Here is a 56,632-nt window from a genome sequence, read left to right as displayed (position 1 = left end):
GGCGATATCCAACAAACGCTCACGCTGCTAGGCCTATTCGTCACCGTTTCCGCGTTTTGCGCGCTCGCGGTACGGTTCAGCGCCGAGCACAAGGCTCGCGAGGCGGCGCTGCGCGAGCGCGCGCTTGCCGCGAACGGCTTCACGCATTAACAGGGAAACAGAGGGCATCCACCATGAAAATCGTCGTCATCGGTCACGGGATGGTCGGCCACAAGCTGCTCGAATGCATCGCGGCCGGCGCGCGGGATGCGTGCTGCGCGCCGCAGGTCGCGGTGATCTGCGAAGAGCCGCGCCCCGCGTACGACCGCGTTCACCTGTCCGAATTCTTCGCCGGCAAGTCGGCCGACGACCTGTCGCTCGTCGAGCCGGGCTTCTTCAAGCGTCATCCGAACTTTCGCGTGCTGCTGAACACGAAGGCGGTCGCGATCGACCGCCGCGCGCGCACGGTCGCGCTGTCGACGGGCGAGACGCTCGCGTACGACAAGCTCGTGCTCGCGACGGGCTCGACGCCGTTCGTGCCGCCCGTGCCGGGTCGCGAGCGCGCCGATTGCTTCGTCTACCGAACGATCGAGGATCTCGAGGCGATGCAGGCGTGCGGCGCGCGCGCGAAGTCGGGCGTCGTCGTCGGCGGCGGGCTGCTCGGCCTCGAATGCGCGAAGGCGCTGCGCGACATGGGGCTCGCGACGCACGTCGTCGAATTCGCGCCGCGCCTGATGGCGGTGCAAGTGGACGAAGGCGGCGGCCGGATGCTGCGCGGCAGGATCGAGGCGCTCGGCGTGCAGGTGCACACGGGCAAGAACACGCTTGCGATCGTCGACGGCGAGGCGGGCGCGCACCGGATGGAATTCGCCGACGGCACGCATCTCGATGCCGACATGATCGTGTTCTCCGCGGGCATCCGGCCGCGCGACGAGATCGCGCGCGCGTGCGGGCTCGAGATCGGCCCGCGCGGCGGCGTCGCGATCGACAGCGGCTGCCGCACGAGCGATCAGGATATCTACGCGATCGGCGAGTGCGCGGCGTGGAACGGCCAGACTTTCGGCCTCGTCGCGCCCGGCTACGACATGGCGCGCGTCGTTGCGCGGCAGCTCGCGGGCGGCGACGGCGCGTTCACCGGCGCGGACCTGAGCACGAAGCTCAAGCTGATGGGCGTCGATGTCGCGAGCATCGGCGACGCGCACGGCAAGACGCCCGGCAGCCGCACGTACCAGTTCGCCGACGAACGCAAGGCGATCTACAAGAAGCTCGTCGTGTCCGAATGCGGGAAAGAACTGCTCGGCGCGGTGATGGTGGGCGACGCGGCCGAGTACGGCACGCTGCTGCAGATGATGCTGAACCGGATCGAGCTGTCCGATTCGCCCGAATTCCTGATCCTGCCGTCGTCGGACGGCGCGGCGAAGCCGGCGCTCGGCGTCGACGCGCTGCCCGACGCCGCGCAGATCTGCTCGTGCAACAACGTGACGAAGGCGCAGCTCTGCGAGGCGCTCGCGCAGGGAGCGACGAGCATCGGCGCGCTGAAGAGCTGCACGGGCGCGGGCACGTCGTGCGGCGGCTGCGTGCCGCTCGTCACGCAGGTGATGAAGGCCGAGATGAAGAAGCAGGGCCTCGACGTGAACAACCACCTGTGCGAGCACTTCCCGCATTCGCGGCAGGAGCTCTATCACCTCGTGCGCGTCGAGCGGATCAAGACGTTCGGCGCGCTCTTGGAGAAGCACGGCCGCGGCCTCGGCTGCGACGTCTGCAAGCCGGCCGTCGCCGGCATCCTCGCGTCGTGCTGGAACGAATTCGTGCTCAAGAAGGAGCATGCGGGGCTGCAGGATACGAACGACTACTATCTCGCGAACATCCAGCGCGACGGCACGTATTCGGTCGTGCCGCGGATGCCGGGCGGCGAGGTCACGCCGGAAGGGCTGATCGCGGTCGGCCAGGTCGCGCGCAAGTACGGCCTCTACACGAAGATCACGGGCGGCCAGCGCGTCGACCTGTTCGGCGCGCGCGTCGAGCAGTTGCCGCTCATCTGGGAGGAGCTGATCGCGGCCGGCTTCGAATCGGGCCACGCGTACGGCAAGTCGGTGCGCACCGTGAAATCGTGCGTCGGCTCGACGTGGTGCCGCTACGGCGTCGGCGATTCGGTCGGCCTCGCGATCGATCTGGAAAACCGCTACAAGGGCCTGCGCGCGCCGCACAAGCTGAAGTTCGGCGTGTCCGGCTGCACGCGCGAATGCGCGGAGGCGCAGGGCAAGGACATCGGCGTGATCGCGACCGAGAAGGGCTGGAACCTGTACGTGTGCGGCAACGGCGGGATGAAGCCGCGCCACGCGGAGCTGCTCGCGGCCGATCTCGACCGCGAGCAGCTCGTGCGCTACGTCGACCGCTTCCTGATGTTCTACATCCGCACCGCCGACCGGCTGCAGCGCACGAGCGTGTGGCGCGACAACCTCGAAGGCGGGCTCGACTACCTGATCGACGTCGTCGTCCACGACAAGCTCGGGCTCGCGGCGGAGCTCGAGGCGCAGATGCAGCATATCGTCGATACGTACGAATGCGAATGGAAGAAGGCCGTCGCCGATCCGGCCACGCGCCGGCGCTTTCGTCACTTCGTCAACAGCGACGCGCCCGATTCGACGATCGCGTTCGTCGAGGCGCGCGGCCAGATTCGCCCGGCGACGCCGGACGAGCGCGAGGCGCTCGGCGCTGTCAGCCCGGCCGCTTCAGCCGACGCGCGCCGCGCGCCCGAGGCGCAAGCGCAAACCGAAGCCGAAACCGCTTGAACGTTCCGTCATCGTCAGCCACTGAAAGGAGATCGCCATGACCCGCCATCGAGACGCTTGCGCGTGGACGCCCGTCTGCGCGCTCGACGACATCCTGCCGAACACGGGCGTCTGCGCGCTCGTGAACGGCGAGCAGGTCGCCGTGTTCCACGTCGACGACGGCGGCGGCCACGGCCGCGCGTTCGCGATCGGCAACGTCGATCCGCATTCGCATGCCGCCGTGCTGTCGCGCGGGCTGATCGGCAGCCTCGGCGAGCGGATCGTCGTCGCGTCGCCGCTCTACAAGCATCACTTCGACCTGCGCACGGGCGAGTGCGTCGAGGCGCCGGACCAATCGGTGAGCGCGTATGCGTCGCGCATCGAGGACGGCTACGTGTGGGTCGCGGCCTGACGCGCCGCGCCGACCGATAGCGAACGGCGAGGCGAGCGAACGTGGCGAGCGCGAGCGTGAAGACCGTGTGCCCGTACTGCGGCGTCGGCTGCGGCATGGTGCTGCACGTCGAGGGCGGCGAGGTCGTCAAGGTGTCCGGCGACACCGAGCATCCGACCAACTTCGGGCGTCTGTGCACGAAGGGCTCGTCCGCGCATGTCGCGCTGCGCAACGCGGGCCGGCTCGAGCGCGCGTTCGTGCGCGACGCGCGCGAGCGCGATCCCGCGCCCGTGCCGATCGCCGACGCGATCGCCGAGACCGCGCGCCGGCTGCGCGCCGTGCTCGACGCGCACGGCCCCGACGCGCTCGCGTTCTACGTGTCGGGCCAGATGTCGCTCGAAGCGCAGTATCTCGTGAACAAGCTCGCGAAGGGCTACGTGCGCACGCCGCACATCGAATCGAATTCGCGCCTTTGCATGGCGAGCGCGGGTAGCGGCTACAAGCTGTCGCTCGGCGCGGACGGCCCGCCCGGCTCGTATCAGGATTTCGACCGCGCGGACCTGTTCTTCGTGATCGGCTCGAACATGGCCGACTGCCATCCGATCCTGTTCCTGCGGATGATGGACCGCGTGAAGGCGGGCGCGAAGCTCGTCGTCGTCGATCCGCGCCGCACCGCGACCGCGGACAAGGCGGACCTGTTCCTGAAGATCCGGCCCGGCACCGATCTCGCGCTGTTGAACGGGCTGCTGCATCTGCTGCACGCGAACGGCAGGACCGACGCGGAGTTCATCGCCGCGCACACCGAGGGCTGGGACGCGATGCCGGATTTCCTCGGCGATTACGCGCCCGAGAAGGTCGCCGAAATCACCGGCCTCGGCGAAGCGGACATCCGGCTCGCCGCGCAATGGATCGGCGACGCGCGCGAATGGACGAGCTGCTGGACGATGGGGCTCAACCAGAGCACGCACGGCACCTGGAACACGAACGCGATCTGCAACCTGCATCTCGCGACGGGCAGGATTTGCCGGCCGGGCAGCGGGCCGTTCTCGCTGACCGGGCAGCCGAACGCGATGGGCGGCCGCGAGATGGGCTACATGGGACCGGGGCTGCCGGGCCAGCGCACCGCGCTCGACGACGACGACCGCCGCTTCGTCGAGGACGTCTGGCGCCTGCCTGCGGGCACGATCCGCAAGGACGCGGGCGGCGGCACCGTCGACCTGTTCGCGAAAATGGCCGCGGGCGACGTGAAGGCGTGCTGGATCATCTGCACGAACCCGGCCGCGACGGTCGCGAACCGCAAGAACGTGATCGCCGGGCTGCGGGCGGCCGACGTCGTGATCGTGCAGGACGCGTTCCTCGACACCGAGACGAACCGCTACGCGGACATCCTGCTGCCGGGCGCGTTGTGGGCGGAGGCCGAAGGCGTGATGATCAACTCGGAGCGCAACCTCACGCTGATGCGGCAGGCGATCGAGCCGCCCGGCGACGCATGGCCGGACTGGAGGATCGTCGCGGCGGTCGCGCGTGAGATGGGCTACGGCGACGCGTTCGACTACGGTTCGGCCGCCGAAGTATTCGACGAGATCCGGCGCTTCGCGAATCCGCGCACCGGCTACGACCTGCGCGGCGCGAGCCACGCGGCGCTGCGCGACACGCCGCTGCAATGGCCGTGTCCGCCGGACGACGGGCGCGACCGCCATCCGATCCGCTACCTGAACGACGGCGCGAGCGAGCCGCTTCGGACGCTGCCCGACGGCGGCGCGCCGCCGATCGCGTTTCCGACGCCGTCCGGCAAGGCGCGCTTCTTCGCGCGGCCGCACGTCGCGCCGGCCGAGACGCCGACGCGCGAATTCCCGATCGTGCTGAACACGGGCCGCTTGCAGCATCAGTGGCACACGATGACGAAGACGGGCAAGGTTGCGATGCTGAACAAGCTGAATCCGCGCCCGTTCGTCGAGATCCATCCGCACGACGCGGCCGCGCTGTCGATCGCCGCGAAGGACGCGGTCGAGATCCGTTCGGCGCGCGGCCGCGCGGTGTTGCCCGCTGTCGTCACCGACCGCGTGCAGCCGGGCGCGTGCTTCGCGCCGATGCACTGGAACGACGTGTACGGCGACGACCTGTGCGTGAACGCGCTCACGAACGACGCGGTCGATCCGGTGTCGCTGCAGCCCGAACTCAAATTCTGCGCGGTCGCGCTTGCGCGCGCCGACGTGTCCGGCGAAACGGACGCCGCGGCGGGCGGCGACGCGCGCGCGCCGCGCGCAGACGCGCATGAAGTGCGTGAATCGTATGAGGCGCACGCAGGCGGCGCGCCGCGCGCGTTCGGCGCGTGCGCCGCCGCGTGCGCCGCCGACGCCGCCCCCGAGGAACTGAACATGTCCGATATCGACACCTTCGCCGCGCTGCTCGGCGTCCCGGTCACGGCGAGCGCGCCGCAGCTCACGGGCGCGGAACGCGTCTACGTCGCGGGCTTCGTCAGCGGGCTGCGCTGCGTCGAGGGCAGACGGGCGGGCGGCGTGCCGGTGCTGCCCGCGAACGCGCCGCTTGGCGCCGACACGCGGCTCTGGGTCGACGGGCTGCTCGCCGGGCTGTTCAGCCGCGCGCCGGGCGGGGCGCCGGCGCTGCTCGAGGCGCGGGCGGGCGCGACGTCGCCGCCGCCGCTGCCGGCGGCCGACGCGTCGCCCGCGCCGAGCGGCGTGCGGATCGTGCGCGCGCGGCCGAAGGTCGTGCTGCTGTGGGCGTCGCAGACGGGCAACGTCGAATCGCTGACCGAGCGCTACGCGACGCAGCTGATGGATTCGGGCTTCGAGATCCGCGTCGCGTGCATGGCCGATTATCCGGCCGCGTCGCTCGCGAAGGCGCAGTACGCGCTGCTGATGACGAGCACGTTCGGCGACGGCGACGCGCCGGACAACGGCCAGGAATTCTGGGCGGCGCTGAACGCAGCGCACGCGCCGCGCGTGGACGGGCTGCGCTACGCGGTGCTCGCGTTCGGCGACCGCAACTACGACCAGTTCTGCGGCCACGGCCGCCGGCTCGACGCGAGGCTCGCGGCGCTCGGCGCGACGCGCGTCGTCGAGCGCGTCGATTGCGACGCCGAATTCCAGCCGGCCGCCGACGCGTGGCTCGAACGCGCGATCGCGCGGATCAAGGAAGAGGACGCGGCGCTGCACGCGGTGCCGGCGGACGGGATGATCCCGTCGGGCGCAATCCCGACGAAGACGCGCCCGGCCGCGTCGCGGCTCGTCGCGAACCTGCGGCTCAACGAGCCGGGCGCGGCGAAGGATACGCGCTACGTGTCGCTGTCGACGGACGGCGCGGCGATCGAATACGAAACGGGCGACGCGCTCGGCGTGTGGCCGACGAACTGCCCGGCGCTCGTCGACGAGCTGCTGACGTTGACGCGCCTGAAGGCGGACGCGCCGGTGACGCTCGCGGGCGTGGGCGAGCTGCGGCTCGCCGATGCGCTCGCGAGGCATCTCGACATCACGCGGCCGCATCCCGACGCGCTCGCGCTCGTCGCGTCGCGCAGCCGCTCGGGAGACGCGCTCGCGCGCCTGCTCGGCGACGATCGCAAGGCGGATCTGAAAAACTGGCTGTGGGGGCAGCAGATCGCCGACGTGCTGCACGAGTTTCCGCTCGAGCTGTCGGCCGCCGAGCTCGTCGGGATGCTCAAGCGCCTGCAGCCGCGGCTGTATTCGATCGCGTCGAGCCCGAACGCGCATCGCGGCGAGATCCATCTGACCGTGTCGGCCGTGCGCTACAGCAACGGGCGGCGGCAGCGCAAGGGCGTCGCGTCGACGTTCCTCGCGGATCGCGCGGCCGACGCGGGCGTGCCGGTGTTCGTGCAGAAGTCCGCGCATTTCCGGCCGCCGGCGAGCGGCGACACGCCGATCGTGATGGTCGGGCCGGGCACGGGCATCGCGCCGTTTCGCGGCTTCCTGCACGAGCGGCGCGCGCGCGGCGCGAACGGGCGCAACTGGCTCTTCTTCGGCGAACAGCACGCGGACACCGATTTCTACTATCGCGACGAGCTCGCCCGGATGCGCACGGACGGTTTGCTGACGCGGCTCGATCTCGCGTTCTCGCGCGATCAGAAGGAGAAGATCTACGTGCAGGACCGGATGATCGAGCAGGGCGCGGCGCTGTGGGCGTGGCTCGAGGAGGGCGCGCATTTCTACGTGTGCGGCGACGCGTCGCGCATGGCGAAGGACGTCGACGCGGCGCTGAAGGCGATCGTCGCGCGGCATGGGGGGATGACCGACGAGCAGGCGGCGGACTACGTCGCGCGGCTCGCGAAGGACAAGCGTTATGCGCGAGACGTTTATTGAAGTGGGCGCGCCGCTCGACGGCGGCGGCGCGGCGCCGAGGGACACCGCATACGTGGGGCCGAGGCAGATGTACGGGCGCGGGCGGCGGGTGCGCAGCCGCGCCGGACGGGCGCTCGCGCGCATGCGCGCGCGGCTGCGCCGAGAGCCGCGCGCGTGCCTGCGCCACGCGGCGGATCGGGGGTCGAGCGTGCGCTGACGCGCGCTGCGCCGGGGGCGTTGGCGCGGGTGAGGTCGACGCCGTTGTGGGGGGCGTTTGCGTTCGCGTTGCCATCAACGTCAGCGTCAACGTCAGCGTCAACCGAGCCGACCGCGTCAGCAGAGTCGGTCGCGTCGGCGGCAGTGGCGGCGATGACGGAGATGGCAGCGATAGCCGCGATGGCGCGCCACGTCGCGACACCGGGCGCACACCGCGCGCACGCCGCGCCGCCGCGCCGCCGCGCATCGCGGCGAATTCGACAAGCGCGGCGCGTTTTAAAAACACGCGCGCTCCGATTTTCGTAACATCGAACCGCGCGTTCGCCGACGGGCACGATGCCCCGACGACACGAACGCGTACGCCGCGGCCGCCGCACGCGCCGGCCGCGCCATGAACCCGACGTCGCCGGCGGCTGCGCCGCACGCGCCGCATCCCGCGTTCGCGCATACGGCGCCCGGCCGCGTCGTGACGACGAACGCCAGCCGGCCGGCCGCGCCATTCGATCGACAACCGCATGATCCGCAATCTCCCGATATCCGCTCATGTGCCGACTGCGGCCGGCGCGCAAGCCGCCGACCGGCTCGCCGGCACGACCGTTCCGGCGCACGCGTCGCGCAAGCAGATTTTCCCGAACTCGTGCGGCGCCGCGAGCCTTCTATGCATCGCGAAGGAGCTCGGCGTCGAGAAGATGCCGGCGTATAAGGGCTCGCTGAGCGAGCTCGGCGACGGCACGCTCGAGCTGAGCAACGCATGCGAGCAGGATCTTTTCATGATCACGAGCGGGATGACGACGCACCGGCGTCATGCGGACCGCATCCATGACGCCGGATATTCGATGCCGCAGCATCTGATGTTCGCGGGGCAACTGCTGGGGCTCGAGATGGACATTCACGAGCATCCCGGCATCTTCTCGAAGGTGTTGAACTGGCTGTATTCGGACGTCAAGTCGTCGCTCGCGCCGGGCACCGTCGTCAGGCCGCACGCGGCCGAGCTGCGCGAAGGCGAGGCCGAGCTGAAGGCGCTCGCCGTGTCGTTCGCGAAGGTGCCGGTCGGGCTGCACTGGGTCGCGCATCGCGCCGACGGCAGCTACATGGACCCGGGAACGGGCAAGAACGCCGGCAGCTTCGACGACATGCAGCGCAACATGCGCGCCGAGTCCCATTCGTTCATGGGGTACGCGGATACGGGGATCTCGATCGTCGTGCGGCGGGGCGAATCGATCTCCCGCCCGTGAACGCGGCGCGCGCCGGGCCGACCATGTCGATGCCGCGGCGCGCGTGGAATCCGTCGCCTTGCGCTGCGAGCGTCACGCGCTTCACGACGCGCGGAGTCGCATCGAATGTCGGCGGCACACGGCGTTCCGCACGGCTCGGCGCGCGCGCCGCCGTTCGGAGATTGACCGAAAGCGCGCGGCGTGCGGCGAACGAGCCGGCACAAGCGTTCCGACATGTCGACGTCCGACAAGGATCGAGGGCGCAAACGACGGCTGCGGCTCGGCCGTTGCACGGTGGCTATCGGCGCGACGATCGAATCGCGCGTCATGCATGCCGCGGCGCTGTCCGATCGGGCGGCACGCCGAGCAGATGCAGCGCGTTCTCCATGATCTGCGCCCACGCGGGGCCGGCCGCCGGGCCGCCGTAATACGAGCCGCGCGACGGCTCGTCGATCATCACCGCGACGATCAGCCGGGGATCGCTCATCGGCGCCATGCCGACGAAGAGCGCCCGGTACTTGCCGCGCGCATAGCGCCCGGCGTGCAGCTTGCGCGCGGTGCCCGTCTTCGCGCCGATCCGGTAGTCGGGCAGCCGGGCGACGCGCGCCGTGCCTTGCTCGCCGTCCGTTTCCAGCATCGCGCGAATCTGCCGCGCAACCGCGGGCGGCACGACGCGCACGCGCTCGGCCTGCGCGCTCGCGCGCGTGAGCGACAGCGCAATGCGCTCGCCGTCGCCGGCGAAGGCCGTGTAGACGTCCGCGAGCTGCGCGAGCGACATCGACAGCCCGTAGCCGTACGACATCGTCAGGCGCTCGATCGGCCTCCAATGGCGGGCCGGCCGCAGCGTGCCGCGCGCGACCGCCGGCAGGCCCGCGAGCGGCCGAGCGCCGATGCCGGCACGCGCGAACGTCTGCCACATGTCCTGCGCGCGCAGCCGCTCGGCGATCTTCGCCATGCCGATATTGCTCGATTTCGCGATGATCTGCGTGACGCTCAGCTCGCCGAAGTCGCCGGTGTCGTGAATCGTCGCGCCGTCGATCTCCAGCACGCCGGGCGACGTGTCGAAGCGCGTGTCGGGCGTGACGACGCCTTCGCTCAACGCGAGCGCGACCGTGACGGGCTTGAGCGTCGACGCCGGCTCGAAGACGTCGGTCAGCGCGCGGTCGCGGAAGCGGCCGTCGCCGTCGCCGGCCGCGTGCGGCTCGTTCGGATCGAACGTGGGGGCGTTCACGAGCGCGAGGACGCCGCCCGTCTTCGCATCGACGACGATCGCGCAGCCGGCCGCCGCGCCGGTGCGCTCGATGGTCCGCTCGACGGCGAGCGTGGCGAGATGCTGGATGCGCCGATCGACGGACAGCCTCACGTCCGCGCCGGGCGTGCCCGCCGATTCGACGTCGCCGACGTCCACCGGGCGGCCCAGGCGGTCGACGATGTAGTCCCGCTTCGCGCCGACGCCGGCGAGCGCGGCGTCGGCGGCGAGCTCGACGCCTTCGAGCCCGTGACCGTTCGCGCCGACGAAGCCGACGAGCTGCGCGACGTCGCCGCCGCCCGGGTAATAGCGCCGCGTCGCGCGGGCGACGTGCACGCCCGGCACGTCGAGCCGCTCGACGCGCGCGGCCAGCTCCGGCGCGATCCAGCGCTTCAGATACAGGAACTGACGCGCGCTGAGCGCCTTGGCGGCGAGCGCGTCGTCCGGCAGGCCGAGCAGCGACGCGAGCGCGCGCATTTGCGGATGCGTCGCGCGGCGCAGCGCGTCGGGCGCGATCCACACGTCGGCGACGGGCTCGTTGATCGCGAGGGCGTCGCCGTTGCGGTCGAGAATGCGCCCGCGCGTCGGCGCGGCCGCGAACGTGTGCTCGTATCGCTTCACGCCCTGCCTGATGTAGAAATCGCTGTGCACGACCTGAACCCACAGCGCGCGCGCCGCGAGCGCGCCGAAGCCGGCGCAGAGGAGCGCGAGGACGCAGCGCGAGCGCCAGCGGGGGAGCGTGCCGGGCGTCGGCGGAGGGGGGCGGAGCGATTCGGTGGGTTTCGGCATGGTCGAATGGGTGTCGAGTCGACGTCGTGGCGACGCAGGTGGGTGGCGACAGGGGCGATGCCCCGACCGCGAGGGCGCGGCCGTGAAGCGAGAGCCCCGATGGATGACCGATGCGCTCGCCGCCGTCGGGCGAGCGCGCGCGGAAAGAGGACGCGGCGAAGCGCGTCGGCACGCGCGGCGCGATGCCGCGCGGAGGGATGAAGGCGAAATGACGCTGCACGGCGACGCGCGCCGCTTCGATAGGCGATCGATGCCGGCGCGGGCGTCGCGCGTCGCGTCGCGTCGCGTCTCGTCTCGTCGCGCGTCGCATCTTGTCGCGCGGGCGCGGGCGCGTCGCCGTTGCCGTCGCGGCGCGCGCGAGAGCGGCGTCGCGCTACGCGAACGTCACAGCATGCGCGCCCGATCTTCCGCGCGGTGCTCGCCGGCCCGCGCGTTCGAGCGGCGCGCCCCCGTCGCCGCGGCTGTAGCGGTTGTAGCTGCCGCAGCGGTCGTAGCAGTAGTAGCTACCGTAGCTGCCGTAGCGGTCGACGCCGCCGATTCGCCGCCGCCGAGCGACGCGAAGCCCCAGTCCAGGAGCTTGCCGGCGTCGGCGAGCCGCTGCTTTTCCGTCGGCTCGCCGAGCAGCACGGCGATCACGCGGTGCAACGCACGCGAGCCGGCGATGCGGCGCTCCGCGGTGACGACCATGCACCAGCCGGCCGCGTTCGTATGGCCCGTCTTCATGCCGTCGACGGTCGGATCGGTACTCAGCAGGCGATTCTTGTTCGTCTTCGAGAAGGTCCCGTATGCGAAGCTCCGCTGTGACGAGAACGCGTAGAACGCCGGAAAATCCCGGTTCAGATGCTGCGCGAGAATCGACAGATCGTGCGCGGTCGAATAGTGATCGGGCGTCGTGATGCCCGACGGCGACACGAAATGCGAATCGCGCATGCCGAGCCGCCGCGCCGTGTCGTTCATCCGCGCCGCGAAGCCGGCGGGGCTGCCGCCGATCCGTTTCGCGAGCACGAGCGCCGCGTCGTTCGCCGACGCGACGATCAGGCCGCGCACCAGATCGCGCACGCGAACGTGCTGGCCGGGCGTCAGATACATGCGCGCTTCGTCGCTGCCGACGGACGCGATGTCGCCGGCGGAAACCGCGACGGTTTCGTCCCAGCGCAGCGTCCCGCGTTCGAGCGCGTCGAACGCGAGGTAGGCGGTCATCAGCTTCGTGAGCGAGGCCGGTTCGCGGCGCGCGTTCGCGTTGTGCTCGCCGAGCGTCGTGCCGGAATCGGCGTCGACGACGAGCCACGAAACGGCGCTCGTCTGCGGAGTCGGGCGCGCGTGCGCGCGGCCCGGCGCGACGCAGGCGGCCACGACGAGCAGCGCGCCGAGCATGCGCGGCGGCGGTGCAGGCAGCGTTCGTGCGGAGCGGGGCGTGGCGGTTGTCGAGGGGAGCGCGTTCGTCATGGTGTGGGTGGGGCAAGCGGATGATGGAAAACGGATGCGACGCGAGATCCGGCCGGCGGCTCGCGAAAGCGGCTTGAACGGCGAAGCGAAAATCGCCGGTGCTGCAACGACAAGGTCGAATTATATTTTCGTCGTTTCCGACGGAACGTATTCAAATGTGTTTTATTGTCGCGGTATGAGCGGATAGGTGAAACGCGCCGCTTGGTTGATGTTGGTCAAATTCGTCGCATCCGGTCGAGACGCTCGATTTGGGCGCGCGCGCCCGCGCCATTTCATGCATCGCCCCGGCCTGGGCATCGTCGCGAAAGCTCAAGACGATGACCTTCCGTCGGGCAAGGAGAGATGAAGTTGGAAACACGCACGATAGTCTACGAATGTGAAGGGACCCCGCTGGCGGGCTATTTCGCCGACTGTGCGCCGCACGTGGAAAAGCCCGCGATCCTGGTCGCGCACGAGGCGTTCGGAATGAACGAGCACATACGGGCGCGAACGAGACGCCTGGCCGACCTCGGTTATGCGGCGTTCGCCCTGGATATGTACGGCGTCGAGGGGCTTTCGCTATCGGAGGCGGTGAGCCGCCATATCGAGTTGATGTCCGCGCCGGGCCTCATGCTCGCTCGGGCGAGCGCGGGGCTCGGACTTCTGATGGCTCTGCCCGGCGTCGATCGCAAGCGGGTGGCCGCGATCGGCTTTTGCCAAGGCGGAATCAGCGTGCTGGAACTCGCGCGCAGCGGGGCGCCCGTTCGATGCGTCGTGGGTTTTCATCCCGGCCTGAAGCGTCCCGCAGGCAGCCCGGATCAGCCGATCCAGGCCAAGGTTCTGATGATGATCGGCGATCAGGACCCCGATGTGCCGCCGCAGGACCGCGCCGCCTTCGCGGCGGAAATGCAGGGAAAGCAGGTGGACTGGCAGCTTCACCTCTTCGGCGGCGTCGGGCATGCGTACACCAATCCCGACGCCGATCGACTGAACAAGCCCGGCTACGGCTTCAATCCTTCCGCGGACGAGCGGTCGTGGCGGATGATGCTCGCGCTTTTCGACGAGGTGTTCGGCGCGCTTGCTTGATTTTCGCCGCGTCCGGTGGAAATCGGCTTGCCTGCGGCGGGCCGTCGCGAACATCGCGAACATCGCGAACGAGCGGTGCAGGTCGGGCGCTTGCGACGAGAACGCGTGGTGCGCGCGGAGAATCACGAGCGCTGTCGAGACACAATGCGCGCGTCGATGCGCAAAGTCGCGAGGCGGGGGCGTGGCTGGCATGGAGCCGATTCGGCGCGGCCGTCGGAGCACGGGCGGGCGTTGACGCGGGCGGCTCGCGCGACAGCGCAACGAAGGAAATCGATGTCCGGGGATGCGCCGTGCACGACGAAGCGCTGCATCGCTGCTGCACCGAAACACCGAAACACCGAAACACCGAAACACCGAAACACCGAAACACCGAAACACCGAAACACCGAAACACCGAAACGCCGCTCGTCAAGGATGCCGGACGTTCCACCGGCTCGCGCGCACGCGCGCCATGCGACGAACTCGCCCTTCGGCGCCCGATGCGTACGCCGATACCGTTCGAGCCGCGCGCCGAGCAGATCCGCCGATGCGGGCTGCGGCCGATACGTCTGCGCGATCGGCGGCGCGACGCACTCGCCTCGACGCGCACGCGCAGCCGCGCGCATGCGCGCGTCACGGCGCGGAACGCGCGGGCGTCGACAGCAGCAGCCCGCCGAGTTTCGCGAGGAGCGCGCCGGCGGTGAGGCGCGGCGCATCCGGGCGCGCGGCGCGCGGGCGCGTCGCGGCATCGACGCTCGCGCGGGACGAACCGTCGCGTCGCGCATCGTCGGGCGGCGGGCATGCGCTGCGGTAGCACGCGAGCACCTGCCGCACGTAGTCCTGCGTTTCCCGATATGGCGGAATCCGGCCGCGGTACTTGCGCACCGCGCCTTCGCCCGCGTTGTACGCGGCGAGCGCGAGCGTCAGGTCGTCGCCGAATTCGCCGAGCAGCCATTTCAGATAGGTCGCGCCGGCGCGCAGGTTCGCATGCGGATCGCGCAGATCGTCGAAGCCGAAGCGCGCGCCCGTGGCGGGAATCACCTGCATCAGGCCGGTCGCGCCCTTCGGCGATATCGCGTTCGCGTCGTAGTCGGATTCGACGCGGATCATCGCGTGCAGCAGCTTCGCGTCGAGACCGAATTCCCGGGCGACCGTCGCGACGAGCGCGTCGTAGCGCGTGGGGCGCGACGGCGGCGCCGCGGCGGACGCGAGAGGCGCGGCGGGCGACGCCGCGTTTCGTGATGCGGCCGCCTCGACGGTGCGAACGTCGGTATCGTCGGCGAGGCTCGCATGTTCGTGCGATGTCGGGCCGGAGGATCGCGAAGGCGAAGCGGAAGTCGACCGCGGGGGCGACGCCTGCTTCGCCGCATGTCCCGCCGAGTCGTCAGTCGAGTTTTCCGTCGTGTCTTTCGTGGTGTCTTTGGCGGTGTCTTTCGCGGTGTCTTTGGCCGTGTCCCTCACCGAGTCATTCCCCGAGTCCTTCGCCGTGTCGTCGGCAAGCGCCGCGCGAGACGACGCAAACGCGCGTGCGGCCGCATCGGCCGGCTCGATGGAGGGCGTCGCGGCGTTCGTCGAAGGCGGAGCGAACGCCGAAAGCGCGGCCGTGTTCGCATCGGAGCGACCGCCGGCCGCCGCACTCGATTCCTCGACGTCCTCGACGTAAGGCGTCCAGACGAGCGGCGCTCGCGCCTCCTGCGCATGCGCGCTTCGCGCGTCGATGCCGACGGTCGCGAGCGCGAAGGCGATCGCGAGCGCCCGCGACGTGCGCGATGACGCAACCGCCAGCGGAGCGCGCGCCGCACGACGCTCAGCCGTTTGCATCGTTGCGGGAAGAATGTGCGCGTTCGTCTCGCGCGACGCGACCGCCGTCATCACGACCGCAGCCATCGTCATCGCTGTCGTCATCGCCATCGTCGTACGGCAACTGCATCGCGACGCGCAGCACGTGCGCGACGGCCTCGAACAGGTCGGGCGGAATGCGCTGCCCGACGCCGAGCCGGCTCGCGAGCGCCCGCGCGAGCGGCACGTTCTCGACGACGGGCACGCGCTCGCGCTCGGCGAGCGCGACGATGTGCAGCGCCATCTCGTCGCGGCCGATCTCGATCACCTCGGGCAGCGGCGTCTCGTCGCGCCGGTAATAGAGGCACACGGCGACGTGCGTCGGGTTGCGCACGACGACCGTCGATTTCGCGACGTTCGCGGCGAGGCTGCCGCTTTGCACCTCGCGATGGATCTCGCGCCGCTTGTGCTTGATCTCCGGGTTGCCTTCGGAATTCTTGAATTCCTGCTTGATGTCCTCGAGCGACATCATCAGCTGCTTCGTCGTGTTGTAGCGCTGGAACGCTAAATCGGCGATGCCGAACACGACGTAAAAGCCGATCAGCGCCGCCCACATCCAGTACAGCAGCTGCGTGCTGACCGCGAGCCCGCATTCGACGCTGCAAAGCGGCAGGAACTGCAGCGACGGCGCGTACTGCCGGATCAGATAGAAGAAGATCGCCGACAGCACGCCGACCTTGAACAGCGATTTCGCGAATTCGAACAGGCTCTTCAGCGAAAACATCTGCTTGAAGTTCGCGAGCGGATTGATCTTGTCGAGCGACGGCTTGATCGCGTCGACGGCGAGCAGCGGGCCGATCTGCGCGATCGCCGCGACCACCGTCGTCGCGATCACGAGCGCCGCCATGCCGAGCGTGAAGCGGATCAGCGCCGCGCCGAGCGCGCGCATCCAGCGCGCGGTGGCGGCGGCGAAATCGTCGTTGACGACCGCGATCGACACGTCGACGAGCGCCTCGAACGCCTGCAGCAGATGCGCGCCCTCGAACAGGAAATAGCCGAGCAGCACCGCGAGCTGCACGCCGCTCGTGATCTCGGCGCTTTTCGCGACCTGGCCTTTCTTGCGCGCGTCGGCGAGCTTCTTCGCGGTCGGCTTTTCGGTCTTCTCGCTCATTGCAGCATGCCGCAAAGATGCGCGATGCGCTCGGGCAGCCGCGCGATGTCGGCGAGCGGCAGCCGGAACGCGAAGCTCGCGCACATGACGACCAGCAGCAGCGCGAACGCGCTCTTGATCGGCATCGACAGGAAGAACACGTTCAACTGCTGCGCGGAGCGGTTGACGAGGCCGAGCGCCATGTCGACGAGGAGGATCGCCGCGAGCGCCGGCATCGCGAAGCGCAGGCACAGCTCGACCATCAGATGCCACTGCTGCGCGAAGAACGCGAGCGCGCCGGGGCCGAAGTGGAGCGCGGCGCCCGGCGGCAGCGTCGCGTACGACGCGTAGATCGTCGCGATCAGCGTGTTGAACCCGCCCGACACGAGAAAGAGCAGCGTGAACACTTGCGAGAACACCATCCCGAACGGCGACGACTGCGCGCCGAGCAGCGGATTGAGCACGCTCGCGATCGACGCGCCGCGCGTCGTGTCGATCAGGAAGCCCGCCATGTCGAGCGCCCAGAACGGGATCGCCGCGCAAAAGCCGATCAGCGCGCCGATGCACAGCTCGCCGAATGCGAGCCACAGGTAATGCGGCGTGCCGCCGGCCGCCTGGGGCAACGCCGGCCAGGCATCGTGAAACGGCAGCACGGGCAGCGCGATCATCAGCGCGAGTGCGTTGCGCACGAGCGCGCCGCCGAGCGTGGCCGGCGTGAAGACGGGCAAGATCAGCAGCGCGCCGAACGGGCGCAGCATCGCGATCGCGACGATCGGCAGCCATTGGACGAGCGTCTGCATGGGCGGCGCGCTACGATCGCATCCTGCCGATCTGATCGAAGCTCTGCAGCGTATAGTTGACGAGCACGTCGCCCATCCAGTGATACGTCGCGGCGAGCGTGACGGCGACGGCGAGCAGCTTGATCAGGAATTGAATCGTCTGGTCCTGCACCTGCGTGAGCGCCTGCACGAGACTCACGAGAATGCCGACGACCGACGCGACGACGACGACGGGCAGCGACAGCAGCAGCACGAGCCACATCATCTGCGCGGCGAGCTGGGTGACGACGGCTTCGCTCATGCGTGGCGGCGCGCGGCGTCAGGCGAACGACAGCAGAAGCTGGCCGATCAGCTTCTCCCAGCCGTGCACCAGCACGAACACGAGCAGCTTGAGCGGCAGCGCGATCGTCATCGGCGACACCATCATCATCCCCATCGCCAGCAGCACGTTCGACACGATCAGATCGATCGCGATGAACGGCAGGAACAGCAGCAGGCCGATCTTGAACGCTTCGATCAGCTGGCTCACGGTGAACGCGGGCAGCAGCACGAGCAGCGAATCGTCGGGAATCCGGTTGCGGTACGGCTCGGGCCAGGTCTTGTGGCCGATGTCCGCGAAGAAGCGCACCTGGTCCGGCGCGGTGTTGCGCTCGAGAAACGCGCGGTACGGCGCGAGGATCGTCTTTTCGACCTGCTGCGTGAAGTCCGGCGCGTCGATCCTGACCGGATGCGCGGCGACGTTGTCCTGGATCGCGAGCCCGACGGGCGCCATCACGAACATCGTCAGCACGAGCGCGAGCCCGTGCAGCGCGATGTTCGGCGGGATCTGCTGCGTGCCGAGCGCGTTGCGCAGCAGCGCGAACACGACCGACAGCTTGAGGAACGACGTGCCCAGCACCACGAGCAGCGGCAGGATCGACAGTGCGAACAGCACGGCGATCAACTGGAGGGGCTGGTCGAAAAGGTTCATCCACGAATCCGGAAAGGGCGATACGCGACGCATTATCGGCGCGCGTCGCGCGCCGACCCATCCGGCCGACACCTGAAGTCGCGCGTCATGCGGGCAGCAGATGCTCGATGCGCACGGCGAGGCGCCCGCCGATGTCGAGCAGCGTGCCGCGTGCGAACGGCTTGCCCGCGACCTGCAGCGTGACGAGCCCGTCGGGCTGCGCGGGGCCGTCGAGCACGTCGCCCGCGCGCAGGCTCGCGAGCCGCGCGAGCGGCACGTCGATCGTCGCGACCTGCGCGACGACGCGCACGCGCGCGTCGAGCCGCAGCGGCGGGGCGTGTCCTTCGTGCCCGTCGTGCATGTCGGGCGCATCGAACCCGTCGGCCGCGCCTCGCGCATCCGGCAGCGCGGCAGGCTCGACATCGATGTCGAGCCAGTCATCGAACGTATCCATCGTCGTTCCAATCGTGTAAGGGCCGTGCCGGCAATCGAGCACGGTCGCGAGCGGGCGCTCGGCGAAGAGCGCGAGCTCGCCTTGCGCAACCGCGTATGCGTGTTGCAGCAGCAGCGCGTCGCCTGCGCGCACGCGCGAGAGCGTCGCCGTGTCGACGATGCTCCAGCCGGCCGCGAGCGAGAGCCGGAGCGCGGGCGAGGCCGCGCGGCCGCCGTGCGGCGGCGTGCGCGGCGGCATGGCTGAAGAACCGACCGGCGAATGGGGCGGCAGATCGATCGGCTCCAAATCGATCGGCTGCGGATCGACCGGCAGAAAATCATCCGGCAGCGGATCGAGCCCGTTCGCGAGCCGTTCGAGCCATGCGAGCGGAGCGTCGACGATCCGCATGTCGAGCGCCGCATGCTCGCGCTCGATGCGCAGCGACCACGCGGGCTCGGCCGCGCACGCGCCGCGCTCGATCGCGTCGGCGCGCAGCCACGGCACGCCGAACGACGCGAGATCCGGCTCGATGCACGCGCACGTCCACGCGGCGAGCGCGCCGCGCAGCTCGACGGGCACCGCGTCCCAGTGCGGCACGCTCAGCACCGGCTCGATCCATCGGCACCACGGCGCGGCGTCGACCCATAGGCGCACGGGGCCGTCGTCCGTGCGCGCCGACAGGATCAGGCCGTCGCCGCCCGCGCGCAGAAAGCGCAGCGCGAGCGCGCCGTCGCCGAGCGCGAGCCGCCGGCCCGCGCCGACCGCGCGCAGCAGCGCGAGCGTCGTGCGATCAATCCGCAGCGGCTGCATCGGACCACTCCAGCGTGACGGGCTGCGCGAAACGTGCGGCGAGCGCCGCCTCGAGCCGGCCGCGCATCCGCCGCGCCCGCGCCCGCAAATGCGCGTGCTCGCCGCCCGAATCGAGCGCGACGACGAGCGCGCCGCCCGCGAAGCGCGCGCGCAGCGTGAGCCCGGCGAGCGGGCCGTTCGCGATGCGCAGCGTCAGCACGTCGGCGGGCGACGGGCGCGGCGCGGCGGGCGCGCCGTCGAGCCGCGCGCCCGCACCGGCCGCCGGCGCGCGTCGAGCGTGCGCGCGCGAGCCGGCGGCTGCGGCGCTCGAGCCGTCCGAGCCGCTCGAATCACCCGAGTCACCCGAGTCACCCGAGTCGTTCGTGCGGATCGCCGGCGCGTCGTCGGCGGGCGTGCGCGGTGGCCGCGCGTCGCCCGGCCCGGCGTCGAGCCAGGCGCAAAACGCATCGGCGGCGTCGCCCGCCGACATCTCGCTGCGATCCGGCGCGCGCGCGGCGTGCGGCGCGCACGGTCCGTACGATTCGCGCAACCGCGCGCCCGTCGTCATCGTTTTCACGGCGCACCTCGTCGCGTCATTCCAGCAGCGCGTTCAGTTTTTCCTGATCGACGAGCGCGCGGCGCAGCTGATCGAGCTGGCCGTCGCGTTCGAGCCGCAGCGCCTGCCATTGCGCGTCGACCGCCTCGATCCGGTCGGCGAGCGTCTGGTCGCGTTGATGAAAGCCCGCGAGCTCGCGCTTGAGCGCCTGCAGCGATGCGTAGTCGTGCACCGCGTCCTCGTCCGCGCACTCGCGCCATTCGACCCAAAGCGCGCGACGCGCCTCCAACAGGCTCGCCTTGCTTGCAAGGAGCGTCGCCTCCTGTTGCTCGAGCATCGCGAGCGTGCTGCGTATGCTGCGCTCGCGACGCTTCTTGATTGTCACGAGCGTGGTCAGCGTTGACCGTCCACCGTTGTCCATAACTGATCGATCGTCTGTTCAAACGTAGTCTTCTCCGTCACCGGCTGGCACAGGAAGCGGCGGATCGCGTCGCGCCGCGCGAGCGCGTCGTCGGCTTCCGGATCGCGTCCCGGCTGATATTCGCCGACCCGCACGAGCAGCTCGATGTCGCGATAGACGGCGTCGAGGCGTCTGAGCCGCGCGGCGAGATCCCGATGGCGCGCATCGACGATCTGGCTCATCACGCGGCTCACGCTCGCGCCGACGTCGATCGCCGGATAATGGTTCGCCTGCGCGAGCTTGCGCGACAGCACGATGTGGCCGTCGAGGATCGAGCGGGCCTCGTCGGCGACGGGCTCGTTCATGTCGTCGCCCTCGACGAGCACCGTGTAGAGCCCGGTGATGCTGCCCGTTGCGGCGGGCCCCGCGCGTTCGAGCAGGCGCGGCAGCCGCGCGAAGAAGCTCGGCGGATAGCTGCCCGCCGCGGGCTTTTCGCCGGCCGCGAGGCCGATCTCGCGCGCCGCGCGTGCGAAGCGCGTCAGCGAATCCATCATCAGCAGCACGTCGCGGCCCTGGTCGCGGAAGTGCTCGGCGATCGCGGTCGCCGCGTACGCGGCCTTCAGCCGCTCGAGCGCCGGGCGATCGGACGTCGACACGACGACGACCGCGCGCGCGCGCGCCTGAGGCGTCAGCACGCGTTCGAGAAACTCGCGCACCTCGCGGCCGCGCTCGCCGATCAGCGCGAGCACGGTGACATCGGCGAGGCTGCCGTCGCAGATCATGCCGAGCAGCGTGCTCTTGCCGCCGCCCGCGGCCGCGAAGATGCCGATCCGTTGCCCGCGCCCGCACGTGAGCACGCCGTCGATCGCGCGCACGCCGAGCGGCAGCGGCGTGTCGATCACCGCGCGCGCGAGCGGGCCGGGCGCCGCGCGATCGAGATCGATCCGCGCGGCGTCGGCGGGTATCGCGGGGCCGTCGTCGAGCGGCCGGCCGAGCCCGTCGACGACGCGCCCGAGCAGAAAATCGCCGACCGCAATCCGGTGCGGCCGCCCGAGCGCGCGCACCGCGCTGCCCGCCGCGATGCCGCGCGGTTCGGCGAACGGCGACAGCAGCGCCGCGTCGCCGTCGACCGCGACGACTTCGGCGTCGATCCCGCTCGGCTCGAGCCGGCACAGATCGCCGAAGCCGACGCCCGGCAGCGTCGCGCGCACGAGCGTCGGGCCGATCTCGACGACGCGGCCGAAGCGCACGCCGGCCTCGGGCGCGACGCCGCGCGGCGCGAGCCGCGCGTCGACGAGCGCGGCGACGCGCGCGCGATCAACTAGGCGATCAAGTAGGCGATCGAGCGAGCGATCGCGCGGGTGATCAGGCGGGTGATCAGGCGGGTGATCAGGCGGGTGATCAAGCGGACGCATCGGCGAGCTCCCCGATCAGATCGGCGGTGCCGATCACGCGCAATTCCGCCTCGTCGCCGATTTCCTGGAACGACAGCACGGGCAGATCGCCGAACTCGCGCTCGACCATCTTGCGCATGAAACGGCGCACGTCGATCGCGGTGACGAGCACGGTGCGCCGCAAATCGGCGTCGGCGAGCGCGCCTTGCAGGCGCGTGACGATCGCGTGCGTGTGCTCGGGCGCGAGCGACGAATACGAGCCCGCGGCCGTCTGCCGGATCGATTCGCGAACCATCGATTCGATGCGCTCGCCGATCATCCAGCAGCTGATCCACGGTTGGCCCGCGCGATGGCGCGTCGCGATGTGCCGCCGCAGCGCGACGCGCACGTATTCGGCGAGCATCACGGGGTCCTTCTCGCGCGGCGCCCATTCGACGAGCGCCTCGAAGATGCCGCGCAGATCGCGCACCGACACGCGCTCGTCGACGAGCCGCTGCAGCACGTCCGCGATCCGGCCGATCGGCATCTGGCGCTGCACTTCCTTCACGAGCTCCGCGTAGCGCGCCTCCATCGCGTCCATCAGGAAGCGGGTTTCCTGCACGCCGATGAACTGCGCGGCGTGACGCTCGACGACGAGCGACACGCAGTGCGCGACGCGCGCCTCGTCGCGATGAACGGTGACGCCGAGCGCGGCGAGCGCGTCCGCATGAGCGGGGTCGATCCATTGAAGCCGCAACTGCGCGAACGGCAGCGCCTCGACGCGCACGCACTGCGCAACGCTTGCGCTGCGCGCGTCGGCGAGCCATTCGTTCGCTGGCATCGCGAGCGTGAGAACGGGCTCCTGATAGAGCAGGATCTGCACGGCGTCGGCGGTGAGCCCGGCGTCGGCTTGCAGATGGATCTCGGGCAGCGGCAGGCCGAGCTGCTCGAACGTGCGCGCGCGCAGCGCGTCGAGCGCTTCGGCGAGCTTCGCGGGCCGCACCGCCGTTTCGCCGTGGCGGATCATCAACGGGATCGCGCCCGGCGTCAGCGCGAAGCCCGGCGAGCCGGGCGCGTGTGCCGCGAGCGCGCCCGCCGGCGCGGCCGCGCCGTGCGCCGCGGTGCCGATGCCCGCCGCGCCGCGCTTCGCGCGCCGGCGCAGATGCCACGCGCAGCCGAACACCAGCGCGGCGAGCGCGACGAAGTAGACGACGGGAAAGCCCGGCAGCAGCGCGAACACGAGCAGCACCGACGCGGCGAGCCAGAGCGCCTGCGGCTGCTTGCCGATCTGCTCGGCGAGATCGGCGGCGAGCGGCTGGCGCGTGTCGCCCGGCACGCGCGTGACGATGATGCCCGCGGTGATCGAGATCAGCAGCGCGGGAATCTGGCTGATGAGGCCGTCGCCGATCGACAGGATCGCGTACGTCGACATCGCCTGGCTCGCGCTCATGCCGTGCATGAACACGCCGACCGCGGTGCCGCCGAGGATGTTGACGAGAATGATGATGATGCCCGCGATCGCATCGCCCTTGACGAACTTCATCGCGCCGTCCATCGCGCCGTAGAGCTGGCTCTCCTTCTGCACGAGGCCGCGCAGCCGGCGCGCGTCGTTCGCGTCGATCGTGCCCGCGCGCAGGTCGCCGTCGATGCTCATCTGCTTGCCGGGCATCCCGTCGAGCGAGAAACGCGCGCTCACCTCGGCGACGCGCTCGGAGCCCTTCGTGATCACGATGAACTGAACGATCGTGATGATCACGAACACGATGAGGCCGACGCCGAGATTGCCGCCGACCGCGAAGCTGCCGAACGTGTAGACGATCTCGCCCGCGTCCGCCTGCAGCAGGATGAGACGCGTCGTGCTGATCGTGAGCGCGAGCCGGTAGAGCGTCGTGATCAGCAGCAGCGACGGGAACACCGAGAATTCGAGCGGATCGCGGATGTACAGCGACATCATCAGCAGGATGATCGACACCATCAGGTTGAACGCGATCATCAGGTCGACGAGGCTCGTCGGCAGCGGCACGATCATCATGAACACCGCGACGAGCAGCATCACCGCGAGCACGATGTCCTGGCGGCCCGCCGCGCGCGCGAGCCACGGCGCGAGCCGTTTCATGCGGCGTCTCCGGCGTGCGCGTCGAGCAGGCGCCGCATCGTCCGGTGGCCGGCCAGCCAGTCGTCGACGTTCGTGTCGCGCGGAAACGCGCAGCTCACGACGAGCTGCGTGCCCGCCGCGAACGCGCGCAGCACGAGGCCCTGCATGCGCATCGGATCGCACCGCGCGATGACGCGAATCAGCGCGTCGCGGCGGCGCGCGGCGTCCACCGCGCTCGCGAGCGACAGCGTGAGCCGCCCGCCGTCGACTTCGACGAAAAGGCGCGTACCCGCCACGGCGAATTCCATGCGCTCGGCGATGCGCTCGCAGGGCAAATCGAGCAGGCGCAGCAACTGCTCGAGTCGGCGTTCCGTTTGCAAATCCATTCGGTTCCTTCGTACGCCGAAGATGCGTCGTGAGACAAGGTCGAGACATCTTCGCGAATCGGGCCCGAGCGGGGCATACGGTAAAGACCTGAACCGGCCGGCGCGCGAAAATGCAAAATGCGATAATTACGCCGCAGATGTTGCGGGGTACACATCAATAATGAGTGCATTGTGGGAAAAGTCGCTGACCGCGCGGATCATGGTGATCCTGAGTTGCGCGATGACGGCTTTCTGGCTGTTGTCCGAGTCGATCGGCTTTTATTTTCGATACATCGAGGCGCAAAGAGAGCTGCGCAGCGAGCTCACCTGGCAGCTCGAATCGATCGCGCAGGAGGAAAGCCGCCGTTACGAATACGCCGAGCGCCAGGCGCGGATGCTGCTGTCGTGGTGGAACATGCTCGACGACCGGATCATCCTGCGCCCGAAGGCGCAGGCTTCGGGGCAGCATGCGATTTTCGTGCCGTTCAAGGACGCGAAGGGCGATCGCGAGCTCGTCGATCGCGCGCGTGAAATCGTCGAGATCTACGGGCACGCCGATCCGCGCAACCGGATGGACACGTTCCTGCTGCTGCCGACGGAAGGCATCGTGCTGTTCGAGCCGGAAAGGATGTCGAAGAACGACATGCAGCGCAAGATCGCCGCGCTGGCGACGCTGCGCACGCTGCCGAAGCTGCCCGTCGTGCATTGGGGCGCGGCGATCACGGATTCGAAGGGCGTGCTCCGCGCGGCGGCGGCCGTCGTCGATCCGCACACGGGCATCGTCGCCGGCCAGAATCTGCGGGTGGGCGACATCCCGTCGATCGCGAAGGACATGGGGCTCGAGGCGCCGCCGCGCTTCGCGCTGCAATCGCAGGCGGGCGACGTGTTCTGGATGGGCGCCGACACGCCGATGAAGCCGCCGCCCGCGTTCGTGCTCACGCCGAAGTGCGACCGCACGAACTGGAATCGCCGGGGCAACTACTACGTGATCTGCACGCCGCTGTCGGGCCCGAACTGGCAGCTCGCCGCGATCTATCCGGTGAGCGCGGTCACGGACAAGGCGATGTCGCTGCTGCCGCTGACGACGCGCTGGACCTTCGTCGTGCAGCTGCTGCTGATCGCGTTCGTCTACGTCACGCTGCAGCGGCAGCTCGGCCGGCCGCTGCAGCATTTCGTCGACATCATCGACGCGCAGCGCGAGGGCGACCTCGGCCGCCGCCTGCCGACCGGGCGCCGCGACGAGCTGGGCCGGATCGGGAGCGCGTACAACTCGCTGCTCAGCACGGTCAACGCGTACTACAAGACGCTCGAGAGCAAGGTGCGCGAGCGCACGCGCGAACTCGCGGAGGCCAAGCGGATCGCCGAATCGGCGAGCCACCGCAAGAGCGAGCACATCGCGAGCATCAGCCACGAGCTGCGCACGCCGCTCAACGGGATCGTCGGCGCGCTCGCGCTCCTGAATCGCAGCGCGCTGCAGGCCGAGCAGCGGGATCTCGTGCGCGTCGCGCAGCAGTCGTCGTGCTATCTGCTCGGGATCGTCAACAACGTGCTCGACTTTTCGCGAATCGAGGCGGGCCAGCTCGAGCTCGCGAGCGAGCAGACCGATCTGCTCGCGCTGCTCGACCAGGCGATGCTGACGATCCACATCCGCGCGCACGAGAAGAGCCTCAGCCTGCGGACCTTCGTCACGTCCGACGTGCCGCGTCGCGTGTGGCTAGACGGCCTGCGCGTGCGGCAGATCCTCATCAACCTGCTCGGCAACGCGATGAAGTTCACCGAGCAGGGGCACATCCACCTGAGCGTCGAGCGCCGCGCGGACATGCTCGCGTTCGTCGTCGAGGATACCGGCAAGGGCATTCCGGACGAATACCAGCTCGACATCTTCAAGCCGTTCGTGCAGGTGCGCGCGCACGACAGCGGCAACGGCCTCGGCCTGCCGATCGCGTCGCGGCTCGCGAACCTGATGAACGGCGAGATCCTGCTCGACAGCAAGCTCGGCAAGGGCACGCGCTTCACGGTGCTGCTGCCGCTGCAGGCCGATGAAATGCCGCCCGCGCCGCTCGCGGGCCATCTCGTCGCGCCGGCCGCGCTGCACATGCAGCTGCGCATGTGGGGGCTGCAAGTCGACACGGGCGACAACGTGCAGTTTCCGATGCCCGAATCGGGCTATCTGCCGGGCAAGCTGTGGGACAAGGTCGTGCTCGCGCTGCGCGGCGAGGCCGTGCAGGAAGAGGTCGCGCCGAAGGCGATCTGCCCGTGGTCGCTGAAGATCCTCGTCGTCGACGACGTCGCGGTCAATCGCGACATCGTCGGCAAGATGCTGCGCGAGCTCGGGCATCGCACGCGCGCGGCCGCGTCCGGGCAGCTCGCGCTGAAGCTCGGCCGCTCGCACGTGTTCGATCTCGTGCTGATGGACGTGCGCATGCCCGAACTGGACGGCATGGCGACCGCGAAGCGCTGGCGGCACGTGGCAGAGGGCGTGCTCGATCCGGATACGCCGATCGTCGCGCTGACGGCGAACGCGTCGCCCGCCGAGCACGAGCGCGCGAGGGCGGCGGGAATGAACGGCTATCTGACGAAACCGGTTTCGCTCGAGCAGCTGGCCGACATGATCAATCAGGTCGCGTCGACGCAGCTCGCGCGCGGCGTCGAGCTCACGCCGAACGCGAAGTCATGCTCGCCGCTCTTCGATCTGAACGACGCCGCGATGCGCGAGAAGCTGCATCAGGCGCTCGTCGATCTGCACCGGCAGATCGACGCCGCATGGCACGCGAATGACGTCGCGTCGATGCTGAACGTGCTGCATGCGCTGAAGGGCTGCGCGGGCCAGGGCGGGCTCGACCTCGTGCGCGAGGCGGCCGAGCAGCAGGAGCGTCAGGTGCGCGCGGGCGGCTGGACGAGCTGTCAGGACGTGCGGGACCTGGCGGAATTGATCTCGATTCAGTTTGCGTGACCGCAGCGGCGGGCGCCGCGTCAGTGCAGGCCGAGGCGGTGCGCCCAGTTGGCGAGCTCCGCCGCGTTGTGCGCGTCGAGCTTGCGCATCAGGTTCAGTCGATGGGTCTCCACGGTCTTGATCGTAATCGTGAGCTTCTCGGCGATGTCGCGGTTGCGGCAGCCTTCGGAAATCAGTTTGAGCACCTGACGTTCGCGCGGCGTGAGCGCGACCGCGCCGTCGGCAACGGCCTTGGTCGTGACCTGCTCGACGTTGAGCGCCGGATCGATCACCGTGTGGCCGCGCCACACTTTCCAGATCGCGTCGAGCAGCGTCTGCTTCGAGCTGTTCTTCAGCAGGTAGCCGTTCGCGCCGGCCGCGAGCGCGGCGCTCGCGCGATGTTCGGTGGTCTCGGCGGTGACGACGAGGATGCCGAGGTCCGGCCAGCGCCGCCGCAACTGATGGATCACGTCGAGGCCGTTCATGCCGGGCAGGCCGAGATCGAGCAGCACGATGTCGGGATCGAGCCGCTGGCACGCGGCATAGACGTCGAGACCGTTGCTGATTTCGTCGACGACGGACAGCGGCGGCGAAGCATCCAGCAGGTTCTTGAGGCCCAACCGCAGCAGGGGATGGTCCTCCACGACCAGGATGCGTATCTCGGCGGGAGCGGCGGTGTGCGTGAGAGCCATGGGGCGGGTGCCAGACGATGATGAAAAATTACTCAAGGCGTCCGAAATTCAGGTGATGACCGGATCGATTCTATCAAGGTCTATCTTGAAAATGTCACGCCATGAAGCACGGATACCTGATTGACGCTCCCGCATGCATCCGGCATGTCGGATCGGTTTCGATCGGCGACGCGCGGCGCGGACGCTGGTCGCTGACGATGGACGAGCTGGACGGCTGGTGCGGCGAAGGCGCCTACGGCGTATGCGTTGCGTTCGCCGTGGACGGCGCGCCGCACGACGCCGCATGGCTTGCGCACGCGGCGCTGTGGCTCGCGTCGCTGCGCGGCCAGCCCGACGATGCGCTGTGGCTGGACGAGGGCACGCTCTACTTCGTGCGCCGCTACGATTGCGACGTCGATGCGGCCGCGCTGCGCGCGGGGCTCGAGCAGCAGGGCGCGGTCGTGCGCTGGCTCGGCGCGCATCACGCGGCCGCGCGCGGCATGCGTCGCGCAGGGCCTCTCGAATGACGCGCGCGTTTCGTCGCACGCGAATGCGCGCGCGGGCCGCCGCGGCGCTTGCCGCGTGCGTGGCGGCGAACGCGGCAGCATGGGCCGCGCCGCTGCCGACGCACGGCGCGGCGCCGTTCTTTCTCGCCACGCGCGGCGCGAAGCTCGCCGACGTGCTGCGCGATCTCGGCGCGAACTATCGGGTGCCCGTCGTCGTCAGCGAGCAGGTCGACGGCGCGTTCATCGGCACGCTCGACGGCGGCCCGCCGGACGCGGCGCTCGATCGTCTCGCGCGGCTCTATCAGCTCGCGTGGTACTACGACGGGCAAACGCTCTACGTGTATCGCGCGCAGGAGGTGGCGAGCCGTCTGATCGCGCTCGACTACCTGCCTTCCGCCACCTTGATCGCGCAATTGCGCTCGGCCGGGCTGCTGGATCGGCGGCAATGCCGCGTGCTGGCGATCGCGCAGGCGAACGCGATCGAGGCGTACGGCGTGCCCGTCTGCCTCGAGCGCATCGCGCAATTCGCGAAGCGCCTCGATCAGCAGGCGATCAATCGCGAGCAGAATCAGGAGTCGGTGCGCTTCTTTCCGCTCAAGTACGCGACGGCCGCCGACACGTCGTACAGCTATCGATCGCAGCAGGTGACGGTGCCGGGCGTCGTGTCGGTGCTGCGCGAGATGGCGCAGGGCCGCGCGCTGCCGCTCAAGGACAGCCAGGGGCAGCAGCCGGCGAGCGACCGGCTGCTGCCGATGTTCGCCGCCGACGCGCGGCAGAACGCGGTGATCGTGCGCGACAAGCGCGCGAACATGAGCCTCTACGGCGACCTGATCGCGCAGCTCGACCGCAAGCCGAAGCTCGTCGAGATCTCGGTCACGATCATCGACATCAACGCGGAGGACCTCGGCGCGCTCGGCGTCGACTGGCAGGCGTCCGCGCGGATCGGCGGCGGCACGGTGAGCTTCAACAGCGGCGGCCAGCCCGGCGCGGGCAGCTTCTCGACGGTGATCTCGAACACCGGCAACTTCATGGTGCAGCTCAGCGCATTGCAGCAGAACTCGAAGGCGCGCATCCTGTCGCGCCCGTCGGTCGTCACGCTCGACAACATGCAGGCGGTGCTGGATCGCAACATCACGTTCTATACGAAGGTGAGCGCCGAGCGCGTCGCGCGGCTCGAATCGATTTCGACGGGCTCGCTGCTGCGCGTGACGCCGCGCATCATCGGCGACGCGGGCCGCCAGGAGGTCATGCTGACGCTCGTCGTGCAGGACGGCCGCCAGACGAGCCCGCTGAGCCGCCAGGAGCCGTTGCCGCAGACGCTCAGCTCCGAGATCGCGACGCATTCGCTGCTCAAGGAGGGCGATGCGCTGCTGCTGGGCGGCTTCGTGCAGGACGAGCTGAGCGAGGGCGAGCGCAAGATTCCGCTGCTGGGCGACATCCCGATTCTCGGGCGTCTGTTCAAGACGACGAGCCGGAGCCAGCGGCACACGGTCCGGCTGTTCCTGATTCGCGCCGATCCGTGGCAGACGTAGCCGGCATGACGATCCGATGCACAAGCTCAAGTGGCTGAACGGCCCGCTCGCCGGCCTCGAGTTCGATCTGCCGCCGGGCGCGACGCGCATCGGCGGCGACGACGCGGACATCGCGCTGCCGCTCGAAGGCGATGCGCGCGCGGAGCTGACGAGCGGCGAGGACGGCGTGCGCGTGTCGGCCGACGCGCGCGCGTGGGTCGACGGCCAGCCGTGGAATGCGCACGGCGCGTTGCCTCTCGGGCGGGCGATCGACGTCGCGGGCGTCGCGTTCGTGCTCGGCGAAAGCGGCGATGCGCTGTCCGCGCTGCCGGTGCCTGCGCGGCGTCGCGCCGCGACGGCGGCGTCGACGCGCGCGCTCGCATGCGCGGCGCTCGCGTGCGCCGCGATCGTCGCGATCGCCGCGGGGCTCGGGCTGATTCTGTGGCGCCCGCCTGCGCCGGCGCGATTCGATGTCGACGCGTGGCTCGCGCAACAGATGCGCGCGCCGGCGCTGCACGGCCTGCATGCGCGGCGCGCGGCGGACGGCTCGGTGGAGGTGAGCGGGCTTTGCGCGTCGTCGGGCGACGTCGAGCGGCTGCGGGCGCGGTTGCGCGCGCGCGGCATCACGATGCGCGACGCGAGCCTCTGCGCGGACACGCTGCGCGAGAACGTGCGCAACGTGCTCGCGCTGAACGGCTACCGCGACGTGGACGTGCGCAGCGACGCGACGCTCGACGGCGTCGAGATCCGCGGGCCGATCGTTGCCGATGCGGCGTGGCAGCGCGTCGCCGCGCAGCTTCAGATGCTGCGCGGGCTGCGCGCATGGCGCGCGATCAACGATCGCGCATTGTGGTTCGGCCGGCTGTACGAAGCGCTGTCGGCTCGCGTGCCGCTCGACGGCCTGAACATTGTGATGTCCGGCAAGACGCTGATCGTCAGCGGCGCGGCGGACCCGGCCCGCGCGGCGGCGCTTTCGGCCGTGATCGCCGAATTCAACCGCTCGGCCCGCGACGGTTTCGCCGCGATGTGGCAGGACGTGCCGTCGCAACAGACGGCGAGCGCGTATCTGCCCGCGCCCGTCGTGACGGTGGGCGGCCACGCGGGCGCGATCTACGTCGTGCTCGCGAACGGCATGAGGCTGCAACTGGGCGGCGTGCTGCCGAACGGCTATGCGATCGTGCGCGTCACGCGCCGCGCGATGAGCCTGCGCAAGGACGAGCGCCTCGTGTCGGTGCCGCTCGACATGTGATCCTCCCGCAAGGAACCTCCGATGGTACGACTGACTGCTCTCGAAGAAACGCTGTTCGCCGACGACACGGGCGAGGCGCGCGACCGGCTGCTCGCCGTGCTCGCGCGCGCGTGCGCGCCGGGCGGCGATTGTCCGGACGCCGTGCGGCTCGCGGCGAGCGCGGCGCGCGACGTGATCGACACGCTGTGGGCGCGATATCACGGCAGCCCGCCCGGCCAAGCGGGGACGTCGCCGCGAGGCTGAATGCTCCGGCGAGCGCTCACGATGGGGAAACCGGCCGTGCGTGCCGGATTGCGCGAGCGGCGCCGCGCGATATCGCACACGATCGAATGTTCCGGATCGGCGCGGATACCGGATGCCCGAGCGCGGCCGCGGATTCGTGACGGCCGATCGAAGGCGTTCAGCGGCGATTGGTCGATTGTCGGCGCGTCCGGCGTTGCGGAAGCGCCGGGTCACGAACGGCATGACGCGACGGATTCGGCGCGGCCGAGCGCCGCCGGCGGTACGGCCGAATGCCGGCTCGCCGCGCCCGTCGAGCGCGTGCGAGGTGAGGCCGGGGCGCGCCCGCGCATCTGATCGAATTGCGGCGCGTCGCGCGCGAACATGCTTGCCTGACTTGCCTGATCGGCATTCGGCGCGCCGATCGGTTCGCGACCGGCCGGATCGAGAGCGGCCGTCCGGCGAAGGGCGGTCGCGTCAAGGGCAAGCGCGCGAACCGGGGCCCGCCGGCCGGGTAAGGGAAGCGGCGCGCGTGCGGCGCGAGCCGTTCCTGTTCGCGCGCGAGCGATTGCCCGCCCATCTTCGCGCACGAGCGCGCGCCGAACTACAGCCCGGCGTCGGCCAGCGCTTCGAGATGCTCGGCGAACGCGCCGAGGATCGCGTCGCGCTGGTCGGCGTCCTCGTAGCAGTCGACGGGCAGCAGCTTGACGAGCTCCTGCATCGCCTTCGCGTAGCGGTAGCGGAACGCGTCGTCGCGGATCGCCGCGCCGGTGCGCTCGGCGAGCCAGCCCGCGCTGATCCAGCTTTGCTCGACGCATTCGACGAGCGATTGCAGCAGCACGTCGGCGTCGACGCCGGGCGCGTTCAACGCGTCGGCCGCGCGCGCGCAGTGATCCTCGACGCCGAGAAACTGCAGGATGCGTTTCAGGTCCGTGATCACGGCCGCGAGATGCGCATCCATCGCCGGCCCCTGTGCGGACAGCTCGAACGCGAGCGCGCGGATCAGCGTCTTCAGCTTGCGCCGCCGGTCGCGCAGGCGGCGAAATTCGTCGAACCATTCGGTCAGGCGCTTTTGCCGCGCGGCCGCGCGCTGATAGAGCCGCCGCAGCTCGCTCAGGCCCGCGCGGCCGGCCACGCCGAATTCGAGCCGGGCGAACAGCTGCAATGCCCATTCGTCGCCGTCGAGAATCGCGGCGAGCGCGTCTTCTGCGCGCTTGTGCCGCATGCCGGACAGCTTGCCTTCTTCGAGCATCGCGCCGAGCAGCAGCGCGATTTCGCCCGCGTTGAAGCCGGCGTCGCGCATCGCGTCGGCCGCATCGTCGAGTTCGTCGACGCCGGGAATCCGCTCGCGCAGCTCGGCGAGCTCGGCCGCCGACACCGCGCCGATCTGCTTGATCAACTGATGCAGCATCGAGCGCGCGCGCGGCCGCTCCGGGCGGCCGTCCGCCGTGCCGCGCCGCGGCTCGCGAAAACGCGCGCCGATCGCGAAGCCGATGTCCTCGAGCGTTTCGGCGAACGATTCGCCCGACACGCCCGCCGCTTCGAGCGGCGCGCCGCCGAAGTCGAGCGGCGCGTCGGCGAGCTCGCGTTGCGCGAGCTCGTGCGCGGACTGCGGCGGCACGATCCGCTGGACCGGCTGCGCGGAAGCCGCGCCGGCGCCGGCCGGCGTCGCGGCGGCGCTCGCCTGCGCGGCGGCCGGATCAATACGGTTGAGCATCGGAGCGAGTCTCCTCGGTTGGGCCTGCGAGGCGCGCGAGCAACAGGCGCAGATGCCGGTCGAGATCGAAGCGGACGATCGCGTCCGGCGTTTCGAACCGTGCGGCGCGGTCCGACAGTGCGGTGTCGGCGTCGATTCGCACGCGCGGGTCGTGCCCAAGCGCGTCGCGCGCGCGCGGCAGGTTCGCCGGCGACACGAAGACGCGGAACGCTTGCCCGTGCGCGTCGGCGCGAACGCGCACGCGCACGCGTTGCGCGAGCAGCGCGACGGGCTCGTGCGTGCCGAGGTACGGCTCGACCACGCTCGCGACGAGCGCGCGCACGCGCGCGTCGATCCGCTCGGCGATCCGGGCCTCGGCTTCGCGCGCGTCGATCAGCCAGCGGACGGTATCGTCGATCAACGTGTCTCGCCGGCATTCGAGCTCGGCTTCGGCGCGGGCGGCGCCTTCGCGGTACGCGTCGTCGCGCACCCGCTCGGCCGCTTGCCGCGCCGCGTCGAGCTCGCGCCGCGCCTGATCGACGAGCGCACGCGCTTCGTCGCGCGCGGCCGCGACGACGGCCGCCGCGTCGCAATAGCGCGCGAGCGCGTCCGCCGGCAGATGCACGTCGAGCGGCGCGGGGCCGGGCAGCGAGACGATCGGAGGAACGAGGCCGTTCATAGGAAGCGGGCGAGTTTCAGGAGCTTGTCGGAAGCGGAGCCGGCGGTTGCCGGCGGCGATGCGTCGAGCGGGTTTCGCACGGCGAGCGCGTGCGGCGCGATCGATGCGGTCGGCGCGGTCGGTACGGTCGCTGCGGTCGATGGGCTCGCCGCGTCGGGGGGCGCGGCGAGCCGTTCACACCCGTCGGTCGCGCCGGGCGTCGCGCGCAGGACCCGGGCGTCTCGCATGTCGTGCATGCCGCGCGTCTCGTGCATCTCACGCATCTCATGCGTTTGATGCGTCTGGTGCGTGTCGAACGCATCGGCTGCATCGGCTGCATCGGCCGCATCGAACGCATCGAACGCAACCGACGCATCGAACGCAGCCGGCCGCACGGCCGCATCCGGCCCGTCGAGCGGCGCATCGTCCGCCGGCGGCAGCCGCGTCGCGAGCAGCGTCGCGACGACGCACGCCCCCGCGTCGCGCCGCCACCATCGCACGCCAGCCGCCGTCGCGGCGTCGACGAGGCGCTCGGGCGATGCGACGCGCGCGGGCGAGCGCCATCCGCGATGCAGCGCGAGCAACTGCGCGCAGCCGCGCTCGCCGATCCGCCCGGCGAGGTGCGTGCGGTATCGCGTGACGAGCAGATGATCCGCGCAATCGAGCGCGATCACGCCGAGCGCGACGATCAGCGCTTCGATCCGCGGCTCGACGGACAGCAGCGCGCTTTGCCTGTCGTCGAGCCGCGCGGGCAGCGGCGCGCGCGGAAAGCCGCGCCGCGCGACGATCAGCCGGTCGATCGCCGCGCGGCACGCCGGATGGCGACGATAGCTTTCGCGCCACGCGGCGAGCCCGAGATGCGGCCACCAGCCGTCGTGCATCGTCGCGCCGGGCTGCCAGCCGAGCCGATGCAGGCGCTGCAGCGCGGGCGTGAAGGGCATGGACGGCATGGAGGGCGCGAAGGGCATGACGGGCGGTTCGCTCATGATCATGACGCGCGCGGCTCGCCCGCCGAGCGGCCGCGCGACGCGACGACGGCGACCGCGAGGCTCGCGACGATGCCGAGCGCGCCGAGCGCGAGCCCGAGCCCGAGCCGGTGCGCGCGCAGCCACGCGATGAGGCCCGCGTCGGCTTGCGGCCCGACTTCGGCCGGCATGTCGTAGCGGTAATCGGCGGGCTGCAGCACGACGCTCACGCGATCCGCCGCGAGCCCCGGCGTGCCGGTGACGACGAGGCTGCGGATCTCGGCTTCGCGCGCGGCGAAGTTGCGCTCGGGGCTGTACTTGACGAATACCGACGCCGACGGCTGCGGCGGATCGCGCCGGTTCTGCGGATCGCCCTCGGCGATCGACACCTGCGCGTCGACGACGCCGTCCATCGCGCGCAGCATCTTCTCGAGCTGCTGCTCCTTGAGGAACGTGATCTTCGCCTGCTCCTGCGCGGGCGACGTGACGAGCTGGCCGGACGGAAACAGATCCTCGAGCGCGGCCGCCTTGCGTCGCGGCAGCCCGTTCTGCCGCATCAGCTCGACCGCGTTGACGAACTGGTCGGAATCGACGCGAATCGTCACGTTGCCGTCCTTCGACAGCTTCTTGTCGACGTCGATGTCGCGCAGCATCAGCAGCGCGATCATCTGGTTCGCCTCGGTTTCGGGCAGGTTCGTGTAGAGATCCGTCTTGCAGGCCGCGAGCGACAGCGCGAGCGCGGCCGCGCACACGGCGCGTGAAGCGCGTGCGGTCATTGCATGTTCACCAGCTTGTTGATGCCCTGCGACACCGCGCCCGCCGCCTTCGCGGTCAGGTCGACTTCGAGGATCGCGCGCAGCATCGCCGACTGGTTCGCGAGCATGTCGAGCGGCTGCATCAGCGCGGCGCCGGGATCGCGCGCCGCGTCGAGCGCGCGTTCGACGCCGAGCGAGCGATGCTGGAAGCCGCTCGCCGCGCGCGCTTCGGGCGTGCTCGCGTCCTGGCCGAACAGCGCGCGCGTGAACGCGTCAATCTGGGTCTGGTCGACGGGCGTCGCGCCCGGCTGCTGCGCCGCTTGCAGCGTCTGGAGCGCGTGTTGCGCGGCTGTGATGTCCATGGAGGCTCCTTGCGAATTCGGATGAGAACGGGGGCGGCGCGCCGGACGGCGCGTGCGCGGGCGCGAGCAGCCCGCGCAGCAGCGCGGCGTCGGGCCCCGGCATCGACGCGAGCAGCCGCGCGGCGCAGCCGTCGCGGCCGAGCCCGATCAGCATCGTCGCTTCGACGAGCCGCCGGTCGCCTGTGGCCGCGACGAGCGCCGGCAGCGCGTCGTAGATCGCCCATGCGTGCCGCGCGAGCCCGTGATTGACGGCCGCGAGCCCGCACTCGACGAGCAGGCGGCGCGCGTCTTGCGAGAGCGCCGTCATATCTTCTGGATGATGCCGGACAGCATGTCCTTGACGGCCTTGAGCACCGCGCTCTGATAGCCGACGAACACCGAGTACTGCTGGATCGCGAACTGCGCCTGCAGCATGCTGGTCGGATCGTTGAGGTCGGACGCGTTCATTTTCGACTCGACGTCGTTGCCGACCTTGTCGACGAGACGCGAGAGCTGCTGATTGACGGCTTCGATATCCATCGCAGGGCCCTCCGTCAGGCCACCGCGGCCGCCGGCCGCTTCGCGCGCAGCCGGTACTGCGTCGGATTGCAGAGGTAGCGGCGGCGGAAGCTGTCGGTGAAATGCGCGTGATTCGAGAAGCCGCATTCGTGCGCGATGTCGAGAATGCGCATCGACGTCGACACGAGCAGATGCTGCGCGTGCGCGAGACGGCGCTCGACGAGCCAGCGCTTCGCGGACATCCCGTATTTCTCGACGAACAGCAGGTTGAACTTGCGCGGCGGCAGCCCGAACTCCTCGGCGAAGCGCGCGACGCTCCACGGATTGAGCGCGTGCGCGTCGACGAAGTCGACGAACTCGGTGTCGCCCGCCATCGCCGCGTGCAGCAGCCGCGAGAAGTACGCGCGATCGGCGCCGAGGCAAAACACGTACAGGAAGCTGAGGAGCGCCGGGCGCGACACGGGCGCGAGCAGCTCCAGCATGCCGATCACCTCGGGCGAGGTCGGCACGACGCGCAGCGGCTCGCCGCGAAACGGCGTCGCCTCGGGCCGGTCGATCAGCGCGCTGATCTCCGCGTACAGCGTGCGGAAGTCGGCCGCGTAGAAGTCGGCGAACTGGATGTCGGTGCCCGCGCCGGCGTCGCACAGCGCGGCGTCGTCACGGGTGACGACGATACAGTCGCCCGGCACCGCATGGATCATGCCGCGCGTCCTCACCTGGCCGCTCAGGCGGCCGAACAGGAATCGTACAACTTGCATCAAGCCCCCGTGGCTGTTGTTGCTGCCCGGTCCGAATCATCGGCCATTTGGCTGAAAAATCGTCTCAGGTCATCACCTGAAACCGTCGGTCGGCGAGGCGGCATGCCGCACTTGCGCGCGTCGCCGGCCCGTTGCCGAAAAACCGGAATGCGCGGCCGGATTCCGACAAAGCGCGGCCGGATGCGTGGCTACGATGGACGCAACGGATCGGGGCGCGCGGCTGTTCGGGCGCGCCGATCGGCGCTCGTCGCGGACGCAGTCGGACGCGGCGGGCAGCGCCGAGTCAACCACCGGCTGCACGATAAAAAGGAGGGTCCCACGATGCAAGTTGGCATTGAGCGCCAGGGCGCGGCTTCCGTCGGCACGCAATACGCCGTGGACGCGCCGGGCGAGCGCAACGTCGCGAATTCGCACCCGATCGGCGACAGCATCGCGATGATGCTGGTGATCATGGATCTGCTGAGCCGGCAGACGACGGCGAAGCTGGACGACATGCAGAAGAAGTCGAACATCTCGCGCGACGCGCAGGACATGGCGAACAAGGTGGAGGCGGCGCTCGCGAAGCTCGTCAAGCCGGAGGACAAGACCGAGCTGCCCGCCGACGTGCTCAAGTATATGAAGGACAACGACATCCTCGTGAACGGCATGACGATCGACGAGTTCATCGCGGCGAAGACGGCGGCCGGCCCGGACCCTCGGAAATTCGCGCAGATGCTCGAAAAGATGCAGTCGATGATCGACAAGGCCGATGTGGACGGGATGACGTCGACGCCGTGGCAGGACGTGGTCAGCTACATGGATTCGCTCGGCATCAAGATCGACGGCAAGCGCGTGTGCGACTACATCTGGTCGCTGCCCGAGGTGAACTACCGGCCCGGCCAGAAGATCAGCGTCGATCACATGAAGACGATCATGAGCGCGCTGCAGGGCGCGGCGGGCCTCGACAAGGCGGACCTGATGTCGGTGAAGTCGTCGCTCGAATCGGTATCGGGGCGCGCGTCGGATTTCATCCAGCAGAGCCAGCTGAAGATGCAGCAGCTGATGCAGAACTACAACACGGCGGTGCAGATGATCAACAGCCTGCAAAGCATGCTCGCCGAATCGACGAAGGGCATCGCGTCGGCGATCCGCTGACGCGCCGCGTGGCCGGCGCGGCTTCGCGCGCGCCGGCCGCCGCGACGGCGATTGCGGTAAACGCGCATGCGCGGGTACGAATTCGAAAGCGGCCGCGGTTTTCAGTAAAGCGAAATCGCGCGGCGAAATTACGATGAAACCGTCAAGAACGAGGTGAGCGATGCAAGGACTCGAGCAACTGAAGGATGCGATGACCGACCTGCACCGGCGCAAGGAAGCGATGCGCGAGCAGATGCAGGCGTTTGAAGCGTTGCAGGACGAGATCGCGGCGCTGCGCGCGCGGGCCGCGCGCGATCCGGACGCGCGCCGCAAGCTGCAGCGTCTCGACGACCTGATGAAGCACGGCGGGCAGGGCCTCGCCGAGCGCATGACCGAGCAGGCCGGCAAGACGGAGCAGTGCCTGAAGCGGCTCGGCGACGAAATCGCGCAGCTCGCGCTCGCCGCCGCGCCGCAGCCCGAGGCCTCGCGCGAGCGCCGGACGCCGAGGAAATTCGCTCGCGCATTCGTCTGACACCCGTCCGATCCGGCCGCGCAGCGAAACAGCACGAAGCCGGAAACACGAAGCAAGCCGCAGCGAAGCGAACGGAACGTAGCGAAACGAACGGAACGTAGCGAAACGAACGAAACGAACGAAACGGAGAATCCGAGACATGACGACCATTCAACCGACCGCCCAGAGCCAGATGTCCAGCGTCGACCCGATCGGCGGCGCGAGCGAGCGCAACGTCGCGAATCCGCACCCGATCGGCGACAGCATCGCGATGATGCTGGTGATCATGGATCTGCTGAGCCGGCAGACGACGGCGAAGCTGGACGACATGCAGAAGAAGTCGAACATCTCGCGCGACGCGCAGGACATGGCGAACAAGGTGGAGGCGGCGCTCGCGAAGCTCGTCAAGCCGGAGGACAAGACCGAGCTGCCCGCCGACGTGCTCAAGTACATGAAGGACAACAACATCCTCGTGAACGGCAAGACGATCGACGATTTCATGAAGGACAAGGGCGGCAAGCTCGACAAGGCGGACCTGATGTCGGTGAAGTCGTCGCTCGAATCGGTGTCGGGGCGCGCGTCGGATTTCATCCAGCAAAGCCAGCTGAAGATGCAGCAGCTGATGCAGAACTACAACACGGCGGTGCAGATGATCAACAGCCTGCAAAGCATGCTCGCCGAATCGACGAAGGGCATCGCGTCGGCGATCCGCTGACGCGCCGCGCGGCCGGCGCGGCTTCGCGCGCGCCGGCCGCCGCACGGGAGACCATCCGATGGCCGCACTCAATCAAACGACGCCGCACGACGATCACGCGGTGCTGCAGCGCTTTTTCGCGTCGGGCGGATCGATTCGCATGCTCGCCGACGTCGAGCGGCGCGATCTCGACACGCTGTACGCGTATGCCACGCAGCTCCTCGACGCGGGCGAGCTGCACGCGGCGCGCAACTTCCTGCTGATGCTCGCGCGCGTCGATCACTGGAACTTCGATTACTGGTTCGCGCTCGGCCTTTGCCAGCAGCGGCTCGCCTCGCATGACGAAGCGATCTTCTGCTTCAGCCGCGCCGGGATGATACGCGTGGACGATCCGCGCGCGTCGTATCACGCGGGCGTGAGCTACCGGCTCGCCGGCAATTCCGATTACGCGGCGAAGGCGTTTCGCGCGGCGCTCGGCTGGTGCGGCGAGCGCGGCGAGCACAGCGAGCTGAAGGCGCGCGCGGCGCGGCAGCTCGCGCAATGCGCGCAATGTGAACGGGAGGAATGAAATGACGGTTGCGATCAACGCACATGGAACGCAAGGCGGCGCGCTCGCGCCGATCGATCCCGAACGGCAGGCGGACGGCGCGGCGCGTGCGCGCGCCGCGGCGGGCCTGCTGCGCGTCGCGGCGGCCGTCGTCGACGATGCGCGCGCGGGGCTCGCCGCCGACGGCCGCGCGCCGCTCGCCGCGCAGGCGCTCGTGTCGATGAAGGAGGCGGCGGGCGCGCTTGGGCGCGTGCTCGGCCAGTTCGATCGCGCATCCGGCGAAAAAGGCTCGGCGTCGTCGATCGGCCTGCGCGATTTCGAAAAAATGTCGATGGAGACGATGCTGCTCGCGACGACGCTGCTGTCGACGAAGGCGCTCGGTAACACCGCGGAGCTGAAGAGCAAGGCGCTCGACATCATGTCCGCGAAGCAGGAGGAAGTCCGCCGGCAGGAGATCAAGGATTATCGCGAGCAGATCGACAACGCGGTCGAGCAGCAGCAGAAGGCGAAGAAGGCCGGCATCTTCGGCGTGATCTTCGACTGGATCGTCGCGGCCGTCGAGGTCGTGTCCGGCGTCGCGAAGATGATCGGCGGCGCGCTGTCCGGCAACGCGATGATGGTCGCGGGCGGCGCGATGGACCTGATGGCGGGCTTCGCCGGCGTCGTGAAGGCGACGATGAACACGCTCGCGCTGATCGACGAGAAGAACGCGGACAAGTACCGGCAGGTCGCGGACGTCGCCGCGAAGGTGCAGTTGACGTTCGAGATCGCGGGCGCGGTCGTCGACGTGACGAGCGCCGCGCGCAACATGCTGCTCACGAAGGCGATTCCGAAGGCGACGACCGCCGTGCTCGAGAAGGGCGCGGGCGAGGCGCTCGAGCAGGCGGTCAAGGCGGGCAGCAAGCAGGCGGTCGAGACGGCCGCGCAGGCGGTCGGCAAGGAAGTCGCGTCGCAGGTGTCCGAGCAGATCCTGCAGGGGCTCGGCAAGGCCGCGCTCGAGGCGTCGAAGAAGGCGGGCAAGGAAGCGCTGCAGAAGACGGTCCAGCAGCTCGGCGTGAACCGGATGCTCGAGAGCTTCTCGCGCGAGGCGATCGAGAAGATGGTGACGAAGGCGGTGCAGAAGGTCGCGAACGAGGCGATCGACCGCGGCGCCGAGATGACCGCGCAGGCGCTGACGCAGGCGATCGCCAAGCAAGTGAAGCGCGACGTGATGGCGGCCGCGCTGAAGGCGTCGCTGTCGCCGCTTCTGAACACGACGCGCGCGACGGTCGCGGCCGCGAGCCAGACGACGTCGGGCGTGCTCGGCGTCGAGCGCGCGAAGCTGCAGAAGGAAATCGACCAACTGATTCTCGACCAGCAATGGCTGCAGATGTGCTTCGAGTTCTACAAGCAGCAGAAGGAAGCGCAGACGAAGGACGCGCAGGCGCTCGTCGAGAAGGCGGGGCAGGCGATCGAGGACGGCGGCCAGGCGCTCAGGCAGAGCGGCGCGGTGCAGTCGCGGGTCGCCGCGTCGATGGTTTGAACGCACGGCGCAACGACGCCGTTTGAAATTCGAGGAGAACGAGTGATGAGTACTGTGACGCAAGCCGGCGGCGCGCCGGTCCGCACCGATACGCCGGGGCTCGGCGCGGCCGGCCTGTTCGACGGGGGCGACGCCGCGATGGGGCCGATGGCGACGATCGACCAGTTGAAGGCGAGGCTGCAGAAGATCTTCAGCGACATGCGCGACCTGGAGCGCACGTTCAACGAGACGATGCAGCGGATCGCGTTCGACCGGCAGGTCGGCGTGCTCGAGACGAGGAAGCAGGCGATCATGCAGAACTTCGACGCGGCGATGGCGTCGGCGGTCGCGCAGATCGTCGGCGGCGCGATGAGCGCGCTCGGCGCGGCGTCGGGCAGCCAGCTCGGCGCGACCGCGACCGACGGGCTGTCGAAGGCCGGGCAGGGGATCGCGGGCGTCGCGAACGCGTCGCTCGTGCGCGACGCGCAGCAGACGCAGTTGCAGGGCGATTTCGATAGCCAGTCCGTCGAGCGTCTGCAAAAGGCGCTCGCGTCGACCCTCGAGCGCGCGCTCGACGCGTCGCGGCAGATGCGCGACGCGCTGCGCGAGCTCGTGACGCTGCAGGGGCAGATGGCCGCCGCGGTGCGGTACTGACGGGAGGCGCGATGCAGGCCGAAGCCCTCGATGCGGCAACCCGCTATCTGCAAGCGCAGGGCATGCATCCGGAGCCCGCGTATTTCGGCGAAAGCCATTTCCGGATCGGCTGGCGCGTGCGGGTCAACGATCTCGATCTCGTCTACCGGCTCGTCGACGACAGCCTCGTCGTCTGCGATCTCGCCACGCGCGGCGGCGGGGGCGGCCCGAGCGACGCGGTCGCGACGTTCATCCATCTCGTGCACCGGATGGAGCGCGCCGGCATTGCGCTGCGCGAGGTGCGCGGAACCTTCTTCGAGACGGCGTCGAACGCGCAACTGAACCGGCTGCGGCAGCGGCTCGCGACGGTGCTCGAGGCGCAGGGCGCGTACTGGCGCGACATCGACGGCGATCCGTGGCTGATCTATCCGGTCGGCGCGCGCGGCGCGGAGGCGGCGCGGCAGTAGCGGCGCGATCGCGGGGCGTCGCGCCGCGCGCGTGTCGGCGCGACGCGCGGCCAGGCGGCGGCCGCATGCGCACGACGGCCGCGCGGCGATCAGGGCCGCCGGCGCGGCCGAGGCCCGCGGGCCGGCGCGCCCGGCCGCTTTGCCGGCCAGCCGCGCGGCGGCCCGGCCGTGATAAGCACATAAAAAAGAAGTCGTTGGCGAGGGCGGGAAACGGTGCTTTCATGTGCTGCCCCGATTCTTCCCGCGCGATGCGCGTCGACATCATGAGCGAGATCAGCGAAGCGATCGAGATACGCCGTCCGCCCGCGCATGCGCCGCGCCCGTCGTCCGGGCACGCCGCGCTGCCGTTCCAGCCGCAACGCGCCGGCCGCGCGCTCGACGCGCGCACGCGCCGCGCGATCCACGCGGCGTTCACCGCGAATCCGTGCCTGCGCAACTGGCCCGCCGAATCGATCGATGGGCTCTGCGACGCCGGCTATCTGAAGACCTGGCTGAACGGCGAGCTGATCTTCGCGCGCCATGGCCCGTGCGACGACATCCAGGTGGTGCTGTCCGGCGCGATCGAGATGAGCTGGACGAACGCGGCGGGCGCGCGCGCGGTCGCCGTCTACATGTGGCCGAACGAGGTGATCAACTTCATTCCGGTGATCGACGGCGGCGGCTCGATGCACGACCAGCGCGCGCACGGGCTCACCACGCTGTTCCACATCTCGCGCGACGCGCTCTTCGCGCAGTTCGAGCGCGAGCCGGCGCTGCTGCGCGGCGTGCTCGAGCTCATCTGCGTGCGCAGCCGCGCGCTGCACCGGCGGATCGGCCGGACCGCGCTGTCGGGCTTTCGCGCGCGGCTCGCCGACCAGTTGCTGACGCTCGCCGAATGGCACGGCCAGCCGACGCCGCGCGGGATCGAGCTGACGATCCGGCTGTCGCAGGAGGATCTCGCGTCGCTGCTCGTCGCGTCGCGGCAGAGCGTGAACAAGGAACTGCGCCGGCTCGTGCGCGAGCGGATCATCGATTCGCAGTACAGCCGGCTGACGATTCTCGATCTCGGCGGGCTGCGCGCGATCAGCGACGGCGAAGAATGACGGTGTGACGCGCCGCGCCGGGGGCGGGGCTGTGCGTGCACGGCTCCGATCGCGGCGGCGCGGGCGCAGCCGCCGGATCTGCGCGGCCGCGCGCGATACGCGCGGCGCGCGCAATTCCGGTTTCGGTTCCGTCGGCGGCGACGCGAGCGCTCGATCGATCCGCCATGACAATCGGCACGGCCGCGTGACTTCCGTGCGGGCGTGCCACGGCTGCCAACCGTTCCCGGCCGCCGCGATCGCGCGGGCCGGATAGATCCGGCGTTCGATCGCGGCGAGGTTCGACCCGGCCGAGATTTGGCCGTTTCCCTTCGGCCGTTTCCCGACGGCATGCGCCTGCATGCGCATGATCGAAGGCGCGGCGGCGTGCTCCGCAACCCCGGACGCGCAGCTCAGGCGGCTCGCGTCGATCGGCGTCGGATCGCCGAACCGGAGCGCGGGCGCGCCCGATCGGGACGTCGACCAAGGGCCGGCCGCAGCAGCTCGACTGAACCGGTGCGGACGCGCGCCGCGGGCGCACGCCGTCCTCCAGGTTTCATCCGAATGCCTGCTGAGCTTTTCAGGCCGCCGCGCATAACGGCATGCGAACTTCTTCTGTCAAATGTCCAACGCGCGATAGATTCGCCGCCGCCGCTCTGCCGATAATGATCTCCATCAAATGCAACCGGCAGAGCCCTTGACGTGCTGAATACGTTCGCGCTATCCGCCCATCGCCCGACTCGACGCCGCGTGCATCCCGCGCCGCGCCGCGCACGCATCTGCCGCTGTCGCCGCCGCTGATCCGGCCGCGCGGTTCGCGGCGGCCGCCGCACCCGGTTTTTCCGGTTTTTTCCGATTCGCCGCTTTCGTCGTTTCCGTCGCCGCGCGCCGCGCAGGCGCGCCGTTTCGTCTCGTCCATCGTTTTCTCCATCGGAGTCCGTCATGACCAATCTGAGTCTCGCCGTATCGAACACGCTCGACGTGCGCCCCGTCACCGGCCGCATCGGGGCCGAAATCCATGGCGTGAAACTGTCCGCGCAGCTCGACGCGGCGTCCGTCGACGCGATCCGCGCCGCGCTCCTCAAGCACAAGGTGATCTTCCTGCGCGACCAGGCGCATCTGAGCGACGCCGAGCAGGAAGGTTTCGCGAAGCGGCTCGGCGAGCCGGTCGCGCATCCGACGGTGCCCGTCGTCGAAGGCACCGACTATCTGCTCGAGCTCGATTCGCACCGCGGCGGCCGCGCGAACTCGTGGCACACCGACGTCACGTTCGTCGACGCGTACCCGCAGGCGTCGATCCTGCGCGGCGTGACGATTCCGGAAGTCGGCGGCGACACCGTGTGGGCGAACACCGCGGCCGCGTACGACGATCTGCCGGCGCCGCTGAAGACGCTCGCCGACGCGCTGTGGGCCGTGCACAGCAACGAGTACGACTACGCGAGCCACCGGATCGGCACCGGCGACACGCCGCACGACGTCGCGGCGCTCAAGCGCTATCGCGAGGTGTTCGTGTCGACGCGCTACGAAACCGAGCACCCGGTCGTGCGCGTGCATCCGGAGACGGGCGAGAAGACGCTGATCCTCGGCCACTTCCTCAAGCACTTCATCGGCGTGACGCCGGGCGGCTCCGCGCATCTGTTCGAACTGCTGCAGAGCTACGTGACGCGGCTCGAGAACATCGTCCGCTGGCACTGGCGCGAAGGAGACGTCGCGATCTGGGACAACCGCGCGACGCAGCACTACGCGGTCAACGACTACGGCGACGCGCGCCGCGTCGTGCGCCGCGTGACGCTCGCGGGCGACGTGCCCGTCGGCGTCGACGGCCGGCGCAGCGTCACGCGGCTGCGCGAGCCGAATCCGCGCGCGAGCGCGGACACGAAGGCCGCTTGATGTCGGCATGTCGACGCAGGCGCGCGCCGAGCGACCTCGCCCCCAGCGCGGCGGCGTCGCGCGCCGCCGCTGCCGCCGCCGCCGCGCATCGCGCGCCGCGCGTCGCTCGCTTCGTTCAACCCCAGAACGCCAGGATTTCCATGAAGCATCTGATTCGATGGCTGAAGCCGCTTCGGCTCGTCATGCTCGCGTGGGCGCTCGCCGCGCCGGCCCACGCATTCGCGCAAACCGTCATCCGCATCGCGGTGCCCGACACGAGCGCCGGGCCGAAGCCCGCGGGCGGCGGCGTGGTCGACGTGATCCATGCGAACCGGCTGCTCGAAAAGGCGTTCGCGAAACAGGGCGTGGACGTGCGGTGGACCTTCTTCAAGGGCGCCGGCCCGGCGATCAACGAGGCGTTCGCGAACGGGCAGGTCGATCTCGCGTTTCTCGGTGATCTCGCGGCGGTGATCGGCCGCGCGAACGGCCTCGACACGCGCCTCGTCGCCGCGCTCGCGCGCAACGTGAACGGCTTTCTCGCGGTGACGCCGGGCTCGGGCGTCACTGACCTGCGCGCGCTGAAGGGCAAGCAGGTCGCGGTGTTCCGCGGGACCGCGCTGCAACTGTCGTTCGACAGCGTGCTGCGCGCGGAAGGCCTCGCCGAGCGCGATTTCCGCATCGTCAATCTCGATCCGAACGCGGCGGCCGCGGCGCTCGCCGCGCGCCGGATCGATGCGGCGTGGGGCTCGGCCGGCGTGTTCGTGCTGCGCGACAAGGGGCTCGCGGACGTGCCCGTCAGCACGAAGGGCCGGCAGGGCGTCGGCACGCTGAAGGCGGGGCTCGTCGCGTCGTCCGCGTTCCTGCGCGCGCATCCGGAGCTCGCGCGCACGGTCGTGAAGACCGTCGTCGAGGCGTCGCAGTGGCTATCCGACAAGCGCAATCTCGATGCGTACATCGCGCTCGAACAGCAGCAGGCGAGCATTCCGCCGACCGTCTGGCGCAACGAGCTCGCCGAAAGCGATCCGGCCGTCGTGTTCTCGCCGCTCATCGATCGCCATTACGTCGACGCGTTCAAGCAGGACGTGCGCGTCGCGAAGGAAGCGGGGCTGATCCGCCGCACGTTCGACGTCGACCAATGGATCGACCGCAGCTATCTCGACGCCGCGCTGCGCGAGCTGAATCTCGGCGCGCGCTGGCAGGCGTACGAATCGTTCGGCCGGCCGGGCAGCGCGCTTTGACGGGCGGGGCGATGAAGCGCAATACGATTCGATTCGGCTCGACGCTCGTCGCGGCCGCGCTGGCGCCGGCGGCGGGGGCATGGGCGCAGGCGGAGGCCGGCGCGCAAGGGCAGGCCGGCGCGGCGGCGGACGTGGCGCGTGCGCCGCAGGCGGCGAATGCGGCGAATGCGGTGAATGCGGGGACGAAGCCCGGCGCGACGAATGCGCTCGATGGGCGCGATGCGACGAGCGCGGCGGGCTTGCTGGCCGCATCGACGCTCGCGCTCGCCGAAACCGCGACGCGCGCGCCCGATCCGGCCCGGGCGGCCGGCGTGCGAGACGGCGTCGAAGCCGCCGGTGCGCCGCCGCCCGCCGCGCGGACGGCGAATGCGTTGCCGGTTGCGGGCGGGGCCGATTCGGCGAATGCGCCCGATGCCGCAAGCGCCGCCGACGCGACTCGCGCCGAGCGTGCGAGCGGACCGGTTCGCGCGACGGAATCGTTCGGGGCCGCAGGCGGCGGCGCGACATCGGGCGCGACATCAGACGCGACATCAGACGCGGGCGCTTCCGGCGGCGGGCCGTCGAAGGCGGCCCGATCGGCTGGGCCGACTGGGCCGACTGAACCGAACGGACCGGTCGGACCGGCCGGGCAGGCTGACCGACGCGACGCCGCGTCGCCGGCCGCAACCGCCCCAGCCGCCCCAGCCGCCCCAGCCGCAACCCCACCGGCCGGGCGCAGCGCCGCCGCCTCGTCGAGCGCCGCGCTGAAGGACGTCGTCGTCACCGCGCGCCGCCGCAAGGAGAACGCGCAGCAGGTGCCCGCGCCGATCTCGACCGTCAGCGGCGACGATCTCGAACTGCAGCGCAACTACCGCGTGCAGGACCTGCAGACCGTGCTGCCGAGCACGAACGTCGCGTTCATCCACGCGCGCCAGTCGAGCATCTCCGTGCGCGGCCTCGGCAACAATCCGGCGAACGACGGCCTCGAAGGCAGCGCGGGCGTCTATCTCGACAACGTCTATCTCGGCCGCCCCGGAATGGCCGTGTTCGACGCGTTCGACATCGACCAGATCGAACTGCTGCGCGGCCCGCAGGGCACGCTGTTCGGCAAGAACAGCACGGCCGGCGTGATCAACATCACGACGCGCCGGCCGACGTTCAGGGCCGAGGCGTCGATCGAGCAGTCGGTCGGCCAGCGGGGCTATGCGCAGACGAAGGCGGTGCTGTCGGGGCCGCTCGCGGACACGGTCGCGGGCCGGCTCGTGCTGTACCGCACGCACGACGACGGCGACGTGAAGAACCTCTACACCGGCGGCCGGCTCAACGGCGGCATGCGCGAAGGCGTGCGCGGCGAGCTGCTGTTCAAGCCGTCGGCGAGCCTGAACGCGCGCGTGATCGCCGACTATCACCGCGAGGATTCGAGCTACGGCACGACGGTGCTGTACGGCTTCGGGCCGACGATCAACGGCTACAACCCGTTCCTGAGCCGCGCGGCGTCGATCGGCGCCGCGCCCGTCACGAACCCCGCGCTGCACGAGGTGAACCTCGATTCGCGGCAGCACGTGAGCGTGCATCAGGGCGGGCTGTCGGCCGAAGTCGACTACACGCTGCCGAGCGGCCACACGCTGACGTCGATCAGCGCCGCGCGCTTCTGGAATTTCGAGCCGGCGAACGACGACAACCTCGACAAGCCCGCGATCTACAACACGGGCGTCGCGGTCAACGATCACCAGCTGTCGCAGGAGTTCCGGCTCGCGTCGCCCACCGGCGGCCGCTTCGATTACGTCGCGGGCGCGTACTACTTCCATCAGCGCCTGAGCAACCGGACGTTCGCGTACTACGGCCCGTTCGCCGACGCGATCGTGCTCGGCAACCGCAGCGGCGCGCTCGCGAACACGACGTCGATCGCGCCCGCGACGATGACGACCGACAGCTTCGCGCTGTTCGCGCAAGGCACGTGGCACGCGAGCCCGCGCGCCGATATCACGGCGGGCATTCGCGGCACGTACGAGACGAAATCGGCGAGCGTCACGCGCGACGCGCCGGCGGGCGGCGCGGCCGTGCCGCCCGCCGTGCAAGCGGTGCGCGACGCGGTGATCGGCCGGTACGCGTCGGGCGACCTGAACCTGTACAGCCTGAGCCCGTCGGCGCTGCTCAATTTCGGCTACAAGCTCGCGCCGAACGTGCTCGGCTACGTGACGCTGTCGCACGGCGAGAAATCGGGCGGCGCGAACCTGTCGGTGTCGTCGGCGCCGACGCAGGGCGCGCAATCGCTCCTCGTCGGGCCCGAGCGCGCGAACAACGCGGAGATCGGCGTGAAGAGCGAGTTCTTCGAGCGCCGGCTGACGGTCAACGCGAACCTGTTCTGGACGCAGGTGAGCGGCTATCAGGCGACGAGCTTCCTCGCGACGCCGACGGGCGTCGTCTCGGTGCTGTCGAACGCGGCCGACGTGAGGAGCCGCGGCGCGGAGCTCGACGTGCGCGCGATGCCGATCCGCAATCTCGTGCTCGGGCTCAACGCGTCGTACGTCGATGCGGCCTACACGTCGTACGAGAACGCGCCGTGCCCGTCGGAAGTGTCGATCCCGAATCCGAAGGCGGTCTGCAGCCTGACCGGGCGGCCCGTCGCGGGCGCGCCGCGCTGGATCGTCAACCTGAACGCGCAATACCAGTTCCGGCTGCGTCACGACATCGACCAGTATGTCGCCGCGCAGTATTCGCTGCGCTCGAGCCAGTACGGCACGCTCGACGATTCGACGTACGGCCGGCTGCCCGGCTACGGCGTGCTGAACCTGACGACCGGCTGGCGGCTCGCGACGGGCCGCCATCAATGGGACCTGTCGCTGTGGGCGCGCAACGTGTTCGACCGCCGCTACTACCTCGCGTCGTTCGCGACGATCAACGGCGCGTACACGGCGTCCGTCGGCGACGAGCGGATGTTCGGCGCGACGCTGCGCTACGACTACTGACGCGCGACGACGAAGGAGCCAGACGATGACGAGATCGCCCCGCCCCGCATCGGCCGCCGCGCCGTTCCTCGGGCCGGCCCGCGCGCCGCGCGCGGCGTCGTACACGCCGCAGACGCTGCGTCGCGCGTTCGCCCGCCGCGCGGGCGCAGCCGGCTGGCACCGGCTCGCCGGCGCGGTGCTGCCCGCGCTGCTGTTCGCGCTGTGGTGGCACGCGTCGCATCGGCAATGGATGTCGCCGCAGATCCTGCCGACGCCCGAGCTCGTCTGGCAAACGGCCGTCGAGCTCGCCGGCGACAACCTGTTCTCGCAGCTCGCGGTGAGCCTCGCGCGGCTCGCGACGGGGTTCGCGGCGGGCGTGGCCGCGGGCGTCGCGCTCGGCGCGCTGACGGGCCGCTCGCGCACCGCCGACGACATCGTGTCGCCCGTGTTCTATGCGTTCGCGCAGATCCCGACGCTCGCGTGGCTGCCGCTGCTGATGGTCGTGCTCGGCATCGGCGAGGCGCTGAAGATCGCGCTGATCGTCAAGGCGGTGCTCGTGCCGGTCGCGATCCACACGCAGCTCGGCGTGCGCGGCGTGCCGCCGCGGCTGCGCGAGATCGCCGCCGTCGCGCGGCTGCCGCGCGCGGCGACGCTGCGCCTGCTCGTCGCGCCCGCCGCGCTGCCGCCGGTGATGACCGGGTTGCGGATCGCGCTCGCGCAGGGCTGGCTCACGCTGATCGCGGTCGAGCTGCTCGCGTCGTCCGAGGGGATCGGCTATCTGATGGTGTGGGGCCGGCAGATGTTCCAGCTCGACATCGTGTTCGTCTGCATCGCGGTGATCGGCGCGACCGGCTTCGCGATGGACGACGCGCTGCGCCGGCTCGACGCGCGGCTCGTGCGCTGGCCGCGCGCGGCGCTCGCCGAGCATGCGCGCGCGCCGCGCCGCAGCGCGCTCGCATGGCTGCACGGCGCGCTGCTGCCCGCCGCGCTCGCGGCGCTTTGGGCGGCCGCCGCGCACTGGCATTGGGTGGACGCGCGCGTGCTGCCCGCGCCGTCCGCCGTGCTCGCGAGCGCGTTTCGCGACATCGCGAGCGGCGCGCTGCCCGTGCCGCTCGCGCGCACGCTGCTGCGCGCGCTCGAAGGGCTCGCGCTCGGCGCGACGGCGGGCGCGGTCGCGGGCGTGGCGTTCGGTCTCGTGCGCGGGCTCGGCCGCGCGGCCGGGCCGACGTTCGCCGCGCTGCGCCAGGTCGCGATCTTCGCGTGGATTCCGCTCCTCACCGCGTGGGCCGGCATCGACGAGCTGTCGAAAGTGATCTTCGTCGCGCTCGCCGCATTCTTCCCGATGCTCGTCGCGGCGCAGCGCTCGGTCGAGAGCCTGTCGCCGCAGCTCGCCGAAGCCGCGCGCACGCTGCGGCTGCCGGCGCGGCAGCGGCTGGGGCAGCTCGTGCTGCCCGCGATCGCGCCCGGCCTTTTCGCGGGCCTGCGGCTCGGCCTCGTCTATGCGTGGCTCGGCGCGATCGGCGCCGAGTACTTCATGCCGTCGGGCGTCGGCATCGGCGGCTTCATGCTCGACGCGCAGCAACTGTTCCGGATGGACCGGCTGATGAGCGCGGCCGTGATCGTCGGCGCGCTCGGCGCGGCGCTCGGCTGGCTGGGCGGCCGGCTCGAAGCCGCGGCGACGCGCTGGCGCGGCCCGCGCTGAGCGCTTCGCTTTTCTTCCTTTCCTTCGATCGAAACCAGAAACCAGGAACCAGAGCCACCATGTCGACCCAAGCAAGCTCCCGGCGCAAGCCGGCCGATCGGCCGAACTTTCTCGTGATCGTCGCCGACGATCTCGGCTTCTCCGACATCGGCGCGTTCGGCGGCGAAATCTCGACGCCGAACCTCGACGCGCTCGCTTACGCGGGCGTGCGCTTCACCGATTTCCACACCGCGTCCGCGTGCTCGCCGACGCGCTCGATGCTGCTGACGGGCACCGATCATCACGTCGCCGGGATCGGCACGATGGCCGAGGCGCTGACGCCGGAGCTGCAGGGCAAGCCGGGCTACGAGGGGTATCTGAACGAGCGCGTGGTCGCGCTGCCCGAGCTGCTGCGCGACGCCGGCTACTTCACGGCGATGGCGGGCAAGTGGCACCTCGGGCTCACGCTCGAGCGCGCGCCCGCCGCGCGCGGCTTCGAGCGCTCGTTCGCGCTTCTGCCGGGCGCGGCGAACCATTACGGATTCGAGCCGGTGCCGGCGGACGCCGAGCAGCCGCGGCTGATGCGCTCGACGCGCTCGCTGTACGTCGAGGACGATCGCTTCGTCGACGCGCTGCCGGACGATTTCTACTCGTCCGACACCTTCGCGGACAAGCTGCTGCAATACCTCGGCGAGCGCCCCGACGACGGCCGGCCGTTCTTCGCGTATCTGCCGTTTTCCGCGCCGCACTGGCCGCTGCAGGCGCCTGCCGACATCGTCGCGAAATATCGCGGCCGCTATGCGGACGGCCCGGCCGCGCTGCGCGGCGCGCGCCTCGCGCGGCAGCGCGAACTCGGCTTGCTCGGCGCGCACGTCGACGCGCATCCGGTCGTCGCGCGCAACGCCGAGTGGGCGCAGCTCACGCCGGACGAGCGCGCGTTCTCCGCGCGGACGATGGAGGTGTATGCGGCGATGGTCGAGCGGCTCGACTGGAACGTCGGCCGCGTGGTCGACCATCTGAAGGCGACGGGCGAGCTTGACGACACGTTCGTGCTGTTCCTCTCCGACAACGGCGCGGAGGGCGCGCTGCTCGAGGCGCTGCCGGTGTTCGGGCCGAATCTCCAGCAATTCATCCGCGACTACTACGACAACCGCCTCGAGAACGTCGGCAACGGCAATTCATACGTGTGGTACGGCCCGCGCTGGGCGCAGGCGGCGACCGCGCCGTCGCGGCTGTACAAGGCGTTCACGACGGAAGGCGGGATTCGCGTGGTCGCGTTCGCGCACTATCCGGCGCTCGCGCGGCGGCGCGAGATCAGCGACGCGTTCGCGACGGTGATGGACGTGACGCCGACCGTGCTCGAGCTCGCGGGCGTCGCGCACCCGGGCGCGCGCTATCGCGGGCGGGACGTCGCGGCGGTCAAGGGCGCGTCGCTCGCGCCCTACCTGCGGCGCGACGCGGCGCGCGTGCATGACGACGCGCACGTGACGGGCTGGGAGCTGTTCGGGATGCGCGCGGTGCGGCAGGGCGACTGGAAGGCGGTGTTCATTCCGCAGCCGGTCGGGCCGGGCGCGTGGCAGCTTTACGACCTCGCCGCCGATCCGGGCGAGACGCGTGATCTCGCGGATGCGCAGCCCGATCGCCTCGCCGCGCTGCTCGAGCACTGGGCCCGCTATGTCGCCGACAACGGCGTGCAGGACGGCGCGGTGCGCGTGTTCGCGACGCAGCCGCAGGACGCATGAACGCGCGTGTCGATCGCGGCCGTTGCCTGCGCCGTCGCTGTTGCCCTCGCGGCGCGGGCGGGGGCGCGAGCGGGCGCGTGAGCGGAGGCGGGCGCGCGCCGGCCCATGCGCACGCGTTCGCGCGGGCGTGCGCCGCTTCGTCGTCCCGGCGCGCGGGGGCGTTCGTCGTCGTCGCGGACGACGGCCCGCCCAGCGCGGCGCATTTCCAACGGAGCCCATCGTGACGATTTCCGTGCAGACCGCTTTTTTTCCCGACATCGCGCGGCCGCAGGACGAAGCGGCGTCGTTCGCGCCGATTCCCGCGCGCCGCGGCGCGCATGCGGGCACGGCCGTGTCGGTCGCGCTGCACGGCGCGGCGCTCGCCGCGCTGTGGGCGTTTCACGCGCATGCGCCGCAGCCGCCCGCGCGCGAGCGCGCGATCGAGCTGACGATCGCGCAGCCCGCGCCGGCGCGCACGCTCGTCGCGCCGCAGCCGGCGCCGGCGCCCGTGCATGCGTCGCGCGAACCGGCGAACGCGCCCGTGAAGCGCGCCGCGCCGCCGCCCGTGCGCCGCAGCGAGCCGGCGCGGCCTGCGGCTCCCCGTTCCGCCGAGCCGGCCGCGCGCCCCGCGCCGCCGGCGAACGCGCCCGCCGCGACGGCTGCCGCGACGCCCGCCGCAGCGGCCGCGCAGCCCGCACCGGCCGCACAAGCCACGTCCGCGCTGCCTCCGCCCGCGCCGAGCGCCGCATCGACGCCCGCCGCATCGCGGCCGTCGCCGGCCGTCGTCGGGATGTCGGGCATCCCGAGCGATTACGCGGCGAAGGTGCTCGAGCGGATCGACCGCTACGCGGCCGACAGCTATCCGCGCGCCGCGCGGCTGCGCCGCGACGAAGGGCGCGTCGGCTACCGGCTCACCCTCGATCCGGACGGCCGCGTGCAGCACGTCGAAATCGTCTCGTCCGGCAACGGCGAGCTCGACGCGGCCGCGCGCGAAGCGATCCGCGCGGCCGCGCCGTTTCCGAAGCCGCCGGATCTCGGCGCGAGCGCGTACCGGCTCGCGGGCGCGATCGTCTACCAATTGACCGACTGACGCCGTCTTTTTTCTCAGGAGAACCGCATGAATTCCGCCCACGTCGCCGCCCATTTGTCGCCGCTGCAGTTGTTCGAGCAGGCGGACTGGCTCGTCAAGAGCATCATGGCGCTGCTCGCGCTCGCGTCGGTGGCGAGCTGGGCCGTCATCGCCGACAAGCTGCTGCGCTTTCGCACGCTTGAACGCCGCGCCGCGCGCTGGCTCGCGCTGCTGCGCGAGCCGCGGCCGCTGCCCGCGCTCGCGCAGGCGCTCGGCGCGCACGCCGGCGATCCGTTCGCGCGCGTGTATCGCGCGATCGCGGCCGAGTGGCGCGAAAGCTGGCGGCAAGGGCTCGAGCAGCGCGAAGCCGGGCGCGACAGCCTGAAGGAGCGGCTCGCGCGCGTCGGCGCGATCGCGCGCGGCGTCGAGATCGAGCAGTTGCAGCGCGGCTTGCCGGTGCTCGCGACGGTCGGCTCGGTCGCGCCGTTCGTCGGGCTGTTCGGCACCGTCTGGGGGATCATCAATGCGTTCCAGGGGATCGCCGCGACCAACGACACGAGCCTTGCCGTCGTCGCGCCGGGGATTGCCGAGGCGCTGTTCGCAACCGTGCTCGGGCTGGTCGCCGCGATTCCGGCCGTCGTCGCGTACAACCGCGCGTCGGGCGATTTGAACGCGTACGCGAACCGGCTCGACACGCTCGCGGGGCTCGTCGAAGTGCAGTTGTCGCGGCAGCTCGATGCGGGCGATCCGGTCGTCGACGCGGACGGCGGCGCCGGCCGTGACGCGCCGCGCGTCAGCGGCCGCGACGGGAGCGCGGCACACGGCGATGGCGCGCGGCCGGCGGTCGCTGGGGTAGCGGTGGCGGCGAACACGGCGAACACGGCGAACACGGCGAACACGGCGAACACGGCGAACACGGCGAACACGGCGAATACGGCGAATACGGCGAATACGGCGAACACGGCGAATACGGCAAATACGCCGGCCCCAATTGCGCCGGCGGCGGCAATCGGCCGTACCGAGGCGGCCGCACCGGCCGCCGCGAGCATCGCTGTCGTGTCGACGCGAGCGGGGGAGCGCGACGCGTCGTCGGCGCTTCCGCGTTCGGCCACGCGCACGTCGGCGGCGGCGACGACCGCGACGGCGACGGCGGTCGAGCCGCGCGACGCGGCCGGCCTCGTGCCCGTTGCCGCAGGCATCGCGGGCGTCGCGACGGGAGGGGCGTGAGATGGGCGCGAAGATCGGAACGACATCGGCCGCGCGCGCGGCGGCCGCGCCCGTCAGCGACATCAACGTGACGCCGCTCGTCGACGTGATGCTCGTGCTGCTGATCGTCTTCATGGTCGCCGCGCCGCTGATGGCGCAGGGCGTGAAGGTGGACTTGCCGCAGGCGAAGGCGGGCGCGCTCACCGAGGACAAGCCGCCGATCGCGGTGAGCTTCGCGCGCGACGGCAAGGTGTTCGTCGGCACGACCGAGGTCGCCGCCGCGCAGCTCGTGCCAGCGCTCGCGCGCGAGGCGGCGGGCGACGCCGCGCGGCGGATCGAGATCCGCGGCGACAAGGCGCTGCCGTACGGCCGCATGATCGAGGCGATGGGCGAGATCAGCGCGGCCGGCTACACGAAGATCGCGCTCGTGTCCGAGCCCGCGCCCGCGCGATGACGGCGTCGCGGCGCGGTCCGGCCGGCGTTCGTTTTTTTTGACCGGAGAACGGAGATGAATCGATTGACGCCCGCCGTCGCGTTTCGCGGCGTCGGCAAGACGTTCGACATGGGCGGACGCGCCTACGAAGCGATCCGCGGCTTCTCGCTCGACATCGCGGCGGGCGAGCTCGTCGCGATCGTCGGCGCGAGCGGCTGCGGGAAGTCGACGCTGCTGCGCCTGCTCGTCGGCCTCGACACCGAGTTCGACGGCGAAATCCGCGTCGACGGCGAGCCGATCGCGGGCATCGGCGCCGAGCGCGGAATCGTGTTTCAGGAGCACCGGCTGTTTCCGTGGTTGACGGTGGCGCGCAACGTCGCGCTCGGCGTCGCCGCGCAGGCGCTGCCGGGCGACGAGGCGGCGCGGCGTGTCGCCGACGCGATCCGGCTCGTCGGCCTTGACGGCTTCGACGACGCGTTGCCGCATCAACTGTCGGGCGGCATGGCGCAGCGGGTCGCGATCGCGCGCGGGCTCGTCGCCCGCCCGCGAATCCTGATGCTCGACGAGCCGTTCGGCGCGCTCGACGCGCTCACGCGCCATCAGCTTCAGGACGAGCTGCTGCGGATACGCGAACGCGAGCGGATCACGACGCTGTTCGTCACGCACGACGTCGACGAGGCGGTGGTTCTCGCGGATCGCGTCGTCGTGATGCGGCCGCGGCCCGGGCGGATCGGACAGGTCGTCGAGATCGCGCTGCCGCGGCCGCGCGATCGCGGCAGCTACGACTTCCACCGCTATCGCGAGCGGCTCACCGAATCGCTGCTGAGCGACGGCGTCGAGGTAGGCGACTTGCGCGCGGCGGCGCATGCGTTCGAGCTCGATCGGATCGCGTGGTAGCGGGGCGGCCGCGGCGCGCGTTCGGCGCGCATGCGTTCCGTGAGGATGCGTTCCGTGAGGATGCGTCGAGGTTCGCGGCGCGACGGCGCGCCGTGACGTGCCGGGACGCGCGGCCGCGAATCCCTCGTATATCCCGAGAATCCCGAGAATCCCGAGAATCCCGAGAATCCCGAGAATCCCGAGAATCCCGAGAATCCCGAGAATCCC

General features: G+C 70.5%; 52 protein-coding genes (1 of these 52 cut by a window edge). 29 read left to right on the top strand and 23 right to left on the bottom strand.

Annotated features, from left to right (window positions below; all coding sequences use genetic code 11):
- The 5 genes from WS91_RS04250 to WS91_RS36680 all read left to right on the top strand — a co-directional run.
- Positions 1-150, top strand: partial view of an MFS transporter gene (locus WS91_RS04250; protein WP_059582147.1) — the 3' portion only. Its footprint begins 1,176 nt before the window's first position; only the last 150 of its 1,326 coding nucleotides appear in the window; the start codon falls outside the window, past its left edge; the stop codon is at positions 148-150.
- Positions 151-173: 23 nt separating this feature from the next.
- Positions 174-2,771 (top strand): nitrite reductase large subunit NirB, encoded by a 2,598-nt coding sequence (gene nirB, locus WS91_RS04245; protein ID WP_059669800.1) that lies wholly within the window; start codon positions 174-176, stop codon positions 2,769-2,771.
- A 37-nt stretch (positions 2,772-2,808) separates the two neighbouring features.
- Complete coding sequence (gene nirD, locus WS91_RS04240; protein WP_038747845.1) at positions 2,809-3,162, top strand: nitrite reductase small subunit NirD; 354 nt, start codon at positions 2,809-2,811, stop codon at positions 3,160-3,162.
- Between the two features lie 41 nt (positions 3,163-3,203).
- Positions 3,204-7,475 (top strand): bifunctional nitrate reductase/sulfite reductase flavoprotein subunit alpha, encoded by a 4,272-nt coding sequence (locus WS91_RS04235; RefSeq protein WP_059669799.1) that lies wholly within the window; start codon positions 3,204-3,206, stop codon positions 7,473-7,475.
- A 710-nt stretch (positions 7,476-8,185) separates the two neighbouring features.
- On the top strand, positions 8,186-8,905 hold the full coding sequence (locus tag WS91_RS36680; RefSeq protein ID WP_197422205.1) for a hypothetical protein: 720 nt from the start codon (positions 8,186-8,188) through the stop codon (positions 8,903-8,905).
- 304 nt (positions 8,906-9,209) lie between these two features.
- Here the strand turns inward: WS91_RS36680 and WS91_RS04220 are convergent, their stop codons facing one another.
- A complete protein-coding gene (locus WS91_RS04220; RefSeq protein WP_059669798.1) occupies positions 9,210-10,922 on the bottom strand; it encodes a peptidoglycan D,D-transpeptidase FtsI family protein in 1,713 nt (570 codons plus the stop codon).
- A 384-nt stretch (positions 10,923-11,306) separates the two neighbouring features.
- Positions 11,307-12,368 carry a D-alanyl-D-alanine carboxypeptidase family protein gene (locus WS91_RS04215; protein WP_059669797.1) on the bottom strand — a complete coding sequence of 354 codons (1,062 nt, stop codon included), beginning with the start codon at positions 12,366-12,368 and terminating at the stop codon, positions 11,307-11,309.
- Between the two features lie 348 nt (positions 12,369-12,716).
- Between WS91_RS04215 and WS91_RS04210 the strand changes: the two genes are divergently transcribed.
- Positions 12,717-13,433, top strand: a complete 717-nt coding sequence (locus WS91_RS04210) for a dienelactone hydrolase family protein (RefSeq protein WP_059669818.1) — start codon at positions 12,717-12,719, stop codon at positions 13,431-13,433.
- A 612-nt stretch (positions 13,434-14,045) separates the two neighbouring features.
- Here WS91_RS04210 and WS91_RS32055 read toward each other — a convergent pair.
- The 11 genes from WS91_RS32055 to WS91_RS04155 all read right to left on the bottom strand — a co-directional run bounded on the left by WS91_RS32055 (position 14,046) and on the right by WS91_RS04155 (position 24,101).
- Complete coding sequence (locus WS91_RS32055) at positions 14,046-15,317, bottom strand: lytic transglycosylase domain-containing protein (RefSeq protein ID WP_231751969.1); 1,272 nt, start codon at positions 15,315-15,317, stop codon at positions 14,046-14,048.
- Positions 15,220-16,362: an EscU/YscU/HrcU family type III secretion system export apparatus switch protein gene (locus tag WS91_RS04200; RefSeq protein ID WP_059669796.1), complete on the bottom strand. Its 1,143-nt coding sequence runs from the start codon at positions 16,360-16,362 to the stop codon at positions 15,220-15,222. The genes WS91_RS32055 and WS91_RS04200 overlap by 98 nt, the downstream gene beginning before the upstream one ends.
- Positions 16,359-17,141, bottom strand: a complete 783-nt coding sequence (sctT, locus tag WS91_RS04195) for a type III secretion system export apparatus subunit SctT (protein WP_038747827.1) — start codon at positions 17,139-17,141, stop codon at positions 16,359-16,361. The genes WS91_RS04200 and sctT overlap by 4 nt, the downstream gene beginning before the upstream one ends.
- Before the next feature lie 10 nt (positions 17,142-17,151).
- Positions 17,152-17,421 carry an EscS/YscS/HrcS family type III secretion system export apparatus protein gene (locus WS91_RS04190; RefSeq protein WP_038747825.1) on the bottom strand — a complete coding sequence of 90 codons (270 nt, stop codon included), beginning with the start codon at positions 17,419-17,421 and terminating at the stop codon, positions 17,152-17,154.
- A gap of 18 nt (positions 17,422-17,439) precedes the next feature.
- A complete protein-coding gene (gene sctR / locus WS91_RS04185; RefSeq protein ID WP_038747822.1) occupies positions 17,440-18,090 on the bottom strand; it encodes a type III secretion system export apparatus subunit SctR in 651 nt (216 codons plus the stop codon).
- Positions 18,091-18,175: 85 nt separating this feature from the next.
- Positions 18,176-19,312 carry a FliM/FliN family flagellar motor switch protein gene (locus WS91_RS04180; protein WP_059669795.1) on the bottom strand — a complete coding sequence of 379 codons (1,137 nt, stop codon included), beginning with the start codon at positions 19,310-19,312 and terminating at the stop codon, positions 18,176-18,178.
- Positions 19,293-19,868, bottom strand: coding sequence for a hypothetical protein (locus WS91_RS04175; RefSeq protein ID WP_059669794.1), 576 nt, complete (start codon positions 19,866-19,868; stop codon positions 19,293-19,295). Before WS91_RS04175 ends, WS91_RS04180 begins: the two co-directional genes overlap by 20 nt.
- A gap of 16 nt (positions 19,869-19,884) precedes the next feature.
- Positions 19,885-20,232 (bottom strand): hypothetical protein, encoded by a 348-nt coding sequence (locus WS91_RS04170; protein WP_226383140.1) that lies wholly within the window; start codon positions 20,230-20,232, stop codon positions 19,885-19,887.
- A gap of 8 nt (positions 20,233-20,240) precedes the next feature.
- The gene (locus WS91_RS04165; protein WP_231751968.1) at positions 20,241-21,662 is read right to left on the bottom strand and encodes an EscN/YscN/HrcN family type III secretion system ATPase; all 1,422 of its coding nucleotides are present in this window, start codon (positions 21,660-21,662) and stop codon (positions 20,241-20,243) included.
- Positions 21,649-23,736, bottom strand: a complete 2,088-nt coding sequence (locus WS91_RS04160) for an EscV/YscV/HrcV family type III secretion system export apparatus protein (RefSeq protein ID WP_059669793.1) — start codon at positions 23,734-23,736, stop codon at positions 21,649-21,651. Before WS91_RS04160 ends, WS91_RS04165 begins: the two co-directional genes overlap by 14 nt.
- Positions 23,733-24,101, bottom strand: a complete 369-nt coding sequence (locus WS91_RS04155) for a secretion protein (protein WP_226377295.1) — start codon at positions 24,099-24,101, stop codon at positions 23,733-23,735. The genes WS91_RS04160 and WS91_RS04155 overlap by 4 nt, the downstream gene beginning before the upstream one ends.
- A gap of 160 nt (positions 24,102-24,261) precedes the next feature.
- Here WS91_RS04155 and WS91_RS04150 point away from each other — a divergent pair, with 160 nt between their 5' ends.
- Positions 24,262-27,033, top strand: a complete 2,772-nt coding sequence (locus WS91_RS04150) for a two component system sensor kinase (protein ID WP_038747810.1) — start codon at positions 24,262-24,264, stop codon at positions 27,031-27,033.
- 20 nt (positions 27,034-27,053) lie between these two features.
- On the opposite strand, the gene WS91_RS04145 is transcribed toward WS91_RS04150, so the two are convergent.
- Complete coding sequence (locus tag WS91_RS04145) at positions 27,054-27,704, bottom strand: two component system response regulator (RefSeq protein WP_038747807.1); 651 nt, start codon at positions 27,702-27,704, stop codon at positions 27,054-27,056.
- A 101-nt stretch (positions 27,705-27,805) separates the two neighbouring features.
- Between WS91_RS04145 and WS91_RS04140 the strand changes: the two genes are divergently transcribed.
- The 5 genes from WS91_RS04140 (at position 27,806) to WS91_RS37150 (ending at position 31,686) form a co-directional block, all read left to right on the top strand.
- Entirely contained in the window at positions 27,806-28,210 is a 405-nt protein-coding gene (locus WS91_RS04140; protein ID WP_226377296.1) for a hypothetical protein, read from the top strand.
- A gap of 23 nt (positions 28,211-28,233) precedes the next feature.
- Complete coding sequence (locus WS91_RS04135; RefSeq protein WP_052145076.1) at positions 28,234-29,721, top strand: EscC/YscC/HrcC family type III secretion system outer membrane ring protein; 1,488 nt, start codon at positions 28,234-28,236, stop codon at positions 29,719-29,721.
- A 16-nt stretch (positions 29,722-29,737) separates the two neighbouring features.
- On the top strand, positions 29,738-30,949 hold the full coding sequence (gene sctD / locus WS91_RS04130) for a type III secretion system inner membrane ring subunit SctD (RefSeq protein ID WP_059669792.1): 1,212 nt from the start codon (positions 29,738-29,740) through the stop codon (positions 30,947-30,949).
- A 21-nt stretch (positions 30,950-30,970) separates the two neighbouring features.
- Positions 30,971-31,192, top strand: coding sequence for a hypothetical protein (locus tag WS91_RS04125; protein ID WP_038747802.1), 222 nt, complete (start codon positions 30,971-30,973; stop codon positions 31,190-31,192).
- 338 nt (positions 31,193-31,530) lie between these two features.
- A complete protein-coding gene (locus WS91_RS37150) occupies positions 31,531-31,686 on the top strand; it encodes an anthrax toxin-like adenylyl cyclase domain-containing protein (RefSeq protein ID WP_231751967.1) in 156 nt (51 codons plus the stop codon).
- 86 nt (positions 31,687-31,772) lie between these two features.
- Here the strand turns inward: WS91_RS37150 and sctW are convergent, their stop codons facing one another.
- Genes sctW through WS91_RS04080 form a run of 8 tightly spaced genes read right to left on the bottom strand, consistent with a single transcriptional unit; the run spans position 31,773 to position 36,860 of the window.
- On the bottom strand, positions 31,773-32,885 hold the full coding sequence (sctW, locus tag WS91_RS04115) for a type III secretion system gatekeeper subunit SctW (RefSeq protein ID WP_059669790.1): 1,113 nt from the start codon (positions 32,883-32,885) through the stop codon (positions 31,773-31,775).
- A complete protein-coding gene (locus WS91_RS04110) occupies positions 32,869-33,543 on the bottom strand; it encodes a hypothetical protein (protein ID WP_059669789.1) in 675 nt (224 codons plus the stop codon). The genes sctW and WS91_RS04110 overlap by 17 nt, the downstream gene beginning before the upstream one ends.
- Complete coding sequence (locus WS91_RS04105) at positions 33,540-34,472, bottom strand: type III secretion system domain-containing protein (RefSeq protein ID WP_197422204.1); 933 nt, start codon at positions 34,470-34,472, stop codon at positions 33,540-33,542. Before WS91_RS04105 ends, WS91_RS04110 begins: the two co-directional genes overlap by 4 nt.
- Before the next feature lie 38 nt (positions 34,473-34,510).
- Positions 34,511-35,263 carry a type III secretion system inner membrane ring lipoprotein SctJ gene (gene sctJ, locus WS91_RS04100; RefSeq protein WP_059582078.1) on the bottom strand — a complete coding sequence of 251 codons (753 nt, stop codon included), beginning with the start codon at positions 35,261-35,263 and terminating at the stop codon, positions 34,511-34,513.
- A complete protein-coding gene (sctI, locus tag WS91_RS04095; RefSeq protein ID WP_038747793.1) occupies positions 35,260-35,604 on the bottom strand; it encodes a type III secretion system inner rod subunit SctI in 345 nt (114 codons plus the stop codon). The genes sctJ and sctI overlap by 4 nt, the downstream gene beginning before the upstream one ends.
- Positions 35,516-35,911, bottom strand: coding sequence for an EscG/YscG/SsaH family type III secretion system needle protein co-chaperone (locus WS91_RS04090; RefSeq protein ID WP_063889467.1), 396 nt, complete (start codon positions 35,909-35,911; stop codon positions 35,516-35,518). The genes sctI and WS91_RS04090 overlap by 89 nt, the downstream gene beginning before the upstream one ends.
- Complete coding sequence (gene sctF, locus WS91_RS04085; RefSeq protein ID WP_038747791.1) at positions 35,908-36,123, bottom strand: type III secretion system needle filament subunit SctF; 216 nt, start codon at positions 36,121-36,123, stop codon at positions 35,908-35,910. The genes WS91_RS04090 and sctF overlap by 4 nt, the downstream gene beginning before the upstream one ends.
- 14 nt (positions 36,124-36,137) lie before the next feature.
- Positions 36,138-36,860: a helix-turn-helix transcriptional regulator gene (locus WS91_RS04080; RefSeq protein WP_226377297.1), complete on the bottom strand. Its 723-nt coding sequence runs from the start codon at positions 36,858-36,860 to the stop codon at positions 36,138-36,140.
- A 321-nt stretch (positions 36,861-37,181) separates the two neighbouring features.
- Between WS91_RS04080 and WS91_RS04075 the strand changes: the two genes are divergently transcribed.
- From WS91_RS04075 to WS91_RS04040, 8 genes are all read left to right on the top strand, one after another.
- Positions 37,182-37,994 (top strand): secretion protein EspA, encoded by an 813-nt coding sequence (locus WS91_RS04075; RefSeq protein WP_059669787.1) that lies wholly within the window; start codon positions 37,182-37,184, stop codon positions 37,992-37,994.
- A gap of 160 nt (positions 37,995-38,154) precedes the next feature.
- Positions 38,155-38,505 carry a hypothetical protein gene (locus WS91_RS04070; protein ID WP_038744729.1) on the top strand — a complete coding sequence of 117 codons (351 nt, stop codon included), beginning with the start codon at positions 38,155-38,157 and terminating at the stop codon, positions 38,503-38,505.
- Between the two features lie 139 nt (positions 38,506-38,644).
- On the top strand, positions 38,645-39,199 hold the full coding sequence (locus WS91_RS04065; protein WP_059669786.1) for a secretion protein EspA: 555 nt from the start codon (positions 38,645-38,647) through the stop codon (positions 39,197-39,199).
- A 58-nt stretch (positions 39,200-39,257) separates the two neighbouring features.
- Complete coding sequence (locus WS91_RS04060) at positions 39,258-39,746, top strand: SycD/LcrH family type III secretion system chaperone (RefSeq protein ID WP_038754772.1); 489 nt, start codon at positions 39,258-39,260, stop codon at positions 39,744-39,746.
- A 1-nt stretch (position 39,747) separates the two neighbouring features.
- Positions 39,748-41,247 (top strand): type III secretion system translocon subunit SctE, encoded by a 1,500-nt coding sequence (gene sctE / locus WS91_RS04055; protein WP_038754769.1) that lies wholly within the window; start codon positions 39,748-39,750, stop codon positions 41,245-41,247.
- Positions 41,248-41,292: 45 nt separating this feature from the next.
- Positions 41,293-41,880, top strand: coding sequence for a pathogenicity island effector protein (locus tag WS91_RS04050; protein ID WP_226377298.1), 588 nt, complete (start codon positions 41,293-41,295; stop codon positions 41,878-41,880).
- 11 nt (positions 41,881-41,891) lie between these two features.
- Positions 41,892-42,326: a secretion protein gene (locus WS91_RS04045; RefSeq protein ID WP_038754765.1), complete on the top strand. Its 435-nt coding sequence runs from the start codon at positions 41,892-41,894 to the stop codon at positions 42,324-42,326.
- Positions 42,327-42,547: 221 nt separating this feature from the next.
- Positions 42,548-43,408 (top strand): Crp/Fnr family transcriptional regulator, encoded by an 861-nt coding sequence (locus WS91_RS04040; protein ID WP_197422203.1) that lies wholly within the window; start codon positions 42,548-42,550, stop codon positions 43,406-43,408.
- A gap of 556 nt (positions 43,409-43,964) precedes the next feature.
- Here the strand turns inward: WS91_RS04040 and WS91_RS35465 are convergent.
- Positions 43,965-44,303, bottom strand: coding sequence for a hypothetical protein (locus WS91_RS35465; RefSeq protein WP_152611858.1), 339 nt, complete (start codon positions 44,301-44,303; stop codon positions 43,965-43,967).
- A gap of 23 nt (positions 44,304-44,326) precedes the next feature.
- On the opposite strand from WS91_RS35465, the gene WS91_RS04030 reads away from it, so the two are divergent.
- The 9 genes from WS91_RS04030 (at position 44,327) to WS91_RS03985 (ending at position 56,425) form a co-directional block, all read left to right on the top strand.
- On the top strand, positions 44,327-45,274 hold the full coding sequence (locus WS91_RS04030; RefSeq protein WP_038754759.1) for a TauD/TfdA dioxygenase family protein: 948 nt from the start codon (positions 44,327-44,329) through the stop codon (positions 45,272-45,274).
- 140 nt (positions 45,275-45,414) lie between these two features.
- Positions 45,415-46,491, top strand: coding sequence for an ABC transporter substrate-binding protein (locus tag WS91_RS04025; RefSeq protein ID WP_063889466.1), 1,077 nt, complete (start codon positions 45,415-45,417; stop codon positions 46,489-46,491).
- A gap of 11 nt (positions 46,492-46,502) precedes the next feature.
- Entirely contained in the window at positions 46,503-49,439 is a 2,937-nt protein-coding gene (locus WS91_RS04020) for a TonB-dependent receptor (RefSeq protein ID WP_156432280.1), read from the top strand.
- 25 nt (positions 49,440-49,464) lie between these two features.
- Positions 49,465-51,120 carry an ABC transporter permease gene (locus WS91_RS04015; protein WP_082758080.1) on the top strand — a complete coding sequence of 552 codons (1,656 nt, stop codon included), beginning with the start codon at positions 49,465-49,467 and terminating at the stop codon, positions 51,118-51,120.
- 59 nt (positions 51,121-51,179) lie between these two features.
- Positions 51,180-52,841, top strand: a complete 1,662-nt coding sequence (locus WS91_RS04010; RefSeq protein WP_059669782.1) for an arylsulfatase — start codon at positions 51,180-51,182, stop codon at positions 52,839-52,841.
- Positions 52,842-53,061: 220 nt separating this feature from the next.
- Positions 53,062-53,910, top strand: a complete 849-nt coding sequence (locus WS91_RS04000; RefSeq protein ID WP_059669780.1) for a TonB family protein — start codon at positions 53,062-53,064, stop codon at positions 53,908-53,910.
- 27 nt (positions 53,911-53,937) lie between these two features.
- Positions 53,938-55,116, top strand: coding sequence for a MotA/TolQ/ExbB proton channel family protein (locus WS91_RS32040; RefSeq protein WP_082758078.1), 1,179 nt, complete (start codon positions 53,938-53,940; stop codon positions 55,114-55,116).
- A gap of 1 nt (position 55,117) precedes the next feature.
- Positions 55,118-55,549, top strand: a complete 432-nt coding sequence (locus WS91_RS03990) for an ExbD/TolR family protein (RefSeq protein WP_038754753.1) — start codon at positions 55,118-55,120, stop codon at positions 55,547-55,549.
- Between the two features lie 54 nt (positions 55,550-55,603).
- Entirely contained in the window at positions 55,604-56,425 is an 822-nt protein-coding gene (locus WS91_RS03985; protein WP_059669779.1) for an ABC transporter ATP-binding protein, read from the top strand.
- The last annotated feature ends 207 nt before the right edge of the window (positions 56,426-56,632 follow it).

Source organism: Burkholderia sp. MSMB1498 (assembly GCF_001526245.1).
Classification (GTDB): Bacteria; Pseudomonadota; Gammaproteobacteria; order Burkholderiales; family Burkholderiaceae; genus Burkholderia; species Burkholderia savannae.
This window is presented reverse-complemented; position numbering and strand designations above follow the sequence as displayed.

Excerpts from the sequence above, each read along its gene's own strand:
- WS91_RS04220 (WP_059669798.1), bottom strand. The coding sequence starts at position 10,922 with ATGCCGAAACCCACCGAATCGCTCCGCCCCCCTCCGCCGACGCCCGGC.
- WS91_RS35465 (WP_152611858.1), bottom strand. The coding sequence starts at position 44,303 with ATGGACGAGACGAAACGGCGCGCCTGCGCGGCGCGCGGCGACGGAAAC.
- WS91_RS36680 (WP_197422205.1), top strand. The coding sequence starts at position 8,186 with ATGATCCGCAATCTCCCGATATCCGCTCATGTGCCGACTGCGGCCGGC.
- WS91_RS32040 (WP_082758078.1), top strand. The coding sequence starts at position 53,938 with ATGAATTCCGCCCACGTCGCCGCCCATTTGTCGCCGCTGCAGTTGTTC.
- WS91_RS04020 (WP_156432280.1), top strand. The coding sequence starts at position 46,503 with ATGAAGCGCAATACGATTCGATTCGGCTCGACGCTCGTCGCGGCCGCG.
- WS91_RS32055 (WP_231751969.1), bottom strand. The coding sequence starts at position 15,317 with ATGACGACAGCGATGACGATGGCTGCGGTCGTGATGACGGCGGTCGCG.
- WS91_RS04135 (WP_052145076.1), top strand. The coding sequence starts at position 28,234 with ATGCGCGCGCGGGCCGCCGCGGCGCTTGCCGCGTGCGTGGCGGCGAAC.
- sctT (WP_038747827.1), bottom strand. The coding sequence starts at position 17,141 with ATGCAGACGCTCGTCCAATGGCTGCCGATCGTCGCGATCGCGATGCTG.
- sctD (WP_059669792.1), top strand. The coding sequence starts at position 29,738 with ATGCACAAGCTCAAGTGGCTGAACGGCCCGCTCGCCGGCCTCGAGTTC.
- WS91_RS04050 (WP_226377298.1), top strand. The coding sequence starts at position 41,293 with ATGAGTACTGTGACGCAAGCCGGCGGCGCGCCGGTCCGCACCGATACG.
- WS91_RS04145 (WP_038747807.1), bottom strand. The coding sequence starts at position 27,704 with ATGGCTCTCACGCACACCGCCGCTCCCGCCGAGATACGCATCCTGGTC.
- WS91_RS04045 (WP_038754765.1), top strand. The coding sequence starts at position 41,892 with ATGCAGGCCGAAGCCCTCGATGCGGCAACCCGCTATCTGCAAGCGCAG.
- WS91_RS04140 (WP_226377296.1), top strand. The coding sequence starts at position 27,806 with ATGAAGCACGGATACCTGATTGACGCTCCCGCATGCATCCGGCATGTC.
- sctF (WP_038747791.1), bottom strand. The coding sequence starts at position 36,123 with ATGGATATCGAAGCCGTCAATCAGCAGCTCTCGCGTCTCGTCGACAAG.
- WS91_RS04040 (WP_197422203.1), top strand. The coding sequence starts at position 42,548 with ATGTGCTGCCCCGATTCTTCCCGCGCGATGCGCGTCGACATCATGAGC.
- sctW (WP_059669790.1), bottom strand. The coding sequence starts at position 32,885 with ATGCTCAACCGTATTGATCCGGCCGCCGCGCAGGCGAGCGCCGCCGCG.
- WS91_RS04015 (WP_082758080.1), top strand. The coding sequence starts at position 49,465 with ATGACGAGATCGCCCCGCCCCGCATCGGCCGCCGCGCCGTTCCTCGGG.
- sctJ (WP_059582078.1), bottom strand. The coding sequence starts at position 35,263 with ATGACCGCACGCGCTTCACGCGCCGTGTGCGCGGCCGCGCTCGCGCTG.
- sctI (WP_038747793.1), bottom strand. The coding sequence starts at position 35,604 with ATGGACATCACAGCCGCGCAACACGCGCTCCAGACGCTGCAAGCGGCG.
- WS91_RS04190 (WP_038747825.1), bottom strand. The coding sequence starts at position 17,421 with ATGAGCGAAGCCGTCGTCACCCAGCTCGCCGCGCAGATGATGTGGCTC.
- WS91_RS04080 (WP_226377297.1), bottom strand. The coding sequence starts at position 36,860 with ATGCAAGTTGTACGATTCCTGTTCGGCCGCCTGAGCGGCCAGGTGAGG.
- WS91_RS04180 (WP_059669795.1), bottom strand. The coding sequence starts at position 19,312 with ATGCAGCCGCTGCGGATTGATCGCACGACGCTCGCGCTGCTGCGCGCG.
- WS91_RS04110 (WP_059669789.1), bottom strand. The coding sequence starts at position 33,543 with ATGAACGGCCTCGTTCCTCCGATCGTCTCGCTGCCCGGCCCCGCGCCG.
- WS91_RS03990 (WP_038754753.1), top strand. The coding sequence starts at position 55,118 with ATGGGCGCGAAGATCGGAACGACATCGGCCGCGCGCGCGGCGGCCGCG.
- WS91_RS04165 (WP_231751968.1), bottom strand. The coding sequence starts at position 21,662 with ATGCGTCCGCTTGATCACCCGCCTGATCACCCGCCTGATCACCCGCCT.
- WS91_RS04070 (WP_038744729.1), top strand. The coding sequence starts at position 38,155 with ATGCAAGGACTCGAGCAACTGAAGGATGCGATGACCGACCTGCACCGG.
- WS91_RS04155 (WP_226377295.1), bottom strand. The coding sequence starts at position 24,101 with ATGGATTTGCAAACGGAACGCCGACTCGAGCAGTTGCTGCGCCTGCTC.
- sctR (WP_038747822.1), bottom strand. The coding sequence starts at position 18,090 with ATGAACCTTTTCGACCAGCCCCTCCAGTTGATCGCCGTGCTGTTCGCA.
- WS91_RS04065 (WP_059669786.1), top strand. The coding sequence starts at position 38,645 with ATGACGACCATTCAACCGACCGCCCAGAGCCAGATGTCCAGCGTCGAC.
- sctE (WP_038754769.1), top strand. The coding sequence starts at position 39,748 with ATGACGGTTGCGATCAACGCACATGGAACGCAAGGCGGCGCGCTCGCG.
- nirB (WP_059669800.1), top strand. The coding sequence starts at position 174 with ATGAAAATCGTCGTCATCGGTCACGGGATGGTCGGCCACAAGCTGCTC.
- WS91_RS04160 (WP_059669793.1), bottom strand. The coding sequence starts at position 23,736 with ATGAAACGGCTCGCGCCGTGGCTCGCGCGCGCGGCGGGCCGCCAGGAC.
- WS91_RS04215 (WP_059669797.1), bottom strand. The coding sequence starts at position 12,368 with ATGACGAACGCGCTCCCCTCGACAACCGCCACGCCCCGCTCCGCACGA.
- WS91_RS04030 (WP_038754759.1), top strand. The coding sequence starts at position 44,327 with ATGACCAATCTGAGTCTCGCCGTATCGAACACGCTCGACGTGCGCCCC.
- WS91_RS03985 (WP_059669779.1), top strand. The coding sequence starts at position 55,604 with ATGAATCGATTGACGCCCGCCGTCGCGTTTCGCGGCGTCGGCAAGACG.
- WS91_RS04025 (WP_063889466.1), top strand. The coding sequence starts at position 45,415 with ATGAAGCATCTGATTCGATGGCTGAAGCCGCTTCGGCTCGTCATGCTC.
- WS91_RS04010 (WP_059669782.1), top strand. The coding sequence starts at position 51,180 with ATGTCGACCCAAGCAAGCTCCCGGCGCAAGCCGGCCGATCGGCCGAAC.
- nirD (WP_038747845.1), top strand. The coding sequence starts at position 2,809 with ATGACCCGCCATCGAGACGCTTGCGCGTGGACGCCCGTCTGCGCGCTC.
- WS91_RS04075 (WP_059669787.1), top strand. The coding sequence starts at position 37,182 with ATGCAAGTTGGCATTGAGCGCCAGGGCGCGGCTTCCGTCGGCACGCAA.
- WS91_RS04125 (WP_038747802.1), top strand. The coding sequence starts at position 30,971 with ATGGTACGACTGACTGCTCTCGAAGAAACGCTGTTCGCCGACGACACG.
- WS91_RS04090 (WP_063889467.1), bottom strand. The coding sequence starts at position 35,911 with ATGACGGCGCTCTCGCAAGACGCGCGCCGCCTGCTCGTCGAGTGCGGG.
- WS91_RS04060 (WP_038754772.1), top strand. The coding sequence starts at position 39,258 with ATGGCCGCACTCAATCAAACGACGCCGCACGACGATCACGCGGTGCTG.
- WS91_RS04200 (WP_059669796.1), bottom strand. The coding sequence starts at position 16,362 with ATGAGCGAGAAGACCGAAAAGCCGACCGCGAAGAAGCTCGCCGACGCG.
- WS91_RS04150 (WP_038747810.1), top strand. The coding sequence starts at position 24,262 with ATGAGTGCATTGTGGGAAAAGTCGCTGACCGCGCGGATCATGGTGATC.
- WS91_RS04105 (WP_197422204.1), bottom strand. The coding sequence starts at position 34,472 with ATGCCGTCCATGCCCTTCACGCCCGCGCTGCAGCGCCTGCATCGGCTC.